Source organism: Methylobacterium sp. yr668 (assembly GCF_900116245.1).
GTDB lineage: Bacteria > Pseudomonadota > Alphaproteobacteria > Rhizobiales > Beijerinckiaceae > Methylobacterium.
Genome location: NZ_FOZY01000018.1, coordinates 1 through 57671 on the forward strand (window position 1 = coordinate 1; position 57671 = coordinate 57671).

A 57671-nucleotide genomic window follows, 5' to 3' on the forward strand; every position below is an offset into this window, starting at 1 on the left:
AGGCCGGCATTGCTGAGGCCGCCGGAGGCGGTGAGGCTGGCGCTCTGGGCGACGGCGACGAGGCCGGCATTGGCGAGGGGGCCGGCGAGGCTGTAGCTGCCGCCCGTGGTGACGGCGAGCGTCGCGCCGGCGGCGTTGGCGAAGGGGCCGGTGCCGGCCAGGGATCCGGCGACGGCGAGCAGGCCGGCATTGTTGGCGATGGGCCCGTCGATGCGACCGGCGCTGGCGAGCACGGTGCCGGCATTGGTCAGGCCGCCGCTGATCGTGCCGCTGGTGGCGAGGAGGCCGGTGTTGGCGACGCCGCCGCCGATGGCGCCGCTGTTGCTCAGGATGCCGCTGCTGATGACGCCGCCGGCGATCGCGCCGGTGTTGAGGGCGGTGCCGGTGTTGGTCAGACCGCCCGCGAGGGTGCCGGCGTTGATCAGGCTGCCGCTGTTGGTCGCGCCGCCGCCGATGGTGCCGGTGTTGAGGGCCGTGCCGGTGTTGGTCAGGCCGCCCGCGACGGTGCCGCTGTTGGACAGCGTGCCGCTGTTGGCCACGCCGCCGGCGATCACGCCGCTGCTGAGCGCCGTGCCGGCATTGGTCGCACCTCCGGAGATGGTGCCGGTGTTGATCAGGAGGCCGGCATTGCTGACGCTGCTCTGGGTCCAGCCGGCATTGAGATAGGTGCCCGCACTCTGGACGGAGACCGGTGAGGTCAGGCTGCCGCTGGCGGACAGGAACAGGGTGCCGCCGGCGACGGTGGTCGGTCCGGCATAGGTGTTGGTGCCGGCGAGTTCGAGGGTGCCGAGCCCGACCTTGGTCAGGCCGCCGACGCCGGAGATGGCGTTGGCGAAGCGGCCGTAATAGGCCTGTCCGTTGTAGGTGGTGTTGACGGTCCAGTCGGAGGTGAGCTGGCCCGGGCCGTCGATGGCCTTGCCGAGGTTGAGCAGGCCCCAGCCGAAGGTGGCGTTCGGGGCGTTGGCGGGCCCGTCGCCGAGATGGGTGGCGGTGGTGAACATGGTCTGGGCGATCTGCGGCGCCGTCAGGAACGGGAACGCCTGGAACAGCACGGCTGCAGCACCGGCCACGTGCGGTGCGGCCATCGATGTGCCGCTCTTGAGCCCGTAATTCGGGTCGTTGGGATTCTCACCCGATCCCATTCGGAGGGTTGAGTAGATGTCGACCCCCGGTGCGGACATGCACCAGTTCTTGGCGACGCCGCACAGATTACTGAAATCCGCGACGTTGTTGTTGCTGTCCAAAGCGACCACCGAAACGACGTACCCGTCGAGGCCGGAGAATCTGATCTGACTTTGGTCTACCGGATTTCCCGCATTGTCGACGAAGCGGTACACTCCCGCATTCGCGTTCTCTGGGCTGACATACGGAAAAAGCCCGCCGTTGATCGGGTTTTTATAGCTGGCTTGATTGTAGATCGTATGCTCGTTTCCGGCGGCTCGGACCATGAGCACGCCCTTCGCGGCCGCGTACTTCATGGCGTCGTACTCGGCCTGCGCTCCGCTCAATGTATAGGTCTGGTAGGACGTTCTCTCGTAGCGAAAATCGTCCCCGAAGCTGCCATTCAGAACCCGGGCACCCCGATCTGCCGCATACCGCGTCGCTTCATTGACGTATCTGAGATCGACCGCGGCGAGGATCGTGCTGTCGAAAGCGACGCCCATCATGCCCCGGCCGTCGAAACTCGCCGCCACGGTGCCGGACACGTGCGTGCCATGCCCCCCGATGGGATCATCGGCGGTGGGAAGGTCGGTGTCGCGGAGCCGCGTCTCGCCGGGGATGAAGTTCCGCGACGCCGGCGAGATGCGGCCGATGAATTCAGGGTGTGTCGGGTCGATCCCGCTGTCGACGACAGCCACCAGAACACCGAGGCCCGTGAAGCCGCGCGCATAGGCCGTGGCGGCATCGATCTTGGCCAGCCCCCAATCGGCTCGATACTCCGGCATCCGGATGAAATCCGCTGCCGTCAATCCCGCGGTCGAGGGTGATCGCGCCGGCAGGCTCTGTCCAACCACAGGTCCCAGAGCGAGTGCGAGCACGCCCAGCGAGGCGCCGATCAGCAATCCCATCCGCACACGGCCGCGCTTCCGCGTTCCGGAGCCGATACCTCTGCTCGGATCACAGGATCCGGTCACGGGCCCCGAACCGATATACTGTCGGACCATCGAACTGACCCCGGTCACGCCTGTCGCAAGCTTTGCGCGGGGCTTAGAAAATGCGGCCTCGACGAACTATCACATCGGGGCCACACTCGGCGTCGCGCGCGACAGCTTGAAACGGGGATCCCCCTTTCTGGAACGGATAGCCCCCCGGCAAGTGCGAGCTTGGGCCGAGCGCCGCGGTTCCGTGCGGCCAGATCGGGTCGGAACACCCGCGGGCGCAGCGTTCGATCCCCGCCACGTCGGACGGCTCAGCGTCGGTCCGGATCCGCGAGGCACGCAATCCAGGCGCGTGCGGCCGCCCTGTCCAGCGGCCCCGCGCATGACCGCCGAGCTCCGGAGGAGGTCTCATGCGATTCCTGGGGGCGGCGGCCGTTCGGATCGGCCCGTGCGGTCAGGCGACCGCCCAGAGCAAACCGAAGCGTAGCGGTTCGAAGGACGCACAGGAGCGGAATGGCGTTGTGACACGGCCGGACCATAGGATCGGGATCGCGGCGACCGGCTCGGCTTTCTCGGCGCCGCGACCGGCCCGCTCCCGCCATGCGGCCACAGACACAGGCGGAAGGTTCGCGAGGCGGTAAAGCGGCGGGCCGACGCCCGCCGATACCCCTCCGGTCCCGGCCGCCCGGAGACGGTCGGCGCCGCGCGCGTCATCGTCCGACGATCCTACCAGCGATAGGTGAGCGTCCCGAACACGCTCCGGCGGAACCCCTCGAAGACGTAGCCGGTGTAGAAGCCCGACGTGAAGTACCGCTGGTCGAAGATGTTGTTGGCGTTCACCGACAGGATTGCGCCCTTCCAGGCCGGGTTCAGCTGGGCGAGGTCGTAGTTCAGCGAGGCGTCGACGAGGGCGTAGGCCGGGATGCGATCGACGTTGGTGGCGTCCGTCCGCTCGCCGACGTAGCGCACGCCCGCCCCCGCCCGGAAGCCGGCGAAGGGCGAGTTCAGCGGCAAGGTGTAGTCGGCGAAGAGCGACAGGGTGTTGTCCGGCGCGTTCGGCAGGCGATTGCCGACGAGCGCCGGGTTGGTCGCGTTCCGCGTGACCTTCGTGTCGAGGTGAGCGTAGCCGAAGATCAGGTTGAACCCGTCGAACAGGCTCGCCTTGCCCTCCAGTTCGAAGCCCCGCGACTCCGCCGCGCCGGTCACGATGAAGAAGCCGGGGTTGCGGGGATCGGCCAGGGGGATGTTGGTCTGCGTGATCTCGAAATACGACGCGGTGACGAGCGCGTTGGTGCCGGGCGGCTGCCACTTGACGCCGCCCTCGATCTGGCTGGCCTCGCGGGGCGGCAGCGCCGACCCGTCCGCCCGCTGGCCGGCGATCTGCGGGTTGAACGACGTCGAGTAGGCGGCGTAGGGCACGATTCCGGCGGCGAACTCGTAGCCCAGGGCGGCCCGGTAGCTCAGGGCCGAGAAGTTCTGGTTGTCGACCGTCGTCCGGTTGAGGGTCGCGACCGGCAGGTTCGGGAAGTTGAAGGTGGTCCGGACCTGCTGGTCGACCCAGTCGTTGCGCAGGCTCCCCGTGAGGATGAAGCCGTTCCACTTCATCTGGTCCTGGACATACGCGCCCGTCTGCTGCTGGAGCGCCCGGGTCGAGACGTTCGTGCGCTGCGGGAAGGCGACGCCGAGGTTGTAGACCGGATTGTACAGGTCAATCAGGCGGTTCGCGGCGATCGTCGGGTAGCCGTTCGGGAAGGTCCGCGCGTCGCGGCGGTAGTAGTTCTGGAAGCCGACGCCGAAGACGACGTCGTGCTGGATGTCCCAGGTGTCGAAGCGCCCCTGGATATAGTTGTCGGTCAGGAGCCCCTGGCTCGACTGGTCGCGCAGGTACGGGAAGACCGAGACGGCGAGGAAACCGGGCGGCGTGAAGGCCGGGCTGGCGCCGACCGCGTCGAACTTCGAGGTGGTCTCGTAGGCCCGGAAGGCCGAGTGCAGCAGCCATCCCGGCGCGAAGCTGTGGTCGAGGATGTAGCCGATCTCCTTGTTCTCCAGGAGGCCGGTGTTGAAGTTCGGCTGCCCGACGAAGGGGCTGCGCGGGAAGAATCCGCGCGCGCTCGGCAGGATCGAGCCGACGATCGGCAGGCTCTGCTCCGAGCCGCCGCCGCGGTACTCGGCGTACTTGCCCAGCACCGTGAGCGACGTGTCGGCGTCCGGCCGCCAGGTCAGAGCCGGGGCGATGAAGGTCCGGTCATCCGGCGTGTACTTGACCTGGCTGTCGGCGTTGCGGACGAGGCCGGTCACCCGGTAGGCGAATTGCGGCGCCCCCTCGACCGGGCCGGACAGGTCGAAGCCGGCCTGGACGCGCCCGTAATTGCCGCCCTGGATGAACACCTCGTTGAACGGCACGAAGGTCGGGCGCTTCGAGACGAGGTTGATGATGCCGCCCGGCTGGCCCTGGCCGTAGAGGACCGAGATCGGCCCCTTCACGACGTCGATGCGCTCGTAGGCGTAGGGCTCGATGTTCTGGTCGAACGAGTTGAAGCCGTAGCGCAGGCCGTCCTCGTAGACGCTGTCGAAATTGTTGGCGTTGAACCCGCGCAGCGTGAAGGTCGGACCGCCCTGGCCGCCGGGATAGTCGACGGCCTGGACGTTGGGCGTGTAGGCGACCGCGAGGTTGACGTCCTGCACGCCCCGGACATTCAGCTCGTCGCGGGTGATGACGCTGACGGTGGCGGGCGTTTCCAGGATGGAATCGTTGCCCTTCGAGCCCGCCGTTGACCGGGTCGCGACGAAGCCCGTCGTCCCGAAGGTCGGCTGCTGGGCCTCGACCGAGAGCTCGTCGAGGGTGACCGACGCGGCGGCCGCCCCGACCGGCGTCGGCGCGTTCGAATCCCCCGGCGGCAGGGACGCCTGGGCGTAGCGCGGGTTCACGAGCGTGATCGTCGCGTGCTTCGCCGCGCGGTAGGTCAGCCCCGTCCCGTCGAGCAGCTGCGTCAGCGCCTCCAGGGGCAGGACGTCCCCCTCGACGCCCCGCGTCGCGAGGTTCTCGGTCAGCGCCGTCCGGTAAGCCAGCGACAGGCCCGTCCGCGCGATGAGGCTCGCCAGGGCCGGCTCGAGGGGGCCGGGCGCGATCGAGAGCCGGACGCGCCGCTCCGAGAGCGCGCGCGGCGGCGCGGCATCGCCAGTCGCGACGGGCACGATGTTGAGCCGCTCGCCCGCCCGCACGAAGGTCGGGGTGATCGAACGGTCCTGCGCGGCCGACGCCTGCCCGAGCGCGATCAGGGACGCGCTCGCCAGGGCCGCACCGCGCCATGGACCGCCCGGCGCGCGGCCGAGCGTGCCGCCAAGATCCCACACCGCCATTCATGCCCCCGTTCCGCGGAGGGCGGCGCGCTCGGCGCGCGCTCCGTGGCCCTCACGGACAAACGACAATCGAGGCGCGAAACTCCTGACCTCCCCGCGTCGGTTTTTTCGCCTCGTCAGGCCGGCCGCCTGACGAGGACGAGGTACGGAGTCAGGCGCGTGACGCGCAGGCCCATCGTCGCGGCCAGAACGTCGAGCGCGTCGTCGGTGTCGCGGATGTCGAGCGTCCCGCTGAAGCGCTGCGCGCCGAGCCCCGAACCGAGCAGGACGATGCGCCCGCGCCGATAGCGGTTCAGGTCGGCCACGACCGCGGCGAGGGGCTGCCCCGTGACGACGAGCTTGCCCTCCCGCCACGCCGTGGCGCGCCCCACATCGCCGCGCTCGACCATCAGATGGCCGTCGGCGCTCCGGAGGGCGACCTCGCCGGCTCCGATGGTCACGGCGCCCGCGGTCGTCGACGCGTCCACGCGCCCCTCCGCCACGCCGACCGGTTCGGTGTCCCCGCCGGCCCGGACGAAGAAGCGCGTCCCCACAGCGCGCACCCGCAACCCGCCGCCGTAGACCACGAAGGGTCGGGCGCTGTCGGGCACGACATCGAACACCGCCTCGCCGCGCAGCAGGTGGACGTCGCGCGCGGCGGCCGTGAAGTGCAGGGCGAGCGCGGTGTCGGTGTTGAGGGCGGCGCGGCTGCCGTCGGGGAGCCGCGCCGTCTCGATGTCCCCGATCCCGGTCCAGACGTCGGCGCGGACACGGTCGAGGATCCCGCTCTCGTAGGTGATGAATCCGGACAGGCCCAGCGCTGCCGCGAGACCGACGAGGCGCGTCGGCGGCGGCCGCCTGCGCCGGCGCGTATCGGGCACGCGCCCGGCGATGCCCCGCCACACCTCCATCTCCGCGTAGGCCTCGGCGTGGGCCGGGTCGGCGGCGCGCCAGGTCTCGAAGTCTGCCCGGTCGGCGTCGGTCGCGTCGGGGGAGGACAGGCGAACCACCCAGAACGCGGCCCGCGCGTAGATCGGGTCGTCGGCGGCCTCGTCGTCGCCCGCGGGCTTGCGCTCCTCCTCCATGTCGACCCGCTGCCCGCTCCGCCCGTCCGACCTATGAAGACCATCGAGGCCGCGAACTTCTGACGTGCCCGATCAGAAAAACTCGTGACACGCGCGACGAATGTGCAGCAGCGCCTTGATGAGGTGCTTCTCGACCATGTTGCGGCTGACGCCGAGACGGACGGCGACCTCCCCGTTCGAGAGGCCCTCGACGGTGCTGAGCAGGAACGCCTCCCGGCAGCGCGGCGGCAGCCCGTCGATCGTGGCCGCGACGAGGCGCAGCTGCTCGCGGGCGATCACCTGCGTCTCGGTCTGGGCGTGCCCGTCCACGACGCTCGACAGTTCGAGATCGGTCATGGATCGGAAGAGGCGCGCTTCGAACCGGCGGCGCTTGCCGAGATTGGCGGCGACGTTGCGCGCGAGGTGGAACAGGAAGAGGCGCGGATGCTCTAAGTCGGTGGTCGTGAGTGCTTTGACGAGGCGAAGATACGTCTCCTGCGCGGCGTCGGCTGCGTCGGCAGGGTTCCCGAGTTTGCGAAGAAGGAACCGCTGGAGGTTCAGGTTCTCACTGCGATGTAGGGCATCCAATGATACCGCCGCCATAACTCCAATCCTCAGGTGCCTCGCCGACGCACACGAGCGCGCGGCGCCGACCGATTAGACTGTCGCGCCGAGGATAGACGCAAGCGTTCTGAACGCTTTTAGCCGATCTAAACTGATGCACCTGCTCTCAGCCAAACGCTTGTTCGGCCGCAGCGAAACAGCGATGCGAATGCAGGGCCTTGAACTGGAATAGTTCTAGTAGGACGGCTGTTTTCCATGTTCTGTTGCAAATCTGCGGCATGGATCGGGGCATGCCGGTGGCGTTCTGGGACCCGGCTTCGCGCCGTTCGTGGTCGAGACGCGCTCAGCGTCCCGGGGCGGCCTTCTGTCAGACGTCGAACGCCCACGTCCTCGACATGGTGCTCGAACCCGGCCGATCGCGGAGCCGCCCGTTCCGGCCACGCACCTTCGCCTCGCAACGCGGCCTGCACTCTGGCGCTGCGAGGGTCTGAAAAGGGTCGGACTTGGTCCGTGCGGCTATTATCCGCTTCGCTACATCTGCCGTCCCACAGCAAAAATGGCGGCATTCCACCCGGAGCCGCCCTTCAACTGTCGGCCCATCTCAGACGGCTACGCCCGTGGTGGGGAAGCCGACAGGCGGACGTTCTGATCTCCTGGCCGTATCATGGAGGTGCGGTGCGTGACGGCGATGATGGTCAACCCGTCAACAAGGTCACGTAAGCCGTCCATGATGTGCCGCTCGGTCTCGTCGTCGAGGGCCGAACTGGCTTCGTCCAGAACGAGAATCGCCGGTTCGCCGTAGAGCGCCCGCGCGATGGCGATGCGTTGCCGTTCACCGCCCGACAGCTTGAGGCCCCGTTCGCCCACGACGGTCTCAAACCCTTCCGGCATGGCCTCGATGCGCGTGAGGATGGAGGCCTGCGCGGAGGCCCGGCGGAGGCGCTCCGCGTCGAACGGACGGCCCAGCACGATGTTGGCCGACAGCGTATCGTTGAGCAGTGTCACCTCTTGCGGCACGACGCCGACATGGTTGAACCAATCATCGCTCGCGATGCGAGTCAGGTCGGTTCCGTCGGCGAAGATGTGGCCGCCGCTCGGTTGCAATCCCTTCAACAGCAGGCGAACGACGGTTGATTTGCCTGCACCGGTCTCACCCGTAAGGAAGGTCGGCGTGCCGCGGCGAGCGACGAAGGAGAGGTCGGCAACGCCACGACCATTGGCGTAGCGAAAGCTGACGTTCTCGAAAGCGACGATGCCGAGGGACGGCCGGTAGGGCAGCGGATCGGCGGGCTCGAGCTCTTCCGGTGCTCTCCACATCATCGCTAAGGGCCGGAAGCGGGCCGCTGCTTCGACCGACTCCTTGATGGCCATGCCGACCATGTGGAACGGCTCATTCAACTGGATCAGCAACGTGTTGAAGAGCACGATGCCGCCGATCGAGATCAGGCCGCCCTCGAACCGGGGGACGAGGATCAGGAACGTGACCGTCAACTGCAAGGCTGCAGCGATGCCCAGAAGCCCACAGAAGGCGCTGCTCACCAGCGCGTAGCGCCGCAAATTCGCGAAGGCGTCACCCGCGCTGGCAGTAAAGCGCTCGGTGATCCATCGTTCGCCGCGTGTCTGGCGCAGGGTGTCGATGACGGCGATGGCGTTGCCGACCAGGCGCGCATTGGCCTGACTTTGATTCATCGCCTCATTGAGAGCGGGTTTGACTTTGCCGATACGCGTGTAGTCGAGCGCGATCACGACCACGCCGTAGATGAATATGATCAGGGCTATGTCCCAGCTGACGAGGTTGCCGAGGACTAGGACGCTGAAGGCGATCTGGACGCATCCAGGGAGCAAGCCTCCGAGCCCAAGCTGGGTGATGAGGTTCAGCGTCTGGGTTCCCTGCTGACGGGCAGTCCCGATCTCCGCGGCGTTGTGCTCCAGGAAGAAGGCTGGCGTCTTGTGTAGGAGGCGCGCAAAGAAGGCCGTATTTGCAATGAACGATAGACGCTCCGCGCAAAGCACGATCAGGAACCGTGATCCAATGCCCAGAGCTTTCGCGCATCCGAACAGAAATGCGTAGGACATGAGGAGCGGGAGCGCGTCGGACCGCACTTGTCCGCGGGCCAGATCGTCGACGGCGCGTGAGAAAAGGTACGGAGCCGAGATCGAGGCCAATGCACCGAGCAAACTGGCCGAGATCACCGCGATGGTCGTCAGGCGGGCGTCACGCCAGTAGGCTCGCAGCAACGCGTTCAGAATCGATATCATTCGAAATTGCCAAGGAAAATCCTGAGGGCGATTTTCGAATCCCTCGCAAGCTTGAGGAATGCAAGATTTTTCGCGGCAACCCGCGACTGGATCTGTCCGCCGCGATGCATCCGCCGTCCGGGAGAGGACGGGCAAACAGCCAACTATCCCGGATAGTCGTCCTGTTCTGCCCTATGACCGGATGACGATCGAATACCCGATATCAACACGCTACATGTCCGGCGCGGGATACATCACATACTGCCATGCCAATCGATTATCCCTCACGCAATCCGGAAATTCGACCTGCTCCGATCCAAGCATCAATACAAGTTCTATTTTTCGGAAAACCGGAATGAACCAATAGGACCTGAGTACGAGAGCACCGCTTGACGCAGATCTGCACGCGATTCAATTGGGTTTCCCATCTTCCGCGATGTCCGCCGTGAGCGGGCCGGCGGCCATTTCCTCGATGTGTTCAATCGCGGCTTTCAGACTTATGAACGCGCCCAGCGGGCCGCGCAGGTGTACGACTATCTTTCGCCGACTGATCGGGGTGCCGTCCGCGCTGGGCTCGGAGAGCATCATCTCGAGGGCGAGGCGACCGACGCCTCCTCCGACGCCATGCGTCGATGTGGCTTCGAAGTAGATGACAGGAGCTTCGAGAGTACCTTCGACCTCACTGGGGACGATCGGAACGGAGCTGATCTTGGGACGGCTGGTCAACGGTGTGTCTCCGGTGTTGGCCGCGTCGATGGTGCAACCGGCCACATTGAGCACGCCATGCGGGCGTGCGCCTTCGCCGATGTCCTTCCATCGCTGCCTGTTCGACCTCCTCTGTCGCGTGCCAACGGTCGCCCGACAGAGCCACGATGCGCCCCTATTCAAAAGTGTCGGGACGATCACCGTCTCCCTGAGAGAGCGAACAGAGGACGAGCGTCACTCGGATCGAGAGGCGGACCGTCGATCCTGAGCAGCAAATGCTCCGGCGATGGCACCGCCCCACCCTCCACTTCGAGAGTTCCGCTCACGGGATGACAAAGGGATCCTCGAAGCCGTCGGGATACGTCGAGCAGGCCGGGGCGTCATTGAGCTTGCGACACGGCCATTGCGATCGGGTAATTCGATCGACGAGCTCGAAACGAGAACCGGTCCAGTGGACGAAGCCGAAGTGGGCCCAAGGGCCCGCGGCCTTCGGATCGTCCTTCTCGAGTGGTGGCGAGTCAGGATCGAATTCCATGATCCAGCGCATGGTGGGCGCATAAGGCAGCTTGTCGTCGAGCAGAAACAGGACGCTGCCGCCGTACTTCGTCTGACGCACGCGGTCGTCGGAGCTCAGGACCGGATCCGTCGGCAGCACGTCCGCACTGACATCCCGCAAGGCGCCGTCGGCAGCGAACCGAAAAGCCTTCCGACCCATGCCGTTGTGGCAATCCAACCCCGCCTCACCCTCGTCGCATCGTACGGGCCAGATCAGGTACACGGTGTCTCGGGGGTCCGCTCCCTCGAAGCTGCGGACCATGAACGCGCCGGCCCCCAGCGTGAAGTCAGGACGGCGCCCGAAGCCGGGAGCCGCCAGATAAAAAGCTTTGCGCAGATCCTCACGGCGCGTGTCACGTTCGAGGTCGAACGCTCGGACAGGGAGGGCCAAGACAGCGTGTGCCACATGCTCAGGAGCCGGGCCGAAGCAGTAATCGTCGAAATGAAGCCCGAGGAACGAGGTCCCTCCGCCCGCGTCGTGGGGCTTGCAGATCGCCCCCATGGTCCGCCCAACCTCGAGGGGCATCCACGGACTTGGCATGATCGCCGGGACCCGAGGAAAGACGGGTTCGGCGTCAAACAGCTTCATGGCCGCGGGACGCACGATGGCCCCACGTGCGTCACCCAGTCCCGGAGCATGCCCTCGCGCGCACCCAATGCTGTAAAATCCGACCAGTGATGCGGCCACAAAGAGATGGGATAAGGACTTCATCCGACGACCTCGTCGCACGTCCGCGAATAAGCGACGTCACCAGCTATGGTTCAGCAGGAACTCGGCCCTGTATGGTAGGCGAATGTTAGGCTTGCTCATTGCCGCGAGCCACCAGCGTTCCCGCTCTGACTTCGGCAACCGTCGCAGACCCGTCGGACAAACCCGAGTCCGCGCAGCGCAAGCGCCTGTGTTTCTGTACGCCGCGTAACAGGCGTCGTCACGCCACGGCGATGAGCTAGTCCGCTGGACAAGCCCACAGAGGTCTATGGTTTTGCGGGCCTGCGCCGTCACCCGCAGTGAACCGCGGCGGCTTTCCCGGAGCCTGTCCGGTTCAGGTCAGGCACCCAAGGCTCGGACCTCGGCTTCGGCAGAAGCGGCGGGTTTCCGTCTCGGCGGGAGGCAGCGTGCCGATCGGTTGGAGCGGCCGCCGGTGGTTGAACCAGTCGACCCATTCGAGGGTGGCGTACTCGACCGCCTCGAACGAGCGCTCAAGATCTCACGCCGCAGCGTCCATCGCGCCCTACAGGACGCAGCATTATCGGAATCGCTCGGGCCGTCCCCGCCCCTCGAATGACTGGTCGGGCCGCTCGCGCCCCTCGTGTGACTGTACCATCGGGCTCCAGAAGCCATCCGGCGACCAACTGTGCGGCTGCACGGGAACATGCCCGCCGTCCCAGTTGCGAGGCCTCATGTCAGCGATCAGCCTCGACCCAGTGTCGTAGCGGTACATCTCACGGCGGTCGCCATCGGCGCGGCGTCGCACCGCGCTCAGGTCCGTGGTGATGTCGATGGGAGCCATCTTCCGGGAAGCGCTGCGCGGCGCGCACTTCGCGGTCACGGGCTTCGCATCGAAATAGTCACGGTAATCCCCGTACGACTCGACCGCCATCGCGCCGACCGTCGATCCGAGAAGTATGGCGGCTGCGAGCAACGTCTTCACTATCCCACACCTTCTGCATGCACGGTGGCGTCTAGCAGATCCGCGTTTACGTCGGCCCGCCGAACTGTGTAGGATTGTAGGCGACCTTCCAGAGATTGCGGTGACGTGCAGCACAGGCCGGATGCCGCTCAGGCCGCACGAAGGCGCGGCTCTCCAGCTCTCACGCGGCTCCTGATTTTGCTCCGCCGCGCATCCCGATCTTCCTGGCGCAGGGCAGCACGGACAACCGCGTGCTGCCGCGGGTGACCGAGGAGTATCACGCGCGGCTGTGCCGAGCCGGCAGCCGGGTCGAGTTCGACCGCGTGCCTGGCGTGGGACATCTGTCGATGGCCAAGGACGCTGCGCCGGCGGCCCTCGACCGGATCGGTGACCGCTCCGCCGACGTGCGGGCACCGAGCGAGTGCGGCGAGCCTTGACCGCCGGACGGCGCCCTTTAGGGTCGGGTCTCTCCGCTGGGCGAATTCGAGACTGAGGTGATACCGCCTCAGGATATGCGACCGAGCGAGCCACGTGGCGCGGGAGGCGGGTCCATGACGGACATTCTCATCGTCGGCGCGGGGCCGGTCGGTCTGACCATGGCGGCGGAGCTGGCCCGCTACGGCGTCGGAGTGCGCCTGATCGACCGCGCCCCGCACGCCACGGAGACCTCGAAGGCCCTCGTGGTCTGGTCGCGCACCCTCGAACTCATGGATCGCATGGGTTGCACGCGAGCCTTCCTGGATGCGGGACTGCGCGCTCCCGGTGCCTCGATCCGCAGCGGCGGCAAGGTGCTCGGCAGCCCGCGCCTGGAAGGCGTGGCGAGCGCGTACAACTTCGCCTTGATGATCCCACAATGCGAGACGGAGCGCCTGCTCGCCGCGCACCTGGGCGCCTTCGGCGTCGAGATCGAGCGTCAGGTCGAGCTGGTCGACTTCGCCGAGACGGCAGACGGCATCGACGCGCGCGTGCGACACGCCGACGGGCGCGAGGAGACGGTGAGGACGCCGTGGCTGATCGGCTGCGACGGTGCTCACAGCACGGTCCGGCACAAACTCGGCATCCCGTTCTCCGGCTCGGCGCAGGGGGACGACTGGCTGCTCGCCGACGTGCGCCTCGAGGGGCCCGCCGCACCGCCGGCGGACGAGATCGCGACCTACCTGCACCGTGACGGCCCCTTCGTCGTCTTCCCGATCCCGGGCGGTCGGGCGCGCGTCATCGCGACGGTGGGCAAGGCGGATGCGGCGCACCCGCGGCCGGAGCCCACCCTCGACGACGTGCAAGCCCTCGTCGATCAGCGCGCCGGCGGCGGCTTCCGCGTGTCTGACCCGGTCTGGTTGACGCACTTCCGCATCAACGAGCGCAAGGTCGCGGATTACCGGCGCGGGCGCGCCTTTCTCGCCGGCGATGCGGCGCACATCCACAGTCCCGCAGGCGGACAGGGGATGAACACCGGTATGCAGGACGCGGTGAACCTCGCCTGGAAGCTGGCGATGGTGGTGCGCGGTCAAGCGAGCGCGTCCCTGCTCGACAGCTACAGCCCAGAGCGCAGCGCGGTCGGGGAGCTGGTCCTGCGCAACGCGACCCGGCTGACCGACATGGCGACGCTGTCGAACCCGGCGGCGCAGACGGCGCGCAACCTCGCGCTGCGCTTCCTGCTCGGCCTCCATGTCGTCCGCGACCGGATGGCGACGCAGCTGAGCGAGATCGAGATCGCCTATGCCGACAGCCCGCTCTCCCTCGGACACGGCGCCGGGGCGCGTTGGGAGCCTGCTGCCTACGCGGGACCGCCCCCGGGCGCCGGCAGCGAGCCGCGCTTCGTCCTCTATGCGGCGGACGCGACGCGTGGGGCTGAACTGATCGAGCGCTTCCCCGGCCTGCTCGAACCGACGCGTCGGTCGCTGCCGAGCGGTTCCGACCTCATCGTTGTCCGACCCGACGGCTATATCGGTCTGGCTGCGAGGGACGGCGCGTGGGAGACCGCCGAGCAGTATCTGCGAGCCCTCGCGTAAGGTCCGAGCACCACCTGCTCCGCGCTCGTCTTCAGACCTCGCCGCATGCCCGACTCCTTCGGTCCTGGCCGATCCTCTCAATCAGCCCGGTCCAGAGCCAGTCGGTCAGGTCACACCGGCCTGTCCGTCACGCCCGCTTCGTCACCTCCGCCCACGCGACGTCCCTGGAATGGTCCACGTCGCGCTCAGAAGCGCAGCTGCATCCGAGCAGTCCCCGCATGCGAGAGGAAGTGATCGCCGACTTGACCCTGATACTCGCCGGTCACCTCGATGCCGCCACCGAGGCTGATCTGAAAGCCCAGCCCCATCTCGCCGAGGCGATCGGGGATCGACGATTCCGTAGCGAACAGGCCGAGAGCGCCGGTCCCCTGGAAGCTCGCCCGACCGGTGAAATGGTCGTCCGAGAGGAGCGTCACGCCGAGGATACCGTAAGGCCGGATCCAGCGCCCCGCATCGAGGTCGATCCGGCCGCCGATCTCCAGCATCGGGCTGAACGCCACCAGCGTCTTGGCGACCGGTCGCATGTCGAGGTTGAAGCCGGGGGCCCCGGTCTCTGAATAGGCGGGACTGTAGCTGTAGAGCAGATCCAGATCCGCGTAGGGCTTGAGATACCAATCGCCGAACAGGACTTGGTAGCTTGCCCGCAGCCGCCCGCCCGCCGAGAGGATCCCGGACTTGCTGCGCGCCGTGGCCGTGGCGCCGCCGAAGTCGATCAGGCGCCTGTTCTCGGCCCAGGAATAGCCGAGATTGGCCGATGCCGCGAGCAGCCAAGGGCCGATCTGGTGCTTGAGCGCCGCCGAGACATCGCCGGCATCGCTGGTCGTTCCGGTGATCCGGTCGGGATCGCTCTGGATGGCGCGGGTGTAGGCGCCGGTCAGACCGAAGAACCAGTCAGGGGCGAACTCGGTCTGGAGGCCGGTCTGGTAGCTGAGGGCGGTCTGGCGATAGCCGCCGTCCTCCGCGGTCGCGGAAAGGGTCGTGTGGGCGCTCGTGATCCGCCCCCAGACACACTCGCCCTCACGCAGGAGCGTGCCGGTGCCGCTGAAGGCCGGACAGCTCATGGCCCGCTGAAGACCTTTGCGGGTGTCGAGCGTCCGGTCGGTCAGGCTGTCCTGGTTGGACTCGGGCTTCAACTCGTCGAGGGCGGCGGCGTAGGCCTTCTGGCTGTCGACCGAGAGGAAGCGCCCGTAGAGCGTTCCGAGCTGCCTGGTATTGCCGTCCCAGGCATCTTGCAGGCCCTGCGCGACGCTGCGCTGGTCCGGCGTGAGCGTGACGCCCGTCGGCTCCGTGAACCGGGCTCTCGGGACCAGGGAGAGGGTGTCGCCCGACGCGACGATCGACCAGGAGATCGGAACCGCGCCGGAATGGAGGCTGCTGCCGACAGCCATGGCGCCGCTCTCCAAGACCTGACCGGCCCGGAGGAAGGCGTACCGGCCGGGCAGCAGCCCATCGATCAGGTGCGGCTCGACGAGGCCCTTCAGCGATGCGGTGCCGGTGACGGTGAGGAGATCGGCGCGCAGGGCCCCCTCCGGGGCCAGGGGCGCCACGTCGACGAGCATCCGCCCGTACGCGCTCTGCTCGAAATTGCCGGTCACCGTCGCTCGGGCGACCTTGCCGACGCCGCCGATGTCGAGGGTGGCGCTGTTGTGCAGGCGGCCGTTCGGCCCCAGGGCGATGACGCCTTCGGGTCCGGTGCGCAGGATCGCCGAGGTGCCACCCGTGTTCTGGAAACCGCCGTTGACGAAGGTGACGCCCCCCGCCTGGCCGGCGGCCAGGTCCACGTCGCCGATCACGGTGCCGTAATTGTTGATCTCGCCGGCGGAGAACGCGCCGACGATGGCCCGGCCCGAAGCCGCGCTGACCACGGCGCGCCCGCCGATCACGATCGTAGTGGAGCGCCCGCCGTCGATGCGGATCGCCGCTCCGGTGCCGCTGCCGCCCGTGACGAGGCCGTTCACCTGGAGGTTGATCCTGCCGCCCCGCTCCGGGTCGGGTTCGAGGCTCCCGTCGGTGCGTTGGACGCCGGACTGGACGAAGATCGCGTTCGCGTCGCGGCCCGACGCGATGATCGATCCGGACGACGCGACGGAGATGTCGCCGCCCTTGCCGGTCGCGTTCAGACGGCTCTGACCCGACGCCCCGGCGGCCGGGCCGGCGAGGTCCAGGAGCAGGCCGCCGCCGCCTCCGAGGCTCTGGGCGAGGAGGCCGTGGGACTGGGCGCCCGACGTGCGGATCGCGCTGCCCTCCTCCAGCGTCACCCGGATCGTCCCACCGTTGCCGCCGGACCCGTCGCGCAGGGCGTAGGGCACCGCGTATCCCATCGCCTGGTGCGCGCCGCCGTAGCCACCGCCGCCGCCGATCGACTGCAGCAGCAGCGCCGGCGCCGCGTCGCCGACGGTGGAGACCTGCGCGCCCGCGGTCAGGCTCACCCCAACCGGGCCGCCGCTCCCCGAGGCGCCGCCCGCGCCGCCGATCCCGAACGTGTAGCGGTGGCCGCCCGGGCCGGCCGCCACCGAGGCGAGACCGCCGCCACCGCCGATGCTCTGCGCCAGGATGCCCACCGCCCCGAAGCCCGTCGTGGCGACCGTGCCGGATTGCACGATCGTCACGCCGCCACCATCGCCCGCCACGCGCCCGGAGCCGCCGAGCGTCAGGCTGCCGGATCTCTCGGAGACGCCGGCCGGATCCTCCGGTGGGGCGATCCGCTCGATGTCGAGCGCGGCGAGCAGGGCGTCCGCCAGCGCCTGGGCGTCGCTCTTCGTCCCGCCCTTCGTCTCGCTCTTGGTCTGGCTCTGAACCTGGCTCGCGGCCGGCTCCTTGGATGATTCCGTCCTCTCCGCCGCAGCGGCGGGGGTGTCGGCGTCGGGGGTGTCGGCGTCGGCCTCGGCGGAGGGCGCCGAGAAGCTTCCGCCACCGCCGCCGATGCTCTGGGCGACGACGGCATGCGCCTCGGCCCCGGCGGTGGTCACCGAGCCGCGGTTATCGACCCGGACAGATCCGCCCCGGGCGCCGGTTCCTCCCGATCCGCCGACGGTCAGGTTGAGCGTCAGGCCCTTGTTCGCTTGGCTGCCGGCGACCGTGGCGCCGACGCCGTTGCCGCCGCCGCCGCCGATGCTCTGCGCGTAGAGGCCGTAGGCGGCATCGTCCGCGGTGGCGACGGAACCGGTGTTCACGATCTTGGCCGTGCCGCCGATGTTGCCGCTGCCGCCCGTGCCGCCGAGCGTCGCCGTCACGGTCGTCCTGTTGGTCGCCTCCGCGTAGGCGAGGCCACCCTGGCCGCCGCCGCCGCCGATGCTCTGCGCCAGGATGCCGTGCGCGCCGATCCCCATCGTCCGGACGGTGCCGCCGTTCTCGACCGAGACGCTACCGCCGTTCCCACCCTGCGCGCCGCTCCCGCCGAGCGACAGGGTGAACGCCACGTCGGGCAGCTTGGTGGCGCCCTTCTTCTGCGCGTCCAGATAGCTCGAGACGCTGCCGCTGTAGGACTTGAGCGCCTTGCCGAAATCCGAGCTCTTGAGCTGATCCGCCAGGCCCTTGTACGTGTCGCTGGACTTGATGTCCTTCAGGAATCGACCGAGATCGTCCTTGTTCTCCTTGTCCTTCGCCCACTCCTGGTAGGCGGCGACACCGATCGTCTTCTTGATCTGCGTCCAGATCGTTCCGACGGTGTCGGGGTCGGAAACGTCACGCGCCGCGACGCTGCCGCCCATGCCGCCGCCGCCGCCGACGCTCTGCGCCACGATCCCGTGCGAGCCGTCGCCGCTAGTCGCGATCACGCCGGCGGCGGCATTGGTGACGGTCACGTCCCCGCCGCTGCCGCCGCTGCCGCCCTGGCCGCCGAGTGTCAGGCCGACGGTGAGCTTGCCGACGGCCGATCCGGACACGGTGCCGCCGTTGCCGCCGCCCCCGCCGATGCTCTGCGCCTCGATGCCGTGGGCGTTCGACCCCCCGGTCGTGATCGCGCCCCGGTTCGTCACCGTGACCGCGCCGCCGACATTGCCCTTGCCCTTCCCGCCGCCGATCGTCTCCGTCACCGAGAGGGTATCGGCGATCGGAAGCTTTCCGACGAGGCCGTTCAGGGTCTTGTCGAAGGAGAAGCCGGGGGCCGCGAGGCTCGCGGCGTTGCCGCCGTTGCCGCCGCCCCCACCGATGCTCTGCGCGAGGATGCCGACCGCGCCGGCTCCCCCGGTGGTGACGCTGCCGGACTGCGTGACCGTGACCGCGCCGCCGATCCCGGCGACGCCCGCGGTGCCGCCGACGCTCCGCGCCACCGTGACGTTCTGCTTGAGGCTCAGGCTGTTGCTCGTCGCGGTCGCGCCCCCGCCATTGCCGCCGCCCCCGCCGATGCTCTGGGCCTGGATGCCGATCGCGCCGTCCCCGGACGTGCGCACCGCGCCGCTATTCGCGGCGGTGACGGTGCCGCCATTGCCGCCGCCGCCGCCCGTCCCGCCCAGCGTGGAGGTGGCGGACACGGCCATCTGGCCCGGCGGGGCGACCGCCAGCGCGTAGGCGGCGGCATCGCCGCCGATCCCGCCGCCGCCGCCGACGCTGAGGACCAGCAGCCCCGCGGCCGCGTCGCCGTAGGTGGTGACCCGGCCGGCATTGATCACGCCCGCCGGGCCGCCGTTGCCGCCGTCGCCCCCCGAGCCGCCGATCGCGGTGGAGAAGGCGAAGCTCGGCAGCGACTGCCCGCTCGGCGTGGCCAGGGGCGTCGTGATCGCCGTCGCGCTGGCCAGGCCGCCGACGCCGCCGCCGCCGCCGATGCTGAGGACGGCCAGGCCGTCCGCCCCGAGACCGGCGGTGGTCACGGTGCTGCTGCTCTCGATGCGGGCCTCGCCGCCGTTGCCCCCCTTGCCGCCGGATCCGCCGATCGCCCACGAGGCGGAGAGCGCCGCGCCCACCGCGATGCTCCTGACGTCGCCGCCGGCGCCGCCGCCGCCGCCGATGCTCTGCACCAGCACGGCCGTCGATCCCGCCCCGCCGGTCTCGATCGCGCCGGCCCGGCCGGTGAAGCGCGCGAGACCGCCATCACCGCCGCCGCCGCCGCTGCCGCCCAGGCCGACCGCGAAGAAGGCCCCGGCCGGGAAGGCGCCGCCACCGCTGCCGCCGCTGCCACCGATGCTCTGCACCAACGCCCCGAAGGCCGAGTCGCCCTCGGTCGTGATCCGGCCACCCGCGTTGACGATCTCCGCGGTCCCGCCCGCGCCCCCGGTCCCGCCGGCCCCGCCGCGGCCGAACCAGAGCGAGATGCCTCCGGCCCCGCCGCCGCTCCCGGGCGCCACGTCGAGGGCCGCGAGCGGCAGGGCCGAGAGGGCGCTGCCGCCGCCGATGCTCTGCGCCACGAGGCCGGTCGCCCCGGCACCGGACGTCGTCACCGTCCCGCTGTTGGTCAGGGTCACCGATCCGCCCGGGGCGGCATCGCCCCCGCCGCCGCCGCCGAACACGCCGCCGCCGCCCTTGCCGCCCGGCCCGCCGACCGATTGCGCCACGAGGCCCAGGGCGTAGTCGCCCGCCGTGACGATCGTGCCGCTCTGGGTCACCGTCACGGTCCCGCCGTCACCGCCCCGGCCACCGGGCCGGCCGCCGGCATCGGGCTGTATCCCGCCGTCGCCACCGATGCTCTGGACGAGGCCGCCGAGGGCAGAGTCGCCGGAGGTCCGGATGGTCCCGGCCATGTCGAGGCGCGCGGTGCCGCCCGCGCCGCCCGGCGTCACGAAGGGGTTGCTGTAGAAGGTCCCGGACCCGCGGATCGAGCCCGCGCCGCCGATGGACTCGACGATCACCGCGGTCGCCCCGACACCGTCGGTCGTCACCTGCCCGGAGCGTGTCACCGTGAGCGCGGCCGCGCCGCCGGCGCCGCCCCGTCTGGAGGCGGTCTGGTCGGCGTCGGTGCCCCCGCGGCCGGCATCGCCGCCGACCGCACTGACCCGGACCCCCAGGAAGGCCTGCCCCTCGGTCGCGACGCGGGACGACAGGGTCAGGGTCGCCGGCCCGGCATCGCCGCCGGCGCCGACATCCTTCTGGGCGTCGCCGCCGTTCCCACCCCGGGAGAAGACCCAGAACCGCGGGATCGGCCGGAACTGGAGCTGGGAGACGCGGGCGCGCGTCGTGTAGCCGACCTGATCCCCCTCTCCGCTCACATCCTCTCCGAGCGTCACCGCGACGGCACCGCCGCGCCCGCCGCTCGCGCCCGGGACGGATGCCAGCCCCGGGATCGCGTCGCCTCGCCCGCCCGCTCCGCCCACCGAACCGGTCCGGATCGTCGCGGCGAGGTCGTTGCCGGCGGCCGCGGCATCGACATTGATCAAGGACAGGTCAGGGCCGTCGGCACCGGCCGTCGCGACGACATTCGACGCGATGACGTTGGCTCTACCATCGCGGCCGCTGGTGGCGGTCACCACCTCGGGCCGAGGTCGCTCCGCGGCGCGCGCCGGCAGGTCGAGGACCAGGACCAGGACCAGGCCGGTGCTGGCCGCGACGACGAGCCGTCCGCCATCGCGGATCTTCCGGTCGCGGCGTGGGACACAGAGCTGACCTGGCCGGTGACCCATCAGGAACGCGTCTCTCTGCGCCGCTGTCTCAAGAAAAAAATCCGGGCCCTCGCGGCTCAGGGCACCCAGCGATCGTCCACACGAAGTTTTGAATGCACTCCTCTCACATGGTTAACAAAACGTTTAGAACGCTCTTTCGGCCGATGATGGTCCTATTTTTCCCAATTCTGGAGCAGATCTGCGGACTGAGATCGATATTTCCGACAGCGACCGAACCCATATTTCTTGGTGAATTCACGATTTTTAGTATCTGAGTCCATGTTTAAATGTCCTCAGCTATTCGAGGCCGCGCCTGGAGCGAATTGCACGCGTCGCGGGTGCAGCAATATAGGTGCGGTGGATTTCAGACGGTCGGCGTTGCCCACCCCGTTGGGGAACGCGTTTCACACCGCCACAGGCCGGAGACGGAACAGGAATGACGGCTGTCCCTCGACGACCGTCCTGCCGGGTCTCGTCGCCGTAGCCGGCCGTCGGAACCGGACACGTTCGCCGGGCTGCTAGGCGAGGCGCGCGCCGGCGTGGCAAATGCTGACGCCCTCGATATATTAGGATCCGCTAAATAAGAGACCCTGAGAGCGCCCGGATCCGGACCGATGGACGTCGTCACGCCGAACGAACTGCTGCGCCTTCAGGACAGGGCCGGCGACGCGGCCCGTCTGCTCCGTCTCCTCGCCAACGAGAAGCGCCTGCTCATTCTGTGCCTGCTGGTCGCCCGCGGCGAGATGGACGTGACGAGCCTCGCCGAGGCGGTCGGACTCAGCCAGTCGGCCCTGTCGCAGCACCTCGCCAAGCTGCGGGAGGACGGGCTGGTCGCGTACCGGCGCGAGAGCCAGACGCTTCACTACCGCCTGGAGGATCCCCGGGTCGCCCGCGTGCTGGCGACCCTCAAGGACATCTTCTGCCCGGAACTCGCCTGACCGCGTCAGCCACGCAGGATCTCCACCGCGAGTCCCGAACGGTCCGGCCGGTTGCGCAGCCGCAGGCTCGGCCCGCTGCGGCGCGTCGCCATCGCGGCGATGGCGAGAGCGAGCCCGCGGCCCGTCACGCGCGCGGCGACCGCGGAGGAAGCCCGCGCGCTCCGGGAAGCCGGCCGGCGCGTCGCTTCGGCGCTCGCAGGCTTGCCGCAGAACATTAGGATACGCTAAATAAGAACCGTCTAATGTTCTCGTGCGGGACAGCGTTCCCCGCCGCCGAGCCGGGCCTCGCCTGGACCGGAGCTGTGGGCAGATCGAGATGGATGACTTCACCCCGGTCGGCGCCCTTCTCGGCGGAGCGATGATCGGCGCATCCGCGTCGCTCCTCCTCCTCCTCAACGGGCGCGTCGCCGGCATCAGCGGCATCCTCGGCAGCCTCCTGGTCCCTCCCGCGCGCGGGACCGCTTGGCGGGCCGCCTTCGTGGCGGGCCTCGTCCTGGCGCCGGTCGCTTACAGGGGTCTCGGGGGCGACCTGCCGCCGGTGACGATCGGGGCGTCGTTCCCGCTCCTCGTCGTCGCGGGCCTGCTGGTCGGCTTCGGCGCGCGCCTCGGATCCGGCTGCACCGGCGGCCACGGCGTCTGCGGCATAGGCCGCGGCTCGCCCCGCTCGCTGGCCGCGACCGGCACGTTCATGACCGTCGCGATCCTCACCGTCCTCGTCGCGCGGCGTCTCGTCGGAGCCTGAGCCATGGCCAAGACCGTCTCCGCCCTCGCCGTCGGTCTCCTGTTCGGCCTCGGCCTCCTCGTCTCGGGCATGGCCGACCCGGCCAAGGTGCGCGCCTTCCTCGACGTGACGGGCCGCTGGGACCCGAGCCTCGCCCTCGTCATGGCGGGTGCCGTCGCGGTCTCGGCCGCCGGTTACCGCCTGGCGCTGCGGCGCGGCCGGCCGGTGCTCGCGCCCAGGTTCGATGTCCCGACCCGGCGCGACCTCGACCTGCGTCTCATCGCCGGGGCCGCGATCTTCGGCCTCGGCTGGGGCCTGGTCGGCCTCTGCCCCGGCCCCGCCCTCACCATCCTGACGGTGGCCCCGGCCGAGGCCCTGACCTTCGTGGCGGCGATGGTCGCCGGCATGCTGCTGTTCCGCCTCGTGCCGCCGGTGCGTCCGAAGCCGAAGGCCGTGCCGGGAGCCGGCGCCTGAAGCGCACCGCTCGGGCAAGCGGGTTCGCTGCGTCGGGATCGGACGCTCCCGCCATGTCGTCCGCGTGCCGGCGTCGCCGTGCGCTCGCGGTCCGACAGCCTCAAGGCGACGCTCTGCGGGCGCGGCGGGCACGGCTCGGGTCCGGAATCCGGCATCGCTCCGGTGGTGGCGTCCGCGACGGCGATGCGGCTCCAGCCTTCAGGTCTCGCGCTCCGCGCATCGGGCACGACGGAGCGTCGGCGACGCTGTCAGTCGGTGGGCTGGAGCCGCAGAGCCATGCCCCAGGGATCGCGAACAACGAGCGCGCCGTCGTCCGCGCCGAGGGGCGCGTCGGCCTCGCGCAGACGGTCTCCCGTCGATGCCAGGGTCGGTCGATCGACCAGCAGCAGCACCTCGGCGAGGCCCGTGCGCCCCTCGGATCTGACGGCCGCACCGCGGCTGTTCCAGACGTTGCCGGCCAGCTGATGGTGGTAGCCGCCGGAGCCGAGGAACAGGGCCCCCGGATAGCGGCACATCACGTCGAAGCCGAGCAGGTTCGCGTAGAAGCGCTCTGCCGCTCCGAGGTCGCCCACTTGGAGATGGACGTGCCCGACGCAGGCGGCGGCCGGCATCGCCGACCAGGGACGTGTCGCGGCACCGACGATCCCCGCCTGATCGAGCCGTTCGTTGCGCATCACGACCGAACCGTCCGACGCACGCGGCCACGCCGATGCCGGGCGATCGACGTAGATCTCGATGCCGTTGCCTTCCGGATCGTCGAGGTAGACGGCCTCGCTCACGAGGTGGTCGGCGGCGCCCGTGAGCGCGATGCCGTGCCTCTCCGCGTGCAGGAGCCAGGCACCGAGGTCACTCCGGTCGGGCAGCAGGAACGCCGTGTGGAACAGGCCGGCCTCGCGCGGGTCCCGTGACCGCGCGTTCGGGTCACGGCGCAGGACGAGGCGCGTCGCGTCGCCCGTCCCGAGCTGCACGGCACTCTCGGTCTCCGAGAGGATGCCGAGCCCGATGATGTCCCGGTAGAACCGCGTGAGCGCGTCGAGGTCGTGCACGGCCAGGGTCACCGCACCGATCCGGTACGGCGCCTCGGCCAGGACGCGGTCCGGCCCGGCCTGGGGCCGGCTCGAAGCGGGTGTCGCCATGGTTCGTCTCCCGATCTCTGTCCGTCCGGCAGGTGGGATCGCCGGCCGGTCCTCAGCGGCTTCTCGTCTCCCGGGCGGCGGGCTCCGGCGCCCCGCGCCAGGATCCGAACAGGCTGAAATGCGGGGTCCCGCCCTCGGACGCGACCGCGACCGTCGCCGTGCGACCCGCGACCAGGCGGGTCTCGTCGGGAACGTCGTCCAGCTTGATCCGCACCGGGATGCGCTGGGCCAGCCGGACCCAGGCGAAGGTCGGGTTGACGCTGGCCAGCAGGTTCGAGCCCGCCGTGCGCTCGCGATCCTCGATGCCGCCCGCGAAGCTCTCCACGCGGCCGTTCAGCGTCGACGTCTCGCCCATCAGGCGGACGCTGGCCTTGTCGCCGACATGGATGCGCGGGAGCTTCGTCTCCTCGAAATAGCCCTCGACGCGCAGCGTGTCGCTGTCGATGAGCGCCATCACGCCCCGCCCGGTGGACACGTAGGTGCCGGGACGCAGCTCCATGTTGGTGATGCGCCCGTTGACCGCGGCCTTCACCGCGGAGCGTTCGAGGTTGAGCTTGGCGAGGTCACGGTCGGCCACCGCCTGCCCGTACGCCGCCCTGGCCTCCAGGTCGGTCGCCCGGGCGGCCTCGACCCTCTGCTGGGACGCGGCGGCGTCGCTGAGCTTCTGATAGCGGACGTAGTCGGCGGCGGCCCGCTCGGCGGTCGCCTGCTTGCCCTCGACCACCGCCTCCGCCTGGCGCAGGGCGAGATCGAAGCGCTCGGGATCGATGCGGAACAGCACGTCGCCCCGCTTCACCACCTGGTTGTCCGCCACCAGCACCTCGGTGACGAGGCCGGAGACGTCGGGGGCCACCTGCACCACGTCGGCGCGCACGCGCCCGTCGCGGGTCCACGGCGCCTCCATGTAGTAGTCCCACAGCGCCAGCCCGACGACGATCGCGGCGGCGACCGTCCCGAGGGTGACGAGGAGGCGGAACGAGAGGGCGAGAAGCCGGGGCATGGAGGGATCCGGAAGGTGTGGGCAGGGCGAGACCGGGCGGCCGGACGAGCCCGCCGGTCAGGAGGTGAGAGGGACCGCGACCGAGACGACGAGGCCGAGGAGCACGACGTAGAGGGCGAGGTCGAACAGGGGCCGGTGCCAGACCATGCGGTAGAACCCGGTCCGGGCCAGCAGCCGCCGCACGAGCAGGCTCAGGGCGAAGGCGATCAGCATCCAGGCCGCGAGGCTCGGCACGAACACGCCGTACAGGTCGAGTTCACCCGTCATGCCGCGAGCTCCGGATGCGTGGTGGTGGGCAGCGTCGACCGGTAGGGCGGCGCGTCCGGGAACAGGCCGCGCCGGACGCCGACGAGACCCATCAGCGCGGCCCGGCCGGCCGCCTGCCGCGCGTCGCGGGAGACGGCGTCCAGGGCCCCGTCGACGGCATCGAGCAGGCCGGGGGCGGGCTTTCCCGGCTCGGCCGCGAAGTGCCGCGACAGCGCGACGAGGAGTGCCTCGACCGCCGCCCGGGCCGGCTCCGAGAGCTGCCGTCGGTCGCGCCGCAGTTCCACGACGTTGATGCCGACCCGGACCTCGGCGAGGAGGTCGGCGGTCCATTCCGCGTCGTCGGACGGCAGGGCGGCCAGCCGCGGCGCGATCAGGCCGACCCGGTCGAGCATCAGCGCGGCGAGTTCGAGACCGTTCTGCGCGCCCTGGCGCCCGGCGGCGCGGGCGAGGCTGCGGCGGTTGACGGCCCGCAGGCGCCGCGCCGACCAGCCGGCGCCGACCGAGCGGACGAGGCGCGTGACGATGGCCGCGACCCACATGCCGACGATGACCGCGACGGAGGCGTTGGTGAAGGCCGCGAAGTCCCCCGTGTAGCTGCCCTGGAGGGCGATCATGGCCGAGCCGTTGACCGCCGCGCCCATCGCCAGGGGCGCGGTCCTCGGCTGGGCCATGAACACCCCGCAGGCCAGGAGGGCCGGGGACAGCGCCAGGGCCAGCATCTCGAAGGTGGTGGCCAGCGGCAGGACCGCGAACAGGTAGGCGCCCGCCCCCAGGGCGCCGACGATGGCCGAGTTGGCGAAGCTGACGATGAACGGGGCGGGATCGTCCTGGGCGGCGAAGAAGCAGCAGCCGACCGCGGCCATCATCGGGGCCGCCGAGCCGTGCGGCCATCCGGTCGCGATCCAGATCGCGCAGGTGACCAGGATGGTCAGGAACACGCCCAGGGCCGACAGCAGCGCCATGCCGTGGTCGCGGTGGCGGATCGTGCGCGCCGCCGCGGTGTACCGGAAGGTCAGGTCCTCGGTGACCGGCGTCCCGTCCGCGATGTGCCGCTGCAGGATCCGGGCGTCCTGGCGCAGGTCGATGAAGTCGCGCAGCCGCGCCAGGAGGCTCGCCAGCACGAGGGCGTCCCAGGACGGCCGCTCCCCGAGCCCGGGTTCGAGGGCGTCCGCCTCGGCCTTCAGGCGGTCGGCCTCGGCCTGTTCGGTGGTTCCGGAGGCGAGCCAGCCGGCCATGGCGTCGAGGAGGATGCGCAGGCGCTGCGGCAGCGCGCTCGCCCGCTCCAGCGTCTCGATGCGGTCCGAGACCGCCGAGGCGATGGGCAGGAACATGAGCATGTGCTGGCGCAGGGTCGCCATGGCATCCGCCGAGCGTTCCGCGCCGGTCATGTCGTAGCGCAGCGGCGTCGCCAGGGCATCGAACGCGACCGCGTCCGAGGCCAGCTTCAGCCGGGTGGCCTGCGTGTCCGTCGTCGCGCGGGTGCGGCCGAGGACGTCGATGACCCAGCCCCGCGCGTCGCGCAGCCAGAGGTCGAGCCGGCCGGAGATCACCGGCGCCACCGATTGCGGCAGCACGATCGTGTTCACGAGGCTGGCGCAGAGGATGCCGAGGGTGATCTCCTCGGCCCGGGCCACCGCGACATCGAACATCGTCCCGGGATCGCCCACGGCCGGGAAGCCGATCAGCGCCGCCGTGTAGCCGCCGAGCATCATCAGGTAGCTGCGCGGGGTCCGGTCGAGGAGGGAGAAGTACAGGCACGTCGCGACCCAGGTCGCGATGGCGAGCGTCAGGAGTTCCGGCGCGTTCACGAGGTTCGGCACGAGGGCGACCGTGACCACGGCCCCGAGCAGGGTGCCGAGCACCCGGTAGAGCGCCTTGGAGCGGGTGGCGCCGGCCAGCACCTGGCTGGTGATGTAGACGGTGCCGAGCGCCCAGTAGGGGTTCGGCAGATCGATCCAGAACGCCAGGAACAGGGCCAGCATGCCGGCACCGAAGGTCTTGAGCGCGAAGGCCCAGTCGCGCCAGCCGGGGAGCGTCATTCCGCGGCCTCGCCGCGACGCGCCCCGGCCTCCGCCCCGTCGAGCCCGGCCTCGCCGCGGAGATGATCCTGCAGGGCCTGGAACACCCGCAGGCCGGCCTCCAGGTCCGCGGCGCTCACGGTCGCGAACACCGTCTCCCTGAGGCGCTCGAGATCCGCCTCGATCCGCGCGACGACCGCCTGCCCCGCGGGCGTCAGGGTCAGCACCTTCGCGCGGCGGTCGGTGGGGTCCTCCCGGCGCGCGACGAGATCCGCCTTCTCCAGTTGATCCAGGAGCCGCACCAGCGACGGCCCCTCGATGCCGATCGCGTCCGCCAGGGTGGTCTGGCGCGGCTCGCCGCCCATGCGGGCGATCAGCACCAGCGGCAGGGCCTTGGCCTCCGAGATGCCGTGGGCCTCGGTCGCCGCGTTGGCCAGGCGCCGCCACTGCCGTCCGGAGAGCAGCAGCGTGTGGGTGTAGGCCAGACGGAGCTGCCGCAGGGTCTTGGCTGCCATCTCAAGCCTCCCGGCGGATCGTGGTGACGCGCATCGGGCGGCCCCGCACCGATATTGATAGTAACCTATCGATTGGCGCGGCGCTGTTCAAGGGCGCGCGCCGGCGGGCCACAACGCGCGGTGGTCCATCCCGCGGATCTTCGAGGCGGGGCGCCCGGTCCGCGAGGAACGCGACGCCGGCCTCGGCGATGCGCCCCTCGCGGCCGATGAGCCGACGCCGGCGCCGTCTCCGCCTGGGACGCCCCGGCAACGCGGCGTGTGCGGCCGGGGGGCTCCCACCGTCCCGCCCATGCGGCGGGCCAGGCGTCCGGGCGTCCGTGACCTTCGTCACGGTCGCGGAGCGGCGCACAGGGCATGTCAGTCTCCGCAGGCCAGGAGGATCAGATGACGGCTCCGTTCTCCCTCATCAGGCGATGGCTCGACTGCCGTCGCGCGCGGAGCGAACTCGCGTCGTTCAGCGAGCGCGACCTCGCGGATCTCGATCTCGTCGGCTGTGACGTGAAGCGCATCGCCTCGGCGCGGTCCGTGCGGAGAGGCGGGGCCTGAGGATCCCGGCGCCGTCAGCGCGGCGACCTGCGCCGGTCGCGTGTCAGGCGGTCGACGGCGAACTCCGCGGCGATGCCGATGACGGCACCCGCCAGCACGTCGGCGGGGAAGTGCGCCCCGCGGAGAACCTGCGCGGTGACGACGCCGGCCGCGGCGGCGTAGGACGGTCCCCTGATCTCCGGATAGGCGCGCGCGGCGGCGCACGCGACGGCGGTGCTCAGGGCGGAATGACCCGAGGGGAAGGATTGCCACGGACCGATGCCCGTTCCCGGCCATCCCCGCACGTAGACCCCCTCGTCCATCAGGACGTTCGGCCGCGTCCGATGCACCGTCCGCTTCAAGCTCGTCTTGACGACACCGGCCAGGAGACCGGCTTGCAGCATGTGCCGCCCCGCTTCTGCCATCCGGCGATCGCGCACCATGAGCCCCAGGACGAGGGTGCCGGCAGACAGCGAGAGCAGGGACTGCCAGCTCCCGATCTCGCTCGCCGTCCCCACCGTTCGAACGACGGGGTGGTCTTTCGCGCGTGCCAGCCCGACGCCGAGGGCGACGTCGGCCGCCTCGAACCGGTTGGCGGTGTCGCGTGCTCTGACGTCGGACGGTCTGTTCGGGGATCGCGCAAGCATGGCCATAAACGCGCCCGACGGGCGTTCGTTCGATGCGGCCTCCGCGAACGGCACCCGCCACCGCACCCGCGCCCGATCAGGGACGCGCGCCGCGTCGGCGAACTCACGGTCCGGACGGGAGAGGCCGTGATCGCCTGAACTCGGGCCCGGCGGATGGAGAGGATCGGCCAGGATCTGAGCCAGGATCTCAGTCAGGACCGGCGGAATCGGACATGCGGCTCGACCCCGAATACCCGTCAGGCCGGCCCGGAGTTGACGGAATCGGACAGATTGGACAGGTTCCAGTGACTAACCTGTGTTACAGTCAGGGCGACGATGTCCACTGATCTCCCCCAGGGTAGAGTCACGTTCCGCGGCCGCGGTCTGGCCTTCGCGCACGGCGCCAAGCTGGTGCTGAAGGTCTGCCCGCTGTGCTCGCAGTGGAACGCGCCCCGGGCTGCCGACCTCGGGCAGTGCGGCTGGTGCGCCTACACCCCGTCCTGTCGCGACGTCGAACCCGCGCCGAGCCGCCACGACACCGACGTCACCTCGTGAGACCGCGGAGGCTCGGACCGGCGCGCGACGCCGCGCATCGCGACGGTGCGGGCGCGGCGTTCCGCACCGATGCCGGCATGCCCCGCGCCGTTCAGCTGTACTGAAGCTCGGCCCGCGCGCGGGAGAGCTTGCGCAGGATACGGCGGATGTGCTCGCGGAGCATGAGGGTCTCGTCCGTCGGGTTCTCTTCCGAAGCCATCGCCGACACATCCAAGACACTTACGGCCCGGTAGCGCATCCGCTCCTCCGCACGACATCACGACGTGTCCTAGCAGCTACTTTCAATTAACGCATCCATCATTTGATCGATTCCGCGCCTCTGCAGCGCGCAAGTTTACGTAGATTTCTCAATCGATGCCCTGATCGGGCCGCGCAATAGAGTTTCCACGTCCCTCGCTTCACCGATCTGGCTTGCGCACGAAATAATCCCGGCCCCGATCAGCTTCGGCCGCTCGGTCTCGTGGCAGACGGTGGCCGGCTCGACACAGACCGCGCGCGGGTTCGAAGGACTTCCCTGCCCCGCCGGCCGGGCGGCGCTCGGGATGCCGCGGACAGGGGGCGCTCTGGTCGAGCCGCGATGCCTTGAACGACGTGCCGAGATCCTGAGCGCGGCCGGATCGGCATCGGCTTTCCTGCGCTTTGACCGCCCCGGAAGGAACTGATCTTCCGCTCTGCTACGACGCGCCGCCGCCGGGGCGCGGCCGGCGCGACGGACACCCCACCCCGGCGCCGGTCGTCCCGGACCTGCGCGTCCGCGCGGCCGCAGCGTTCGGCCGAGCGACCGTGATCGGGAGGTGCGCGCGTCCGGCGTCGCCCGCGCTAGGAATCCGCGGTCCGGCGCCCGATCTCGCTGTCGAGATACACGGACCAGTCCGACAAGGTCGTGAGCTGCGAGCCGAACATCTTGCTGACCTGGTAGTAGCCCAGGGCGCGATAGCTCTCGAACTGGCTCTCCGAGAACCACTGGTTGGCCGTGCTCTCGTGCGGGAAGGCCGGGCTGGTGGCGCCGTAGGCGCGGACTTCGGCGGGGATGTCGTCGAGGAAGCTCGGCTTGATGTAGATCAGCGAGGCCGCGTCGCGGCCCCCCGGATACGCGATCGTACCCCGCGCGTAGCCCAGCGCACCGGCACGCTTGCCCTCGCGCTCGATCGTCGCGCGGGGGAGAATGCGCATCTCGCCCATCTGGACCTTCGCCAGCCCGTCCACCTCGGCCTTCCGGATCACGTTGCCGAGGTCGAAGAACGTGCAGCGTTCGTCCTGGCCCGCGTCGATCACCACGATCCGCGCGCAGCGCCGCCGCAGCATCTCATAGACGCCGAGATTGTCGAAATGGCCGCCATCCGAGAGGTAGATCGCCTGCCGGACATCGGTGCTGCGGCCGCCGAGCTCGCTCAGGAGCGCGAGCACGGAGTTCCTCGGCTTCGCGAGCTTGAGGTCGTCCCGGCGCGCCACCGCGGGGTTGGGCAGCCAGGCGCCGAGCCGGACGTTGAACAGGGTCATCAGGAACGCGATCAGGCGCGACGAGTGATAGCCCCAGTTCGGGCTGACCGCCGCCCCGGAGATCGTCAGCAGACCGCCCAGCAGCGGCCCTCGGCCCGCGCTGACACGGTCGCCCGGGGTCTCCATTCCGGCATATTGCGACGTGCGGATGTAGGCCCCGCGCGGGCCGACGGTGCCGGGCCGGTCGCGCGCCCTGTCGGCGCGGTCGAGGATCGCCGAGCCGCAGGCGAAGGGTGTCGCGGTGAACGAGGCGGCCTTCCGCTCCGCCCACTCGGTGTGGAGGAGATCCGTCAGATTGAGCGTCATGTTGACGACGGGCAGGAGCCGCTTCTCGGTCCCGAGATCGGCGATGCGCGGGCTGTCCTCCTCGTCGAAGTCCGTGAACGGATCGGCGTCGCGCCGCGTCCGCGCCGAGCCGAGGAAGCCCCGGGTCAGGCGGTTGCGGTAGACGCCGTGCATGGAGAAGCGGTTGACGTTGACGCGGCCGAACAGCCAGACGGCCCCGGCCAGGATTGCCGCCACCGCGACGTCCAGGATCACGATCATGCCGTAGGGGTTGATGCCGCAGACGGAGCCGGCATCCGCGCCGGTGTCCGCGCCGCCGAGCGCCCGGCGCGGCAGCAGGCAGTTGCCCCACCAATCGTGCGCCTGGCCGAGGAAGCGGCCGAGGCACCAGCCCATCAGGGCGAACAGGCTGATCCCGAAGACCGCCGCCATCGCGCTGAGGCCGATCATCACGAGGTCGTCCATGCGTCCCTTGGCGGCCAGGGACTGCGCGCGGACGAAGACCTGCTTGCCCAGGAAGGCGGCGGCCGGGCCGGTGGCGAGGGCGCCGAGCGCGCCGAACAGGGCGGGGATCTGCGCGTCCTGGCGGCCGAGGGCGTCGGCGGACAGGACGAGGCAGCACAGGCACATGCCCGTCCAGCCCATCGCGGCCAGCAGGAGCTGGCCGTCGACCCGCGCGACCCACTCGCGGTCGAGGTCGGCGCACTCGGCGCTCTTCCGGAACCCGATGAAGATGACGCTCTGGAGAAGGTGGATGACGATCAGCGCCGGCGGGGCCGCGACCGTCAGGATCTGAGAGACCTCGGCCTTCGCGGCGTCGAAGCCGGCAGCGGAGCCACCGACCAGCCAGCCGATGGACGCGTCGGCGCAGACGCAGATCAGCCCGGCCGAGACGAGGCTGCTGGCGAGCCAGGGACCGAGATTCCGCTCGTACAGCCAGAGGCCCGGATGGCCCTTCGAGGTCTGCCAGATCAGGCCGCTGAGATAGGCCGCGACCTGCACGGCGAAGTAGGCGAGGCCCAGGCGGCACAGGGAGAGGCCCGAGACCGGCAGCGGCTGCTCGAACAGCGCGCGGAGCGTGAACGGCAGCGCGAGGGCCCAGACGCAGGTCGGCGCGATGATGCAGGCCGCGATCCGCGCCGGGGACGCGTACGCCGTGACGCCGCCCGTCCGCGGCCGATGGCTCGGCAGGAGGGTGCAGGCGCTGAACGTCGCGACGAACAGCGCCGCGCTGCCGAGCACCAGGGGCAGCCACAGCGTGCTGCCGCTCGCAGCCTCGAGCGCCGTCCGGTAGGCGAGCAGCGCGAGGGGGACGAACAGCAGCAGCGGGAAGATGATCAACCAGTTGAGGATCGTGTTCCGGATGTAGAGAACGATGCCGGCCCAGGTGTCGCGCGACAGGATCCCGACCTCCGGGGTCAGGTAGTTCGTGTAGCGCCGCAGCTTGGCGAAGATCTCGTTGCCCGAGCCGCCGAGCTGGCGCTCGGCCTCGGCGATGCTGCCGCACTGACGGATGAACGTCTGCAACCAGCCGCCGGCGAAACCGCCCCCCGATACCGTCGACAGGTAGTGGAACTCGCCGAGCATCCGCCGGCTGGCCAGGGCCTGCAGGGCGCCGAGGCAGAAGGTGGCGCTGCGGATCCCGCCGCCGGACAGGCACAGGGCGGCGAGCCGGGCCTGGTCGGCCCGCGCCTGCCAGGGCGCGCGATCGCCGGGCTCCGGCGGCCCGCAGAAATGATCCATCTCCTCCGCGAGCGCCTGCTCGGTGTCGAGGAACCACGCGTCCCGGCCCGTCGTCAGGGCGGGCAGATGGTGGGGAGAGGCATCCGCCTGGATGTCCGCGACACTGGCGCTCATCGCTCCTCCTATCGCCCGCTATCGCCCGCGCTGTGCCGGACCGTGCCGGACTGTGCGGTTCAGCCGCCGGGGCACGACAGCGACCGTGCCCCGGCCGTCCTGATCGGTGACCTCTCGAACATCTCCCCGCCCGATGTCGAAACAAGTGACGATAAAATTTTACGGGATCAGTAACCGCTGTATAAACGATATCGAGAACAACGGTCGGGAGAACAGGTTACCCGAATCAGCATTGCGGCCGAGCAGGGGCGCTGCACCACCGAAGCCCGAAACTACCGGCGCGCCGACCCTCACAGAAAAACTGTATTCGAACATCATCCATTCGAATGACGCGCGCACGGGGATCGGCGTTTATTGAAATCGGCGAGACGCTTCGCGAAGGCAGGGTTCCCGCCATGTCCCAGGTGCGATCGTGACCCGCTCCCAGGCCGCCCGCCAGACTGCCCGCCACGCCGCCCGCGTCGTCGCGCTCACCGCGGCGATCCTGCTCCCGGCGCAGGCCGGATCGCGCGCCGCCGACCGAGGACCGGCAGACGGGCCGGGCGACGGACCGAGCGACAGGCCGAGCGACAGGCTGGACGGCACCCCGCACTTTCTCGAACAATCCTGGACGCCGCAGGAGCGCGCGTGGTTCTACCGGGCGAGCCAGGGCTCGCAGATCATGCCGTATGCCTGGTTCATGTCCCTGGAGCGCCCGGACGACGACACGCTCTTCGTCGCGGACGGGCTCGCGCGCTTCGGCTACCTGCCGAACCCGTACGACGGGACGCGCGGATCGGACCGCAGCGGGCTCCCCATCGGGTTCGTGAAGGACGTCGACGATCGCGGCGAGTGGATCGGCATGACTTGCGCCGCCTGCCACGTGAACCGGGTCGACCTGCGCGGTCGGTCGATCCTGATCGACGGCGGCCCGGCCGATGCCGACATGTTCGCCTTCATCGAGGAACTCGGCCGCGCCCTCGCGCGGACACGCGACGACCCGGCGCGCTTCGAGCGCTTCGCCCGCCGCGTCATCCCGGCGGAACTGTCGGCGCCGGGGACGGGCCCGTCCGAGCCCGACCGCCGCCGCCTGCGGGCCAGCCTGACGCGGCTGGCCGAGGACTTCTCCCGTTACGTCGCGTCGAGCCGGACCGCGGTGCCCTGGGGTCCGGCACGCCTCGACGCGTTCGGCATGATCTTCAACCGGGCGACGGGCATCGATCTGCGCGACCCGCACAACATCGCCCCGCCCGACGCGCCCGTCAGCTACCCGTTCCTGTGGGATACGTCGTGGCACGACCGGGTGCAGTGGAACGGCTCGGCCGCGAACGGGCTGGCCGTCGAGCGCCTGGGCCGGAACGTCGGCGAGGTGCTGGGGGTCTTCGCCCGCACCGACATCCGGGAGCCGACCCTGCCGCCGCTCTGGTTCGAGACCTCGGCGGACCGGGTCAACCTCCTGCGGATCGAGAACCAGCTGGGCGCCCTCACGGCGCCGGCCTGGCCCGACCGGATCGCGCCGCGCACCGAGGCGCAGGCCCGGGACGCCGCGGCCGGCAAGGTCCACTACGACCGGTACTGCGTGTCCTGCCACGCGATCGCCCCGACCGGCGCGAACCGCACGCTGACGGTGACCCTGACGCCGCTGGCGGAGATCGGGACCGACCCGAAGATGGCGACGAACGCCGTGTCCCGGCGCGCGCGGACCGGGATCCTCGAAGGGATCCGGATGCCGTTCCTCGCGACGACGCCGCCGCTGGCCGCCGAGACGAGCAGCCTCGAACTCGTGGCCACGCTCGTCGCCGGCGCGATCCTGGCGCCCCTCGACCGTGGACCGGACCCGGCGGGCGTCGGGGCGGACCAGGCCGTCATCCTCGACCGGCTGCTCAAGCGCGGCGCCGCCGCCCTCGAGGCCCGCAACGCGATGCTCGACGACGTCTCGACCGCCGGCGGCAAGGGCCTCGTCGCAGCGTTCGTCGGGGCGCGGAGAGACCGCGACCTGATGGTCTACAAGGCGCGGCCGCTCAACGGCATCTGGGCGACGGGCCCGTACCTGCACAACGGCTCGGTGCCGAACCTGTACGAACTCCTGCTGCCGTCCGGCCGGCGATCCAGGACGTTCCGGGTCGGCAGCCGGGAGCTGGACGAGGACCGGATCGGGTTCCGATCCGATGTCGGGCCGTTCCTGTTCGACACCGCGCTGCCGGGCAATGCCAATACCGGCCACGAGGGGCCGGCCTACGGGACCGAGCAGCTCGACGAAGCGCAGCGCCGGCAGCTCCTGGAGTATCTGCGAACCCTGTAGGCGCGCTCCGCGGTTTCGATTTCTATCTTATCAGTATTGATTTGTCGTTCGATTGCATCCGTAATGGAACAACCGATTTCGGCACCTGTCGGTCCGACCGGATGGCTGGAGATCTGACAACACTCAAGACTCGCACTCAGCGCGGAGCGTGGCCATGCAGGATCTCGAGGCGTATTCGGTTCTGGTGGGGTCGATCTACGACCGCGTCGGCCAGCCGGAGGAGTGGTCGGCGCTCCTGGAGGATCTGACCGATTTCGTCGGCGGCCGGGTCGGCCAGCTCGCCGTATTCAGCCTCGACGGGAACCGCAAGCCGCTCTGGGCGGTGTCCGGCTTCGAGCGGTCGCGGTACCGTGAGTTCCTCTACCGACACGCCACCGAGGATCCGCGCCTCCCCTACATCCTGTCGAACCAGGGCAAGGTCATCCGCGCCGAGGAGGGGGTCGACGCGGTGCAGTTCCGCGAGTCCGCCCTGTTCAAGGAGGTCGTCCAGCCCTTCGAGATCGAGCACAGCCTCGTCACCTACTTCGCCAAGGAAGCCGACGTCATGGCGACGCTCGCGGCGATGCGGGGCGAGGAGGGCGGCCCCTTCCGGTCCGACGAGGTCCGGCGCCTGGCGATGCTCGTCCCGCACCTGCGCCGGGCCTTCGAGCTGTACGCATTGATGCGGCAGGCCTCCGAGCGCACGTCCGATCTCGCCTCCGCCCTGGACCTGCTCGACGCCGCCGTGATCCTCACGGATTCCGACCTGCGGGTCGCGCACGCCAACCGCGCCGCCGAGGCGCTGGCGCGGTCCCGGACCGGCCTGTCCTTCGTGAAGGGCAGCCTCGTCCTCAAGGACAGCCAGACCGGGCGGCGGATCGCCCGCGCGGCCGGCGAGGCGCTCGCGGCCGCGAGCGGCGACGTCGCGATCACGCAGGCCGACCACATCACCGTGACCTGCGGCGAGAGCGGCATGCCCTACCGGGTGTCGCTGCACCCGCTGTCGAAGCGGCCGGCCGGCACCGGGTCGAAGGTGCGGGCCGAGCTGGCGATCGTGATCCGGACCGGGACCCCGAAGGTCCAGGGGAGCAACGCCGCGCGGCTGCAGAAGCTGTTCGGGCTGACCGTCGCCGAGTCGATCCTCGCCAACGCGGTCGCTTCGGGACGGTCCCTCGACGACCACGCCCAGGACCGCGGCATCGCGATCTCGACCGCCCGCACCCAGCTGCGCGCCCTGTTCGCCAAGACCGAGACGCACCGGCAGGGCGAGCTCGTGGCGCGCCTGCGCGAGGGGCTGGACGTCTCGCTCAACTGACCACCGGGCGTCGGGCCGGACGGCCCGCGCCGCTCCGCGAACGCCACAGGAGGTCGTGCATGCGCGCCGCCGCTCCCGAGACGCCCTGCCTCGCCTTCCTGGAGGCCCTGCCGGTGGCGGAGCGCTGGCAGCGCGCCCGGGACTGGATCGCCCGCGCGCCGCGGCCCTTCTTCGCGCAGCTGCGCGCGCGGCGGACCGCCCTGGATTGCGGCGCGGCCATCCTCGTCGCCGGCCGCGCCGAGGTCGAGGAGATCCTGTCCCTGCCGCAGGTCTTCTCCGTCGCGCTCTACAAGCCCAAGATGGGCGAGTTCATGCTGGCGCTCGACGGCACGGAGGTGAATTACCGCGACAAGGCGGTCATGCGCGCCGTGCTGTCCTGGCGCGACCTCCCGGCGATCCGCGATCTGGCGGGCGCCGAGACCGACGCGGCCCTCGACGCGGGTCTCGACCAGGGCGGCGGATCCATCGACGTCGTGGCGTCGGTCTCGCGCCGTGTCCCGCTGCGGATCGTGCAGCGCTTCTTCGGGTTCGCGGCGCCCGATGCCGACCTGCTGCGCTGGTCGTACGCGAACCAGTTCGACCAGTTCAACAACCTCCCCTTCGACGAGCGCCCGGACGCCGACGCGATCCACGCGGCGGCGGATCTGGCGCGCCAGGAGATGCGGGCGGCCTTCGCCAGGATCATCCCGGCGCGCGTCGCGGCGATCGAGGCCGGCGCCGACCTGCCCGACGACGTCCTCACCCGGCTGCTCCGGCTGCACCTGCCGGCGGCGACCGGCTTCGGCATGGACCGCGTCGTCATCAACGTCGGCGGCCTGCTGATCGGGGCCATCGAGACCACGTCGGAGGCCGTGGTGCACGCCCTCGCGGAGCTCCTCGGCCGGCCGCAGATCCTCGCGGCGGCCCGCGCGGCCGCCCGGACCGGACCCGCCGCCTTCGACGGCTACGTGTGGGAGGCGCTGCGCTTCGCGCCGATCGTCGCCTTCATGTTCCGCCAGGCGGAGACCGACCACGTGCTCGGCCGGGGCAGCCCGGCCGAGAGCCGGATCGCCAAGGGCCGGGTCGTCCTGCCCCTCAGCCTGTCGGCGATGTTCGACGCGACCGGCGTGCCCGACCCGGACCGCTTCGACCCGGCCCGCCCGGAGCAGACCTATCTCCATTTCGGCCGGGGCCATCACGAGTGCCTCGGCCGCTACGTGGCGGGCGCGATGGTCCCGGAGATCGTTCGCCGCATCCTCCTGCGCGATGCCGTGCGAGCCGAGGGCGCGGTCGAGGACGGGGGCACGCCGTTCCCGACCGCGTTCCGGATCTCCTGCGCCGGCCGGCCGGCGGGGGACGCCGGGCCCGGTTAGCCCGGCGCGCGCGGGACGTCGCCGACACCGCGCCCGGTCCCTCCGTCGCGAGCCCGGGCGGCGCGCGACCGCGCGCGCCCGGATCCGGGGCGTCGCCCGGAGCCCCGCCCGATCGGCGCCCGGCCGCGCGCAGGTGCCGGCCGTCCCATCAAGGCTTCGTCACCGCAGAGCCCGGAGCATCGACATGGCATCCTTCCAGGATTTTCAGGACGGCTACGAGCGGACCTGGGCGTCGCTCCAGATCCGGCCGGAGAAGCTCGCGACCGTGCGCAAGCTCGCGCAGCAGCTCGCCGCCGGCAAGCCGCGCTACCAGGAGATCGAGGCGCGCACCGGCGTGCCCTGGTGGTTCATCGGGCTCTGCCACTACCGGGAATCAGCCTTCGATTTCGACACGTATCTCGGCAACGGACAGAAGCTCGGACGGCGCACCACGATCGTCCCGAAGGGGCGCGGGCCGTTCACGGGGCCGCAGGCCTTCGTCGAAGGGGCGGTCGACGCGCTGCGCCTCCAGGGCCTGGTCGGGCTCGGCGACTGGAGCGTCGCGCGGGCCCTCTACCGGCTCGAGGGCTTCAACGGCTACGGCTACCACGGCCGGGGCGTGAACTCGCCGTATCTCTGGGGCGGATCGACGGCCTACGGGCCGCCGGGCGCGCGCGGCGGCAAGTTCGTGCGCGACCACGTGTTCGACCCGAACGTGGTCGACACGCAGATCGGCACCGCGGTGATCCTGCGGAGCCTCATCGACCTCGACGCGACGGTCGCGCTCGCGGCGCCGCGCGCCGTCGAGGCGGCCGTGTCCCGCGAGCCCGACGACGAACTCGCCGACAGCACGCTCTGGGTCCAGCAATCGCTCAATCGCCTCGGCGCGACGCCGCCCCTCGTCGAGGACGGCCGGAACGGGCCGCGGACCATGACGGCCGTCGCGACGTTCCAGGCGCGGTGCGGTCTGGACGATACCGGCCTCGCGGACGCGCGCACGATCGCCGCCATCCAAGAGGCGCTGCGGCCGGCGGCGCCGGACCACGCGGTGCTGACGCGGATCCAGGACCTGGAGCGACAGCTCGCCGCGAGGGCGGTCACCCCGATGCAGCCCGCCCCGATGCAACCTGCCTCGATGCCCCCGGTGGTGATCGCGCCGGCCGCGCCGCCCGCCGACGTCGCGGCGCGGCTCGACGAGTTCCTCCAGGCCCTGCGCCGACAGATCGACGGTGCGCGCCTCCCGACCGCCCCGATCTTGCCCGGCCCGCCCGCGGCGCGTCCCGACGGCGCGGTCCTCGGTCCGGTCAACGGCGCGCTCGGGCAGACGATCGGGCAGCTGCTCTCCGGCAAGAAGTCGGCGATCGGCATCATCGGCGCCGTCGCCACGCAGATCCTGTCCCAGGTGCCGCTCAACACCGGTCTCGGGCAGGTGCTCGCACAGCTCACGCCCGCCTTCGGGCTGAGCCCCTACACGATGCCGATCTTCATCGGGCTGACGGCGTGGGGCGCGCTCGGGAAGTTCGAGAAGTGGAACGCACGCGCGGGGCAGGCGACCCCGTAGCGCGCGGCGGGCTCCCGGGAAGTCCGGCGCTCACGACGCGCCGCGCCCGCTCACTCGGCGAGCACGAAGGCGAGGCCGAGGATCGCCACCAGCAGAGCCCCGCCCGCGAGCTCCTCGCGCGGCTCCTCTGCGAAACGCGCGGACCGGCTCGCGCTGGCGATCCCAGCTGCGGCGAGCCCGATGATCAGGAAGCCGAGGCCGAGCAGATCGGTCGTCTGAACGGACGGTAGCATCGGTGGTCCTCCGTCAGAGGTGCCTCTCACCCCTCTGGCCAAACCCAGTGCGCCTCGACATGCGCGATCAGCCCGAGCGCGTGATCGCGGACGAGGATCGCGGCCCGATCCGCGTCGCGTGCCTGCAAGGCGGCGATGATGGCGGCATGCTCGCGCATCGAGTCCTCGAGCCTCCCGGCCCGATGGAGGAAGGCCGACCGGATCGCCCGCATGTGAATGAACAGGTTGGTCGTCATCTCGACCATCAACCCGCAGCCGCCGAGACGGATGATCGTCCGATGGAAGTCGAGGTTGGCCTCGTCGTAGGCCTTCAGATGGTCGGGCAGAGTCGCGATATCGAACGCCTCGAAGGCCCTGCCGAGCGCGCGGAGATCAGCATCCTCGGCGTTCCGTGCGGCGGCATGGGCCGCCATGCCTTCGAGCGCGGCCCAGACGGTGATCATCTCGACGATCTCGCGCTTGTTCTTGCGCGTCACGAAGAGGCCGCGGCGCGGCACCGTGGACACGAAGCCCTCCCGCTCCAGGAGCGTCAGGGCTTCGCGGACCGGCGTGCGGCTGATGCCGAGATCCTGCGCGATCTGGTGTTCGTGCAGCCGGATCTGCGCCGATCCGGCGTAGAGATCCATCGCCAGGATCGATTGCTTGATGCTGTCGTAGGCCTGTTCACGCAGACTCAGGGTCTGTCCGATCGAGGCTAGACCCAGAGAGGTCTCGGAAGGCTGCAGCACAGTCGAACTCCGGGAACGCGAGAATGGATTCTGGCCTCAGGTCCTGGAATGGCGCCGAGCGCGGCCGGGCTATCGCGTGAGAGCGAGGCGCCAGGACAGCCGCCCCTCGCCCGATCGTCGATGCGCGCCCGAACATGCGCGATCGTCCGCGGCGCCCTGCGTCTCGACGAGACGGTCTCCGTGCGGGCCAGCTGCCCGGTGCTGGCCGACCCGGCTCCGGAATTCCGGAGCCGGGTCGGGGAGGCTTCGCCCCGGCCGCGGAGCGGCCGGGGCCGTCGCTCAGGCGTGGGCCAGCTTCATCGCCGGAGCCGCCGCGTCGTTGTTCGCCGCGTGGTGCTGCTTGAGCATCGGCCGCAGGACCGCGATCGCCAGGACGGCGGCGATCAGGTCCATGGTCGCCACCGTGTAGAGGACGGTCGCCCAGGTGCCGGTCGCCTGCATGATCAGGTTGCCCACCGGCACGAACAGCGCGGCGAAGCCCTTGGCGCAGTAGAGCACGCCGTAGATCTTGCCGATGTGCTTCGAGCCGAAGGTGTCGGCGGCGGTGGCGCTGAACAGCGAGTAGACCTCGCCCCAGGCCAGGAACACCACACCGGACAGGATCACGAAGGCCCACGGGTTGGAGCCGAAGTAGCCCAGCGCCACGATGCCGATACCCTCCATCGCGAACGCGATGAACATCGTCTTCTCACGGCCGATCCGGTCCGAGACGAACCCGAAGAGGGGGCGCGAGATGCCGTTCATGATCCGGTCGAGCATCAGCGCGAAGGGCAGCGCGGCCATGGCGAAGAAGTACAGGTTGACCTGGAAGTTCTTCACCCCGAGATCCTGCGCGATCACGCCGAGCTGGGCCACGGCCATCAGGCCGCCCGTCACCGTGCAGGTGAACATCAGCAGCATCACGTAGAACACGGGGGTGCGCAGCGCCTCGCCCAGGGTGTAGTCGCGCCGCGACTGCAGGACCTTGGTGGAGAACGGCACCTGATCCTTGCGCGGGGCGCGCATGGCGATGGCGGCGGCGATGATGATGGCACCCTGGATCAGGCCGAAGACGAAGAAGGCCTGGGCGTAGTTGCCGCTGTCGATCATCTTGGCGATCGGCAGGATGGTGAGCGCCGAGCCGGCGCCGTAGCCGCCCGCCGTGAGGCCGACCGCGAGGCCGCGCTTGTCCGGGAACCACTTGAGCGCGTTGTTGACGCAGGTGGCGTAGACGCAGCCGACGCCGATACCGCCGGCCACCGAGCCGAGGTAGAAGCCGCTCAGGCTGGTGGCGTAGGAGTTGATGACCCAGGCCAGGCCCGTCATCAGACCGCCGAACATGACGACGCGGCTTGGGCCGTACTTATCGATGAAGTAACCCTCGATCGGGGTCAGCCAGGTCTGGACGACGACGAAGATCGTGAAGGCGACCTGGATCGCGGCGCGGTCCCAGCCGAAGGTCTTCTGAATCTCGGGGACGAACAGCGTCCAGGCATACTGGATGTTCGCCGCTGCAACCATGCAGATCACGCCGAGCACGATCTGCAGCCATCGATTTGTACTGGGTACTGCCGTAGCCGGCGTGGCATTTGGCATGGCCATGAGCTTCCTCCCTCATTCCTGCGCTGACATTCAGCGACGTGCTATAGGATTGGCGTGCACGCCGACGAATTCCTTGCCCGCGCCGGAACCTTATGTCGGGTTCCGAAATTGGCACGGCGGCATGCATTATTCTGTGTGCCAGGAACGTATGGCAAGCAGAATAATTCATCCATTTCGGCCGAGAATTCGGGATTAGAGGGCGATCTCGCGCGTGCTACCGGATCGCGTGGCCGGCCGCCGCTCTCGCGGATGCCCGTCCTCGGTGTGCCGGCGCCATCTGAGACCCGGCCCGCGGCGTCGGCGCGATCCCCAGCTTTGAGGATCGGACGACGTAGTCGCTCGGCCCTGAACAGCACCGATGCAGACGATCGGCCCGGATCGGAGGGATCGACGGGCGACGCGGACGGCGGCGCCGGGTCGCGGGGCGCGTCAGGGAATCAGCTTGCCGGGATTCATGAGGTTCCGGGGGTCGATCGCGCGCTTCAGGGTCCGCATGAGGCCGAGCGCCTCCGGCCCGTGCTCGCTTTCCATGAAGCGCATCTTCTTCTGGCCGATCCCGTGCTCGCCCGTGCAGGTGCCGCCCAGGTCCAGCGCGCGGGCGACGAGCCGGTCGAGGAAGCCGGCCACCGCGGACATCTCCTCGGGGCTGTCGGCATCGACGAGCGGCAGGGTGTGGAAGTTGCCGTCGCCGACATGGCCGGCGATCGGCGCCGTGAGCCCGGTCGCGGCGATGTCGCGCTTCGTCGCCTCCACGCATTCCGCGAGCCGCGAGATCGGCACGCAGACGTCGGTCGACATGTTCTTGATCGTGGGACCCGGCCGCAGCGCGACCGAGGCCCAGTACACGTCGTGGCGCGCCTGCCAGAGGCGCGCGCGCTCGTCGGCCCCGGTCGCCCAGTCGAACGGGCCGCCGCCGAGATCGGCGGCGATCTCGCCGAACCGCTCGGCCTGCTCGCGCACGCCCGCGTCCGTGCCGTGGAACTCGACGAGGAGCAGCGGGGTCTCCGGCAGGGCGAGCTTCGAGTAGCGGTTGCAGGCCGCCACCTGCACCTCGTCGAGCAGCTCGATGCGCGCGACCGGGATGCCGGACTGGATCGTCAGGATCGTGGCGTCGCAGGCCGCCTTGATCGAGGGGAACGGGCAGATGCCCGCCGAGATCGCCTCGGGGATGCCGTGCAGGCGCAGCGTGACCTCGGTGATGATCCCGAGGGTGCCCTCCGAGCCGACGAGGAGCCGGGTGAGATCGTAGCCGGCCGACGACTTGCGCGCCCGCCGGGCGGTCGTGACGATGTCGCCGTTCGGCATCACCGCGGTGAGCGCGAGCACCGCGTCCTTCATCGTCCCGTAGCGCACGGCGTTGGTGCCCGACGCCCGCGTCGCCGCCATCCCGCCGATCGTGGCGTCCGCCCCGGGATCGATGGGGAAGAACAGGCCGGTATCGCGCAGGTACGCGTTCAGCGCCCTGCGGGTGACGCCGGCCTCGACCGTGCAGTCGAGGTCGTCGGCATGGACCGCGCGGACGCGGTTCATCGCCCCCGTGTCGATCGAGACGCCGCCGAACGGCGCGTTGACGTGGCCCTCGAGGGAGGTGCCGACGCCGTAGGGCACGATCGGCACGTCGCGCTCGGCACAGGCGCGCACGACGGCCTGCACCTCCGCGGTGGAGTGCGGGAAGACCACGAGGTCCGGCGGCTCGCACGGCGCCCAGGTGAGCTGGTTGGCGTGCTGCTCGCGCACCGCCGGGCTCGCCGTCACCCGGTCCCCGAGCACGGCCCGCAGGGCCTCGGTGAGACCCGCGATCGTCGCCGCGTCCGGGCGGGTCCGCGGGGCGGGAACGGGGGCGTTCATGGGCTGCTCCGATGGGCTCGAACTGGGGCGTCGCCGGGGACGGCGCCGGGGACGGCGTGTCCCGGGGCGCGCGCGGCCCCGCGACACGGCCGCTGCCGGGACGACATGGCGACGCGACCGTAGGTCGATCGGCGGCCGCCCGCCACCCGGGCGCGGCGGGGCGGCGGCGCTGCCCCCTCCCCCCGGGTCGCGTTCACCCACCGCGTCTGCCCCACCGCGCCTACTCCGCCGCCCGCGCGCCGCGCGCCGCGGCCTGCTCCAAGTGCCGGTCGTGGGTGAGGCAGAGGACCGTCACCATGGCGGCGAGGCCGGCCGCCGCGATGAGGAGGAGGCCGCCCGTGAAGGTGCCGGTGGCGTCCTTGATCGCGCCGACCGCGTAGGGCGCGGCGAAGCCGGAAAGGTTGCCGAGGGCGTTGATGATGGCGATGCCGCCGGCCGCCGCGGCGCCGGACAGGTAGGCGGTGGGCAGCGTCCAGATCACCGGGAGGCCGCCGAAGATGCCGAAGGCCGAGACGCTGAACAGGGCCATCTTGGCGTAGGGATCGGAGACCAGCGCCGCCGCGGCCGTGCCGCCGGCCGCGAGCAGGAGCGCGAAGGCCGCGTGCCCCTTGCGCTCGCCCCTGCGGTCCGAGGAGCGCCCGAGGGCGAGCATGCCGACGATCCCGATCGCGAAGGGGATGAGGCTGACGAGACCCGTCTGGAGGTTCGTGAGGTCGAAGCCCTTGACGATCTGCGGCAGGAAGAAGCTGAGCCCGTAGAGCAGCGCCACGTTGCCGAAATACACGAAGGCGACGGCGAGCACGCGCCGGTCGAGGAGCGCCTCCGCGACGCTGTAGCGGCGGGCGGATTCGCGCGCCCGCCGCTCCTGCGCGAGGCGCTCGGTGAGCCACGCGCGCTCGTCCTCGGGCAGCCAGGCCGCCTGCGCCGGCCGGTCCGTCAGGAAGGCCAGGACGATGCCCGCGAGGAGGACGGCGGGCAGCGCCTCGAGGACGTAGAGCCACTGCCAGCCCTTGAAGCCCCAGACCCCGTCGAGGCCCAGCAGCGCCCCCGAGACCGGCGAGCCGATGACGCTCGAGAGCGGGACCGCGGCCATGAAGGCGCCGATGATCCGCGCGCGGTAGCGCGCGGGGAACCACAGCGTGAGGTAGAAGATGATGCCGGGGAAGAACCCGGCCTCCGCGGCGCCCAGCAGCAGGCGCACGGCGTAGAAGCTCTTCTCGCCGACGATGAAGGCCATCGCGCCCGACAGGAGTCCCCAGGTCAGCATGATGCGGGCGATCCACACCCGCGCCCCGACCCGCTCCAGGATCAGGTTCGACGGCACCTCGAAGACGAAGTAGCTCAGGAAGAAGATGCCGGCCCCGAGCCCGTAGGCCGTGGCGGAGATGCCGAGGTCCCCGTTCATGGTCAGCGCGGCGAAGCCGACATTGACCCGGTCGAGGTAGGAGATGAAGTAGCAGGTGATCAGGAGGGGCAGGAGCCGCCTGCTGACCCGCCGGATGGCGCGCGCTTCCACATCCATCGTCGCCCCCTCGAGGATCCGGAACGGACGCCGGGCGCCCGATCCGACCGGGCCTCCGGTCAATTCGCGGGTGACATAGCCGGGCCGTCGGCGCCCCGATAGGAGCGGACGCGGTGCGGCAGCGGGCGCCTACGCGCCGGGGCGGGATCCGGCCCCGCCGCGACCGAGCGCGTCGAGCAGGAGGTCCGCAACGGCCCGGGGCTGCTCCTGCTGAACCCAGTGCCCCGCCCCCGCCACGAAGTGGCAGCCGACCAGGCCCGCGCCGGCGGCCTCCTTCATGCGCTCCAGCGCGCCCGGCGCCTGGAACGGGCCCCAGTCGCGCGCCCCGGACACGAACAGGAGGGGGACCTCGATCCGCCGGCCGGCGAAACGCGCGAGGTCGCGGTCGATGCTGCCATCCATGCGGCACCGGTAGCCCTGGAGCGCGCCCTGGAAGCCGGAGCGCGCGTACTCGGCCGCGTAGACGGCGAGTTCCGCCTCCGTCAGCCAGGCGCAGTCCGCGCCGCCCCGCTCCGGCATCTCCGGCGCCACGGTCGCGGGCATCGTCCGGCCTTCATCCATCACGTAGTAGGTCGGCATCTCGGCGAGGGCCTCGGCCGTCCAGCCGGCGAGCGCGCGGGGTCGATTGTCCGGCCAGTCCGCGCTCTTGTGGTGGAAATAGGCGCGCAGGAACGCGGCGAGGCCCTGGGGACTGCGCTCCATGTCGGCGGCGGCGCGGCGCGTCGCGTAGTAGCGGTGGTAGTGCGTGCGCGGGCGCGGCAGGGCGGCCAGCGCCGCGTGGATCGGGTCGTCGGCCGGCGTCCGGAGGCCGCGGGCCAGGGCGTCGAGCCCCGGCGCCCCCGCGAAGGGCGCGCTCATGAGGGCGACCATGCCGAAGAGATCGGGCCGCGCCAGGGCGCAGTAGCCGCAGACCCAGGACCCGTAATCGTGTCCGACGAGCGCCGCGACCCTGTCGCGCTTCAGGGCGCTCATCAGGCACACCAGGTCGAGGAGAAGGTTGTGCAGCCGGTAGGGCGCGAGGTCGTCCGCGAAGGCGACCGGCGCGTCCGCGGTGCGGCCGTAGCCCCGGAGGTCGGGGGCGACGACGTGGTAGCCCGCCGCGGCCAGCGCCGGCATGACCTTCCGCCAGGAATAGGCGATCTCGGGGAAGCCGTGCACCAGGAGGATGAGCGGGCGGCCGGGACCGCCGTCGCCCGCCTCCAGCACGTGCATGCGCAGGCCGTTGACGCCCTCGACGAAGCGGGCGCGGATTCCGGCCGGGAGGGCGGCCGGATCGAGCGGGGGCAGGACGTTCGTCACCATGGCCGCGCGCTCCCGTGCCGATTGTTCGACGGCCGCCGAGCGTACACGCTCCGCGATCCGACCGCGAAATCCGACCCGCGCGCATCCGGCCCTGCCCCACCTCCGCGCCCAGTCGGCGCGCCGCCGAACCGTCAGGCGGTCAGGGCGGCGCGGGCCTGCCGGTGCCCGGCCTCGGCCCGCCACGCGTCGCGCTCGGCCTCCAGGCCCTGGATCCGGGCATGGAGCTGCCCGGCATCGATGGCCGTCTCCATCAGCATGTCCTGCGCGCTGGCGAGCTGCTCGCGCAGCTCGGAATTCTCGGTCACGAGGGTCAACAGGATCGCCGCCACGTCGTCGCCCATTCGTCCACCTGCCTCACCGTCCGGGGTCGCGGCTGGTAGGACCGGCATGGTTACCGCTCCGGAAAGGATGGCGGCCGGGCGCCCGCGCCGAGGCCCCTGTCCACAGCCGTATGGCGCCGGCCGCCGGGAGGCCGCCCGCGGGCCGCGCCGTCTCAGCCGCAGGAACAATCGTCCGTGCGGGAAGATGCCGTCATGCGCACCCCGCGCGAACGGAGCTGCTCGCATGTTCATGAAGCTCGACCGCCTTCAGGCCGAACTGCCACAGCCGAAGAAGCCCGATCCCAACGCGGCGGCCGCGCTGCAGGAGCTGCTCGGCGGCAAGTACGGGGAGATGTCGACCCTCGGGAACTACATGTTCCAGAGCTTCAACTTCCGCAACAAGTCGAAGCTGCGCCCCTTCTACAGCCTTGTGTCGAGCATCTTCGCCGAGGAGCTCGGGCACGTGGAGCTGGTCTCGACCGGCATCGCGATGCTCAACAACGGCCCCGGCGACGACACCGAGGAGGTCGACGTCTCGAAGGCCCCGTTCCACGACATGCAGGACATCCGGCTCGCCGGCAGCTTCCTGAGCAACGGCGGCGGCGCGACGCCGGTCAATTCCAACGCGCAGTCCTGGAACGTCGACATGGTGACGACGACGGGCAACATCATCATCGACCTGCTGCACAACTTCCACTTGGAGTGCGGCGCGCGCCTGCACAAGCTGCGCGTCTACGAGACCCTGAAGGACCCGACCGGCCGCGAGGTCTGCGGCTACCTGCTCGTGCGCGGCTCGGTGCACGCGCACGCCTACGCGCTGGCACTCAAGAAGCTGACCGGCGTCGAGATCGAGAAGATGCTGCCTACCCCGAACATCGTTCTCGACAAGATTCCGGAGTGCCAGAAATATCTGCAGGAGGGCTCGCACCGGCGCCTCTACCGCTTCAGCCCGGACGACTACAAGGAAGCGGCCGGCGTCTGGTCGAACGACGAGGTCGCGCTGCCGGGGGATCCGCCCGGCAACCTGGAGGTCGTCGACGGCCTGCCGGAGGGCGGCAAGATCCCGGAACTCGACGGCAATTACGGGGCCTTCGCGCCCAACTACGCCCCCGAGGAGATCTTCGAGATCGCCAGCAAGCTCTACAAGAAGGGGCGCTGAGGCGCGCTGAGAACCGGGCAGGACCCCGCGGTCTCAGAACCGCGGGCCGCGCCGTCCCCGGTCAGTACCAGTCGTCGTCGTCGGCGGGCGATCCCGGCGGGAGGGGGCCGTCACCCATCACGCCGGGATCCCCGTAGTTGAATGGAGGTCCGTCGAAGCCGACCACACCGTCCGGATTGTCCGGCGTCACGTTGGGGTCGACCTTCAACTCGGTATCCTCGCGCCCGAGCCGTTGATCGAGGCGATCCATGCGCTTGAGATCCTGCTGGATCGGGATGTCCTGCTGGGCCTGCGCGACGATCGCGGGACTTGCGAGGGCGAACACCAGCGCGGCGACGGTCAAGCGTGTCATAGCAATCGGCCCTTCGCGTCCCGGCGCGCTCCTGAAGTCGATGCATACCGTGGACGGACCACCGAGCATAGCATTGACGGCCGTCAACACTAATCGCGCGTGCATGTCGACCGGGCGCGCGCTCGGCGAATGCGCGTCGCCGCCCGGCCCGACCGGATCGAGATCTGCCTTCGCGCCGTGAGACGTGCCCTCCCCGCCGGGCATCATGCGGGCACCGTGCAGGCCTCGTGCAGGTCAGATCGCGGAAGGCCGGCAATCCTGCGGGCGCCGGGCCTGACCGGTCAGTGGGGCTGGCGGCCGGCCGGGCCGGCGACGTGCGGGCCGGCGGAGCGGTCGGCCGGCACGGGCCGGTGGTAGGTGACGGAGATCTCGGGCAGCATCACCGCGGTGACGTCGGACAGGCCGTGGCGTGCGGCGGATCCCTGCGCGGAGGCGGGCGTCGCGAGGGCGGCGCCGAGGGCCGCGGCGAGCGCGGCGGCAGCGAACAGGCGGACGGTCATGGCAAACCTCTTCTGACTTCGGCACGAAGTCATCCGGTCAACTGTCGCGAGTGAAGAAGATCGTCGTTCCGGCGGTCTTGATCGCCTCGGCTCTGTCGGGCCGAATGTCATCCTTCAACATGGATGTTAGGCCGGCAGTTGCCGCGAATGCGTGCGACGCCGCACAATCGTCAGTATCGGATCGAGCGCGAGGTCTCTTCGTCGCGCCGGACCGGCCCCTTTTGGGCGCGCCCGGCACCGCGGCTCGATCCGGCGCGGCGATGGCCGGCATCCGCGACTCGCGGGCGCGCCGGGGCGCTCCCGCCGGGATTTCGTGAACGGACGTTCGCTTTCCGTACTCATGTGGCATCGGAGTGGCAGCCGGCGCGCGACGGCTCCGCTACGGTGCGGACGTCTCCCTGAGGCGCCCTCGATGCCCATCCCCGCCCCGACCATCCGCCGTCTCCTCATGCTGGGGCTCGTGCTCGTCGCCCTCGTCGCGCTCGCGGACGGCGTGGCCCGCCACGAGTTGCGCACGGCCGCGCGCGCGATGACCCTCGCCGACGCGGCCCCGCAGACGGAGCGCGCGTCGGATGAGTAGGCGCTCGCCCCTCGCGGCCGGCCTGACGCTCCTCGCGGCCCTGGCGGGGGCCGAGCCCGCCGCGGCGCTGGCAGCGGAGCCGGCCGACCTGCCGGGCCTGGAGCGGGCGTGGCACGGCTGCGTCCGCGAGGCCTTCGACCGGCAGCCGGCGCACCGGAGCAGGCCCGGCCGGGAGCGGGGCGCCCTGGACGCGTGCAAGCCCCAGGAGGACGCCTACGTGGCGGCCCTGATGGCCGCCCGGCCGATCGACGCGAACCGCCCTGCCCTGGCCTGGGCGCGGACCTGGATGGCCTACGTGGTGGATCCGCTGAGGGACCGGATCGCCGCGCTGCATCGCTGAGCCGTCCCAGCCGCGGCCGGGCGGAGGTCGGGCGCGGACGGCCATCCGCGCGGGGCGGGACGCCTGCAGATCTCGCGCAGCTCTACCGAAGATGCGCTCCGAGCATTCGCGCCAGTATTGTGCATCCCTTTCCGATGTTCGCGCGTTCCAATCTCGAACCGGCCGATATTTCGGTGCGATTGTCGACATAGAGGAGGCGCGAATGCTGCGCGGTGGATTGCTGTGGCTGCTGGGAATCCCGCTGCCGATCATCCTGTTGCTGTATTTCCTCGGCGTGTTCCACTAGGTCGAGGCGGACGGTCGTCGTGCCCTACACGGTCGAGATCACCACGCCGCCGGTGCGGATCGACGGCGCCGAACAGGCCTCGCGGATGTATCAGCTGCCGGACCCGTTCAGCACGCTGGCCGAGGCCAAGGAAGCGGCGATCGCGCATATCGCGGGTCTCGGCCTCGATCCGGCCGGCATCCTCTACACCGTCTTCGATCGCGAGGGTTTCACGGTCGCCTCCAACGCGGATCAGGGCGCGGGGGCTGGATAGAGCGGGCCGGCGGATCAGGGTCCCGTCCCGCTCTGCGGGGCCCTCCGAGCCCGGAGGCGGCCTCCCTGCCCGCCTCCGGCCGGTGCGCGGCCCGGGATCCGTGCGCGAGCGGCGGCCCTGCAGGTGTTCCGGGACACGCCGGACCTGAAAGCTTGGGCGTACATCGGGATCACACCGCGAACACAGTCGCGAACCCGATGGAGACGACGATGACCTGGACCAACCGCATCGCCTTGGTGGCGACCCTGATCGCCGGCGCGGTCGCCCTCGTGACCTACGCGCAGGCCCTCAGCCTGCCGGCCCATTTCGCGTGAGCGAGACGGCCCCGGCGGCACGCCCGCCCACCGTCGCCGCCTGAACGCGCGCCGAACGGTTCCGCGGTGCAGCGTGACTCTTCGCACCGCACGCAGCCGGCCGATCCGGCATCATCGTTGCGGTTGAAGATACCGGGTCTGGCCGGGGACCCGCCGCTTGATGAAAGGAGTGCACGACATGGTCCTGAAGGGCTTCTCCTACGCGATGATCGGCGCCTTCCTGGGCGGCCTCGCGATGACGGTGACCGGCTCGGCCGGGGTGCTGATGGGCTTCTGAGCCGCGGCGGTCCTCGGGGCCGCCCGGGCGACGGACTGCCCGAACGGACGGCGGGAACGGCGGGGCGAGAGCCCCGCCGTTCCCGTATGCGGACCCGGACGATGCCGCGGTTCGGGTCGAGGCCGCGCTCACGCGACCGGGTCATCCCATCCGATGGCGCGGCGCAGGAAGGTGAGCCCCAGCGCCCGGAACGCCGCCGTCTGCTCGCTGTCCTTGCCGGCGCCGTGCCCGCCGGTCGCGGGCTCGTAGAAGGCGACGTCGCAGCCGAGGACGCGGAGCTTCTGCGCCATCTTCCGCGCGTGGCCGGGATGGACCCGGTCGTCGCCGCGGCTCGTGGCCAGCAGGATCGGCGGGTAGGCCCGCCCGGCCTCGGCGGCGTGGTAGGCGGAGATGCCGGACAGGAACGCCCAGTCCTGCGGGTCGTCCGGATCGCCGTACTCCCCGATCCAGCTCGCGCCGGCCAGGAGCTTCGTGTAGCGGCGCATGTCGATCAGCGGGATCGTGCAGGCCAGCGCCCCGAACCGCTCCGGGTAACGGGTGAGCATGTTGGCGATCAGCAGGCCTCCGTTCGAGCCGCCCTCGGCCGCGATCCGCCCCGGCCGCGTCACGCCGCGGGCCACGAGATCGGCGGCCACCGCGGCGAAGTCGTCGTGCGCCCGGGCCTTGCCCTCGCGCCGGCCCGCGTGGTGCCAGCGGGTGCCGAACTCGCCGCCGCCGCGGATGTTGGCGGTCACGCAGGTGCCGCCGCGCTCCAGCCAGAGCTTGCCCAGCACGGGCTGGTAATCCGGCAGGCGCGAGAGCCCGAACCCGCCATAGGCCGTCAGGTAGACGGGGGCCGCACCGGTCTCGGCCTCCGGTCCGACCTGAACGTAGGGAACGCGCGTCCCGTCCGCCGACACGGCCTCGTGGCGCGTCACCCGGACGCCGCGCGCGTCGAAGGCCGGGGGCGCCCGACGCAGGACGGCCGGGGCATCGAGCGCGGGCGGGAAGGCGAGCAGCGCCGGCGGCGTCACCGGATCGTGGGCCAGCGCCAGCAGGGCTCCGTCCGCCCGCTCCGGATCGCCGTCGAGGGGCCAGAGATGGACGGAACCCAGGGCGGGCAACCCCGCGAGGGGCCGCTCGGTCCAGCCGCCCGGCCCCGGCTCGAAGACCCGGTAGGTGGGACGCAGGTCCTCAAGCACGTCCACGATCAGCCGCCCGGCCGACCAGAACACCCTCTGCAGGGCGAGCCGCGCGTCCGGCTGCCAGAGGACCGTGAAGGCGCGACCTCCCGCCAGCAGGTCGGGGAGCGCGATCGCCAGCACCGTGTCGGTGTCGTGCGCGACGCCGTCCACCGTCCAGGGCCGCCGCAGCCGCACGGACAGGTGGTCGCGCTGCAGCTGGACCCCGGCATGCGTGGGCAGGTCGAGGCGCGCGCGCAGGCCGCCGCGATCGCCGATATGGACAGCCGCGTCGAAGAAGCCGAGCTGCTCGACGACCGTGATCCGCTCGGTCCCGGCCTGCCGGTCGGACGCGCCCCAGACCGCCATGCTGGTCTCGGCGGTCTCGAACAGGACGGACGCGTCGCGCGGGTCCGTGCCGCGCGGCCAGAGCCGGACGGTGCGCGCGTAACCGGACCGCGTGGCCATGCCCGGGCCGAGGGCGCTCGACAGGAGCACCGTCTCGCGATCGAGCCACGTCGCGCCGCCCTTGCCCTCGGGCAGGACGAAGCCGTCGGCCACGAAGGTGCGGGTGTCCAGATCGAACTCGCGGATCACGGCCGCGTCCTTGCCGCCGCGGCTGAGGCGGACGAGGGCGCGATCGAGCGCGTCCCTGAGGATCGTCGCCCCGGCCCAGACCCAGTCCTCGCCCTCCGTCGCCGCGAGATGGTCGAGATCGAGCAGGAGCTCCCAGTCCGGGACCGCGGCGCGGTAGCCGGCCGCGTCGACGCGCCGCCACAGGCCGCGCGGATGCGCGCCGTCCGTCCAGAAATTGTAGAGCCAGGTGCCGAAGCGCTGGACGAACGGGATGCGGTCCGGCCGGTCGAGAAGCGCGCGGGCGATGTCGCGGTCGCGGAGGAAGCCGGCATCGCCGTAGCGGGCGAGCGTCTCCGCGTTGCGCGCCTCGACCCAGGCGAGCGCGTCGGGCCCGTCGGCCTCCTCCAGCCAGAGGTACGGATCGTCGTCGGGCCGCGCGAGGGTCGGCCTGGGGTCGGGGTGGGGGTCGGTTGCCGCGGACATCAGTGGGAGCGTAGCCCCTGCGCGCCACCCTCGATAGGCGCGCGGCGTTACCCGATGAGCCGTCAATCGTCTCGGACGCGCAGATGTTCGCACGCCTCGCGCAGATGGAAAGGACGATCCGGACACGCGGATCAGGACGTTTCCGCATGCGGGCGGCCGATCCCCCTCCCGAACGTCGCCCCCGCGCGCGCCGTCGACTCGGCCGGCAGGCCGCGCAGGTCTCTCGAGCGCATCTATACTTATCTTTCCAACGCCATTCGGACCATATCAGATCTTTGACTGTTTTCGTTTTTATCAAATCAGCACATATGTCTTGCATTCGCACCGATCATGGTATTCAGTGATGGTTCGGTCGCGTACGGTCTGGTTCGTGCTCTGAGTCCCCATGGCCTTACCGGGGGTCGCTGCGATGCGCGTCGTCGAACAGGGGTTGCGCAGGTCTCGGCTCGCCGAGGCGGCGATGGTCGGCGTCGCGGGCGCCGCCGTCCTGGTCTCGGGTTGTCTCGGCATCTCGCCCGGATGGGCGGTGGACGCGGACGCGGTCGTCGGGACCTGGCGCCTCGCCGCGGCCACGCGCCGGATCGTGGACACGGGCGAGACCATCGACGCCTACGGCGGCCCGAAGCCGACCGGGTGGATCCATTACGGCCGCGACGGGCGCATGATGGTGGTCTGCGCCCACGAAGGCCGGGAGCGGCCGATCGCCAACGACAAGATGTCCGACGCGGACCGGATCAAGCTCCACAAGACCTTCTTCGCCTATGCCGGGACCTACCGGCTCGAGGGCGACCGGATCGTCCACGACATCGACACGTCCTGGAACGAGGCCTGGACCGGGACCTCCCAGGTCCGGCACGTCGCGCAGGAGAACGGGCGGCTCGTCCTCACGACGGTGCCGTTCAAGTTCAACGTCGACGGCAGGATGAGCGTCATCACGCTCACTTGGGAGAAATACCCTTAGTCGAAGTCCGAAGACCCTGCGACGTCACGCACTCATCAACCAGAACATTTCACGATGGAGGAAGACATGCTGCGTCCCCACGTCCTGCACGCGACCGTATTCGCTGTCGCCCTGTTGACACCGAGCCTGTGCCGGGCGGACACCGTCCAGGCCGACGCGCAGAGCGCCGCGAGCCAGTGGGACGCGGCGTATAACGGCGGCGACATGGACGCGCTGGCCAAGCTCTACACGCCCGACGCGATCGTCGTCACGAAGGGCGCGCCGCAGACCAGCGACGGCATCCAGAAGTTCTTCGCCGGACTGAAGGCGAAGGGGTGGGACGAGCACAAGACGACGGTGAAATCGGCGCTGCCGAAGGACAACCTGCTCATCGTGTCCGGCCGCTGGGAGATGACCGGCCCCGGGGACGGGGGCGCGAAGAAGAAGTTCGAGGGCAACTGGGTGAACGTGCTGGAGAAGCGCGACGGCGCCTGGCGCACGGTCCTGCACACCTGGAACTGATCGCCTCGCCCGGCCGGGGGACGGCCGGGCGGAGCGCCTCCCGGTCTCAGTGGATCGGGCGCGGAACCGTGCCCCGCGCCCGGGCGGCCGGGCCGCCCTCGGCCGGCGCCACGCCGGCCTCCAGGCTCTCCAGGCTCTGGCTGCGCGGCTCGACGCCGAACGCCGCGACCGCCACGATCTGCAGGGCGAGCAGCCCGATCATCAGGCCGGTCACGCCCGCGATGCCGTAGGTCTCGAACAGGGTAACGACCAGGAAGGGCGTCACGATGGTCGCCCCGCGCCCGACCGTGTTGCACAGGCCCGACGCCCGCAGGCGCACCTCGGTCGGGAACAGCTCGGGGATGTAGATCCCGAACAGCAGGGCCACCAGCACGTAGATCGGCACCGTCAGCCCGAACCCGACCAGCGGCAGCAGGACCGGATCCAGGGTCATCGGGTAGAGGATCCCGAACAGGATGGCCGCCGCCGAGGCGCCGATGATCGTCGGCTTGCGGCCCCAGCGGTCGGCGGTCAGGGCGCCGATGGCGCTGCCCACCGGCGCGCCGAGCCCCATCAGCAGCGCGTAGCCGAAGGAGGTCGCCACCGAGAGACCCTGCCGGATGAAGAAGGTCGGCAGCCAGGTCACGAAGCCGTACAGCAGGGTGTTGATCACCACGAGGCACAGGCAGCCCAGCAGCAGGCGCGACAAGAGCGGCGGCCGGAACAGGGCGGCGAGCCCGAGCTGCGTGACGGGCGCCATGGCGGCGGCGGGCGGCAGGGGCGCGCCGCGGCCCGCCTCGGCCTCGATCGCGCGCATCAGCGCCTCGGCCTCGGCGTGGCGCCCCACGGCCTCGAGCCAGCGCGGCGATTCCGGCAGGCTCTTGCGGGCGTACCAGACGGCGAGCGCCCCGAGGCCGCCCAGCGCGAACATCGCGCGCCAGCCGAAGGCCGGGATGATCAGGTAGCCGATCAGGGAGGCGGCCGGCAGGCCCGTGACGACGAACACCGCCATGAGGCCGAGGAAGCGCCCGCGCGAGCGCGCCGGCACGAACTCGGTCATGGTCGAGTAGCCCACGACGTTCTCGGCCCCGAGCCCGACGCCCATGATGAAGCGGAGCACGATCAGCACCGTCATGTTGGGCGCGAAGGCCGCCCCGAGCGCGGCCAGCCCGAAGACCAGGAGGTTCGCCTGGTAGGTGAAGCGCCGCCCGTAGCGGTCGCCGAAGAAGCCCGTCAGGAACGAGCCCGCCATCATCCCCACGAAGGTGGCCGAGACGAACCACGCGTTCTGCGGCAGGGTCGAGAAGCCGCTCTTCAGGGTCGCGCCGAGCACGGTGGCGGCGATGTAGATGTCGAACCCGTCGAAGAACATGCCGATCCCGATCAGCCACATGATGCGGCGATGGAACGGGCCGATCGGCAGGCGGTCGAGGCGGCCTCCGGCGTTGACCGCCGGGCTCACGGCTTCGGACATGGGGCGTTTCCTTCCTCGGGTTCGGGGCCGGCGCGGAAGGGGTCCGTCTGGCGCGGACCTCGCATCCCCCGCGCCGCCGGACGTCAGTTCAGGCGGCGCTGGCCGGCCGTGTCGCGGTACCAGTCGAAGGGCCCGTCGCCGGTGGCGACCATCACGCTCTTCACGTCGAAATGGTCGTTGAAGCTCTCGATCCCGCACTCGCGGCCGAGCCCGCTGTCGCCGACCCCGCCCCAGGGCGAGGCCGGGTCGAGGCGGTGGTGGTCGTTGATCCAGACGATGCCGGCCTTGACCGCGTGCGCCACCCGGTGGGCCCGGGCGACGTCGCGGGTGCGCACGGCCGCGGCGAGGCCGAAGGGCGAGTCGTTGGCCAGCCGGAGCGCGTCGGCCTCGTCCTCGAAGCGGGTGACGCTGGTGAAGGGCCCGAACACCTCCTCCTGGAAGATGCGCATGTCGGCGGTGACGTCCGCGAACACGGTGGGCTCCACGAAGTAGCCGCCCTCGAAGCCCGGCACCCGGGCCGCCCGCCCGCCCGCCACCGCGCGGGCGCCCTGGTCGCGGCCGTAGCCGGCATAGGCCAGCACCCGCTCGCGCTGGCGCTCGGAGATGACCGGGCCGAGCTGCGTCGCCGGGTCGAAGGGGTCGCCGAGGCGGATCGCGGCGGTCTTGGCGGCGAGCCGCTCCACGAACTCGTCGTAGATCGAGGCCTGGACGAGGTGGCGGCTGCCGCATACGCAGGTCTGGCCGGCGCCGATGAAGGCGCCGAAGGCCGCGTAGTTCACCGCCCGCTCGACGTCGAAGTCGTCGAACACCATCACGGGGGTCTTGCCGCCGAGCTCCATGGTCTGGTGGGCGAAGACCTTCGCGGCCGCGGAGCCCGCGATCCGGCCGGCCTCGGTGCCGCCGGTGAGCACGAGCTTGTTGATGTCGCCGTGCTCGGCCAGCGCCTTGCCGGTCGAGGCGCCGAGTCCCAGCACGATGTTGAACACGCCCGGCGGCAGGCCGGCCTCGGTGAAGATCTGCGCGAGCTTCAGGGTCGTGAGCGGCGTGTACTCGGAGGGCTTGACCACTGTGGTGCAGCCGGTGGCGAGCACGACCGCCAGCGACTTGCACAGGATCATCAGCGGGTGGTTGAACGGCGTGCAGTTCGCCACCACGCCGATCGGGGTGCGGCGGGTGTAGTTGAGGTAGTTGCCCTCGACCGGGATGACGTCGTCGCGCCGCGCCAGCGCCACGCCCGCGAAGTAGCGGAAGAAGTCCGGCAGCCGCGAGAGCTGCGCCCGGGTCTCGTTGACCGGCCGGCCGTTGTTGGTGGTCTCCAGCCGGT

The 57671-nt window shown here is 70.6% G+C and carries 45 protein-coding genes and 1 pseudogene (1 of these 46 running past the window's edge); 18 read left to right on the forward strand and 28 right to left on the reverse strand.

What is annotated here, in order from left to right:
- From BM419_RS20610 to BM419_RS31700, 8 genes and pseudogenes are all read right to left on the reverse strand, one after another.
- The coding region (locus BM419_RS20610) for a S8 family peptidase (protein WP_244540815.1) at positions 1-2069 on the reverse strand (2069 nt) is incomplete at its 3' end.
- A 756-nt stretch (positions 2070-2825) separates the two neighbouring features.
- Positions 2826-5459: a TonB-dependent siderophore receptor gene (locus BM419_RS20615; protein ID WP_056524288.1), complete on the reverse strand. Its 2634-nt coding sequence runs from the start codon at positions 5457-5459 to the stop codon at positions 2826-2828.
- 116 nt (positions 5460-5575) lie between these two features.
- Positions 5576-6523: a FecR family protein gene (locus BM419_RS20620; protein WP_091927561.1), complete on the reverse strand. Its 948-nt coding sequence runs from the start codon at positions 6521-6523 to the stop codon at positions 5576-5578.
- 72 nt (positions 6524-6595) lie between these two features.
- Positions 6596-7105, reverse strand: coding sequence for an RNA polymerase sigma factor (locus tag BM419_RS20625; RefSeq protein ID WP_056524283.1), 510 nt, complete (start codon positions 7103-7105; stop codon positions 6596-6598).
- A gap of 570 nt (positions 7106-7675) precedes the next feature.
- Complete coding sequence (locus tag BM419_RS20630) at positions 7676-9325, reverse strand: ABC transporter ATP-binding protein (RefSeq protein WP_056524280.1); 1650 nt, start codon at positions 9323-9325, stop codon at positions 7676-7678.
- A 390-nt stretch (positions 9326-9715) separates the two neighbouring features.
- Positions 9716-10030 (reverse strand): hypothetical protein, encoded by a 315-nt coding sequence (locus BM419_RS20635; RefSeq protein ID WP_020095892.1) that lies wholly within the window; start codon positions 10028-10030, stop codon positions 9716-9718.
- Positions 10031-10331: 301 nt separating this feature from the next.
- Positions 10332-11153 (reverse strand): hypothetical protein, encoded by an 822-nt coding sequence (locus tag BM419_RS20640; RefSeq protein ID WP_091927562.1) that lies wholly within the window; start codon positions 11151-11153, stop codon positions 10332-10334.
- Between the two features lie 454 nt (positions 11154-11607).
- Positions 11608-11763 (reverse strand): annotated as a pseudogene (locus BM419_RS31700) (IS3 family transposase); the annotation flags it as partial.
- A gap of 650 nt (positions 11764-12413) precedes the next feature.
- Here BM419_RS31700 and BM419_RS33265 point away from each other — a divergent pair.
- Together BM419_RS33265 and BM419_RS20655 are read left to right on the forward strand one after the other, a co-directional pair.
- Positions 12414-12632: an alpha/beta hydrolase family protein gene (locus tag BM419_RS33265; RefSeq protein ID WP_280141970.1), complete on the forward strand. Its 219-nt coding sequence runs from the start codon at positions 12414-12416 to the stop codon at positions 12630-12632.
- A 114-nt stretch (positions 12633-12746) separates the two neighbouring features.
- Positions 12747-14204, forward strand: coding sequence for an FAD-dependent monooxygenase (locus BM419_RS20655; RefSeq protein ID WP_091927564.1), 1458 nt, complete (start codon positions 12747-12749; stop codon positions 14202-14204).
- A gap of 185 nt (positions 14205-14389) precedes the next feature.
- On the opposite strand, the gene BM419_RS20660 is transcribed toward BM419_RS20655, so the two are convergent.
- Positions 14390-20755, reverse strand: coding sequence for an autotransporter outer membrane beta-barrel domain-containing protein (locus tag BM419_RS20660; protein WP_091927565.1), 6366 nt, complete (start codon positions 20753-20755; stop codon positions 14390-14392).
- A gap of 593 nt (positions 20756-21348) precedes the next feature.
- Here BM419_RS20660 and BM419_RS20665 point away from each other — a divergent pair.
- The 3 genes from BM419_RS20665 (at position 21349) to BM419_RS20680 (ending at position 22867) form a co-directional block, all read left to right on the forward strand.
- Entirely contained in the window at positions 21349-21672 is a 324-nt protein-coding gene (locus tag BM419_RS20665) for an ArsR/SmtB family transcription factor (protein WP_020095886.1), read from the forward strand.
- Positions 21673-21988: 316 nt separating this feature from the next.
- The gene (locus tag BM419_RS20675; RefSeq protein WP_091927567.1) at positions 21989-22414 is read left to right on the forward strand and encodes a YeeE/YedE family protein; all 426 of its coding nucleotides are present in this window, start codon (positions 21989-21991) and stop codon (positions 22412-22414) included.
- Between the two features lie 3 nt (positions 22415-22417).
- Positions 22418-22867, forward strand: coding sequence for a DUF6691 family protein (locus BM419_RS20680; RefSeq protein WP_042673736.1), 450 nt, complete (start codon positions 22418-22420; stop codon positions 22865-22867).
- 248 nt (positions 22868-23115) lie between these two features.
- On the opposite strand, the gene BM419_RS20685 is transcribed toward BM419_RS20680, so the two are convergent.
- From BM419_RS20685 to BM419_RS20705, 5 genes are read right to left on the reverse strand one after another with little or no spacing between them, the layout of a single operon-like run.
- The gene (locus BM419_RS20685; protein WP_091927568.1) at positions 23116-24003 is read right to left on the reverse strand and encodes a VOC family protein; all 888 of its coding nucleotides are present in this window, start codon (positions 24001-24003) and stop codon (positions 23116-23118) included.
- Positions 24004-24055: 52 nt separating this feature from the next.
- The gene (locus BM419_RS20690; RefSeq protein WP_020095882.1) at positions 24056-25003 is read right to left on the reverse strand and encodes an efflux RND transporter periplasmic adaptor subunit; all 948 of its coding nucleotides are present in this window, start codon (positions 25001-25003) and stop codon (positions 24056-24058) included.
- 57 nt (positions 25004-25060) lie between these two features.
- Positions 25061-25270: a DUF1656 domain-containing protein gene (locus tag BM419_RS20695; protein ID WP_091682073.1), complete on the reverse strand. Its 210-nt coding sequence runs from the start codon at positions 25268-25270 to the stop codon at positions 25061-25063.
- Positions 25267-27309: an FUSC family protein gene (locus tag BM419_RS20700; RefSeq protein ID WP_091927569.1), complete on the reverse strand. Its 2043-nt coding sequence runs from the start codon at positions 27307-27309 to the stop codon at positions 25267-25269. Before BM419_RS20700 ends, BM419_RS20695 begins: the two co-directional genes overlap by 4 nt.
- Positions 27306-27803 carry a MarR family winged helix-turn-helix transcriptional regulator gene (locus BM419_RS20705; RefSeq protein WP_020095879.1) on the reverse strand — a complete coding sequence of 166 codons (498 nt, stop codon included), beginning with the start codon at positions 27801-27803 and terminating at the stop codon, positions 27306-27308. The genes BM419_RS20700 and BM419_RS20705 overlap by 4 nt, the downstream gene beginning before the upstream one ends.
- Positions 27804-28187: 384 nt before the next feature.
- On the opposite strand from BM419_RS20705, the gene BM419_RS20710 reads away from it, so the two are divergent.
- Positions 28188-28349, forward strand: a complete 162-nt coding sequence (locus tag BM419_RS20710) for a YjiS-like domain-containing protein (protein ID WP_244540816.1) — start codon at positions 28188-28190, stop codon at positions 28347-28349.
- A 14-nt stretch (positions 28350-28363) separates the two neighbouring features.
- On the opposite strand, the gene BM419_RS20715 is transcribed toward BM419_RS20710, so the two are convergent.
- Positions 28364-29029: a phosphatase PAP2 family protein gene (locus BM419_RS20715; RefSeq protein ID WP_244540817.1), complete on the reverse strand. Its 666-nt coding sequence runs from the start codon at positions 29027-29029 to the stop codon at positions 28364-28366.
- A 261-nt stretch (positions 29030-29290) separates the two neighbouring features.
- Here BM419_RS20715 and BM419_RS20720 point away from each other — a divergent pair, with 261 nt between their 5' ends.
- Positions 29291-29509: a hypothetical protein gene (locus BM419_RS20720; RefSeq protein ID WP_020095876.1), complete on the forward strand. Its 219-nt coding sequence runs from the start codon at positions 29291-29293 to the stop codon at positions 29507-29509.
- A gap of 819 nt (positions 29510-30328) precedes the next feature.
- On the opposite strand, the gene BM419_RS20725 is transcribed toward BM419_RS20720, so the two are convergent.
- The gene (locus BM419_RS20725) at positions 30329-33151 is read right to left on the reverse strand and encodes a patatin-like phospholipase domain-containing protein (protein ID WP_091927570.1); all 2823 of its coding nucleotides are present in this window, start codon (positions 33149-33151) and stop codon (positions 30329-30331) included.
- Between the two features lie 412 nt (positions 33152-33563).
- On the opposite strand from BM419_RS20725, the gene BM419_RS20730 reads away from it, so the two are divergent.
- The 4 genes from BM419_RS20730 to BM419_RS20745 all read left to right on the forward strand — a co-directional run bounded on the left by BM419_RS20730 (position 33564) and on the right by BM419_RS20745 (position 39618).
- A complete protein-coding gene (locus tag BM419_RS20730) occupies positions 33564-35432 on the forward strand; it encodes a di-heme-cytochrome C peroxidase (protein WP_091927571.1) in 1869 nt (622 codons plus the stop codon).
- A gap of 154 nt (positions 35433-35586) precedes the next feature.
- Positions 35587-36726 (forward strand): helix-turn-helix transcriptional regulator, encoded by a 1140-nt coding sequence (locus BM419_RS20735; RefSeq protein WP_020095872.1) that lies wholly within the window; start codon positions 35587-35589, stop codon positions 36724-36726.
- Positions 36727-36785: 59 nt separating this feature from the next.
- Positions 36786-38078, forward strand: coding sequence for a cytochrome P450 (locus BM419_RS20740; RefSeq protein ID WP_091927572.1), 1293 nt, complete (start codon positions 36786-36788; stop codon positions 38076-38078).
- Positions 38079-38262: 184 nt separating this feature from the next.
- A complete protein-coding gene (locus tag BM419_RS20745; RefSeq protein WP_020095870.1) occupies positions 38263-39618 on the forward strand; it encodes a peptidoglycan-binding protein in 1356 nt (451 codons plus the stop codon).
- Between the two features lie 50 nt (positions 39619-39668).
- Here the strand turns inward: BM419_RS20745 and BM419_RS20750 are convergent, their stop codons facing one another.
- The 7 genes from BM419_RS20750 to BM419_RS20780 all read right to left on the reverse strand — a co-directional run bounded on the left by BM419_RS20750 (position 39669) and on the right by BM419_RS20780 (position 47173).
- On the reverse strand, positions 39669-39851 hold the full coding sequence (locus BM419_RS20750) for a hypothetical protein (RefSeq protein WP_020095869.1): 183 nt from the start codon (positions 39849-39851) through the stop codon (positions 39669-39671).
- A 26-nt stretch (positions 39852-39877) separates the two neighbouring features.
- Positions 39878-40579, reverse strand: coding sequence for a GntR family transcriptional regulator (locus tag BM419_RS20755; protein ID WP_020095868.1), 702 nt, complete (start codon positions 40577-40579; stop codon positions 39878-39880).
- 279 nt (positions 40580-40858) lie between these two features.
- Positions 40859-42160, reverse strand: coding sequence for an oxalate/formate MFS antiporter (gene oxlT, locus BM419_RS20760; RefSeq protein WP_026605350.1), 1302 nt, complete (start codon positions 42158-42160; stop codon positions 40859-40861).
- Positions 42161-42589: 429 nt separating this feature from the next.
- Positions 42590-44008, reverse strand: coding sequence for an FAD-binding oxidoreductase (locus BM419_RS20765; RefSeq protein ID WP_091927573.1), 1419 nt, complete (start codon positions 44006-44008; stop codon positions 42590-42592).
- Positions 44009-44228: 220 nt separating this feature from the next.
- A complete protein-coding gene (locus tag BM419_RS20770; protein ID WP_091927574.1) occupies positions 44229-45530 on the reverse strand; it encodes an MFS transporter in 1302 nt (433 codons plus the stop codon).
- Between the two features lie 129 nt (positions 45531-45659).
- Positions 45660-46832, reverse strand: coding sequence for an alpha/beta fold hydrolase (locus BM419_RS20775; protein WP_091927575.1), 1173 nt, complete (start codon positions 46830-46832; stop codon positions 45660-45662).
- A 131-nt stretch (positions 46833-46963) separates the two neighbouring features.
- On the reverse strand, positions 46964-47173 hold the full coding sequence (locus tag BM419_RS20780; RefSeq protein ID WP_020095863.1) for a hypothetical protein: 210 nt from the start codon (positions 47171-47173) through the stop codon (positions 46964-46966).
- A 223-nt stretch (positions 47174-47396) separates the two neighbouring features.
- Between BM419_RS20780 and BM419_RS20785 the strand changes: the two genes are divergently transcribed.
- Entirely contained in the window at positions 47397-48311 is a 915-nt protein-coding gene (locus tag BM419_RS20785) for a manganese catalase family protein (RefSeq protein ID WP_010685278.1), read from the forward strand.
- 61 nt (positions 48312-48372) lie between these two features.
- Here the strand turns inward: BM419_RS20785 and BM419_RS32930 are convergent, their stop codons facing one another.
- Positions 48373-48870: a hypothetical protein gene (locus BM419_RS32930; RefSeq protein ID WP_244540818.1), complete on the reverse strand. Its 498-nt coding sequence runs from the start codon at positions 48868-48870 to the stop codon at positions 48373-48375.
- Positions 48871-48944: 74 nt separating this feature from the next.
- Positions 48945-49163: a hypothetical protein gene (locus BM419_RS20795; protein WP_091927576.1), complete on the reverse strand. Its 219-nt coding sequence runs from the start codon at positions 49161-49163 to the stop codon at positions 48945-48947.
- A 412-nt stretch (positions 49164-49575) separates the two neighbouring features.
- On the opposite strand from BM419_RS20795, the gene BM419_RS32495 reads away from it, so the two are divergent.
- The 4 genes from BM419_RS32495 to BM419_RS20805 all read left to right on the forward strand — a co-directional run bounded on the left by BM419_RS32495 (position 49576) and on the right by BM419_RS20805 (position 50622).
- Positions 49576-49743 carry a hypothetical protein gene (locus tag BM419_RS32495; protein ID WP_175556342.1) on the forward strand — a complete coding sequence of 56 codons (168 nt, stop codon included), beginning with the start codon at positions 49576-49578 and terminating at the stop codon, positions 49741-49743.
- The gene (locus tag BM419_RS20800; protein WP_091927577.1) at positions 49736-50083 is read left to right on the forward strand and encodes a hypothetical protein; all 348 of its coding nucleotides are present in this window, start codon (positions 49736-49738) and stop codon (positions 50081-50083) included. Before BM419_RS32495 ends, BM419_RS20800 begins: the two co-directional genes overlap by 8 nt.
- Before the next feature lie 91 nt (positions 50084-50174).
- Entirely contained in the window at positions 50175-50369 is a 195-nt protein-coding gene (locus BM419_RS32010) for a hypothetical protein (RefSeq protein ID WP_139237890.1), read from the forward strand.
- A gap of 19 nt (positions 50370-50388) precedes the next feature.
- Positions 50389-50622 (forward strand): hypothetical protein, encoded by a 234-nt coding sequence (locus BM419_RS20805; RefSeq protein WP_091927578.1) that lies wholly within the window; start codon positions 50389-50391, stop codon positions 50620-50622.
- Between the two features lie 719 nt (positions 50623-51341).
- Here BM419_RS20805 and BM419_RS20810 read toward each other — a convergent pair.
- Positions 51342-53432: a prolyl oligopeptidase family serine peptidase gene (locus BM419_RS20810; RefSeq protein ID WP_091927579.1), complete on the reverse strand. Its 2091-nt coding sequence runs from the start codon at positions 53430-53432 to the stop codon at positions 51342-51344.
- Positions 53433-53841: 409 nt separating this feature from the next.
- Here BM419_RS20810 and BM419_RS20815 point away from each other — a divergent pair, with 409 nt between their 5' ends.
- Positions 53842-54393 carry a lipocalin-like domain-containing protein gene (locus tag BM419_RS20815; protein WP_244527019.1) on the forward strand — a complete coding sequence of 184 codons (552 nt, stop codon included), beginning with the start codon at positions 53842-53844 and terminating at the stop codon, positions 54391-54393.
- A 66-nt stretch (positions 54394-54459) separates the two neighbouring features.
- The gene (locus BM419_RS20820) at positions 54460-54894 is read left to right on the forward strand and encodes a YybH family protein (RefSeq protein WP_091927580.1); all 435 of its coding nucleotides are present in this window, start codon (positions 54460-54462) and stop codon (positions 54892-54894) included.
- A 46-nt stretch (positions 54895-54940) separates the two neighbouring features.
- Here BM419_RS20820 and BM419_RS20825 read toward each other — a convergent pair whose 3' ends face one another.
- A complete protein-coding gene (locus tag BM419_RS20825) occupies positions 54941-56347 on the reverse strand; it encodes an MFS transporter (protein WP_091927581.1) in 1407 nt (468 codons plus the stop codon).
- An 83-nt stretch (positions 56348-56430) separates the two neighbouring features.
- Positions 56431-57671 carry the 3' portion of an aldehyde dehydrogenase gene (locus BM419_RS20830; RefSeq protein WP_056524199.1) on the reverse strand. Its footprint extends 283 nt past the window's final position, so only the last 1241 of its 1524 coding nucleotides appear in the window; the start codon falls outside the window, past its right edge — the gene reads right to left on this strand; the stop codon is at positions 56431-56433.

Bases quoted from the DNA above. Each gene is read 5' to 3' on its own strand.
- BM419_RS20660 (WP_091927565.1), bottom strand. From the start codon at position 20,755: ATGGGTCACCGGCCAGGTCAGCTCTGTGTCCCACGCCGCGACCGGAAG.
- BM419_RS20710 (WP_244540816.1), top strand. From the start codon at position 28,188: ATGACGGCTCCGTTCTCCCTCATCAGGCGATGGCTCGACTGCCGTCGC.
- BM419_RS20615 (WP_056524288.1), bottom strand. From the start codon at position 5,459: ATGGCGGTGTGGGATCTTGGCGGCACGCTCGGCCGCGCGCCGGGCGGT.
- BM419_RS20800 (WP_091927577.1), top strand. From the start codon at position 49,736: ATGAGTAGGCGCTCGCCCCTCGCGGCCGGCCTGACGCTCCTCGCGGCC.
- BM419_RS20620 (WP_091927561.1), bottom strand. From the start codon at position 6,523: ATGGAGGAGGAGCGCAAGCCCGCGGGCGACGACGAGGCCGCCGACGAC.
- BM419_RS20655 (WP_091927564.1), top strand. From the start codon at position 12,747: ATGACGGACATTCTCATCGTCGGCGCGGGGCCGGTCGGTCTGACCATG.
- BM419_RS20740 (WP_091927572.1), top strand. From the start codon at position 36,786: ATGCGCGCCGCCGCTCCCGAGACGCCCTGCCTCGCCTTCCTGGAGGCC.
- BM419_RS20675 (WP_091927567.1), top strand. From the start codon at position 21,989: ATGGATGACTTCACCCCGGTCGGCGCCCTTCTCGGCGGAGCGATGATC.
- BM419_RS20700 (WP_091927569.1), bottom strand. From the start codon at position 27,309: ATGACGCTCCCCGGCTGGCGCGACTGGGCCTTCGCGCTCAAGACCTTC.
- BM419_RS20640 (WP_091927562.1), bottom strand. From the start codon at position 11,153: ATGAAGCTGTTTGACGCCGAACCCGTCTTTCCTCGGGTCCCGGCGATC.
- BM419_RS20775 (WP_091927575.1), bottom strand. From the start codon at position 46,832: ATGGTGACGAACGTCCTGCCCCCGCTCGATCCGGCCGCCCTCCCGGCC.
- BM419_RS20785 (WP_010685278.1), top strand. From the start codon at position 47,397: ATGTTCATGAAGCTCGACCGCCTTCAGGCCGAACTGCCACAGCCGAAG.
- BM419_RS20780 (WP_020095863.1), bottom strand. From the start codon at position 47,173: ATGGGCGACGACGTGGCGGCGATCCTGTTGACCCTCGTGACCGAGAAT.
- BM419_RS20630 (WP_056524280.1), bottom strand. From the start codon at position 9,325: ATGATATCGATTCTGAACGCGTTGCTGCGAGCCTACTGGCGTGACGCC.
- BM419_RS32010 (WP_139237890.1), top strand. From the start codon at position 50,175: ATGCGCTCCGAGCATTCGCGCCAGTATTGTGCATCCCTTTCCGATGTT.
- BM419_RS20745 (WP_020095870.1), top strand. From the start codon at position 38,263: ATGGCATCCTTCCAGGATTTTCAGGACGGCTACGAGCGGACCTGGGCG.
- BM419_RS20725 (WP_091927570.1), bottom strand. From the start codon at position 33,151: ATGAGCGCCAGTGTCGCGGACATCCAGGCGGATGCCTCTCCCCACCAT.
- BM419_RS32495 (WP_175556342.1), top strand. From the start codon at position 49,576: ATGCCCATCCCCGCCCCGACCATCCGCCGTCTCCTCATGCTGGGGCTC.
- BM419_RS20765 (WP_091927573.1), bottom strand. From the start codon at position 44,008: ATGAACGCCCCCGTTCCCGCCCCGCGGACCCGCCCGGACGCGGCGACG.
- BM419_RS20770 (WP_091927574.1), bottom strand. From the start codon at position 45,530: ATGGATGTGGAAGCGCGCGCCATCCGGCGGGTCAGCAGGCGGCTCCTG.
- BM419_RS20795 (WP_091927576.1), bottom strand. From the start codon at position 49,163: ATGACCGTCCGCCTGTTCGCTGCCGCCGCGCTCGCCGCGGCCCTCGGC.
- BM419_RS20820 (WP_091927580.1), top strand. From the start codon at position 54,460: ATGCTGCGTCCCCACGTCCTGCACGCGACCGTATTCGCTGTCGCCCTG.
- BM419_RS20750 (WP_020095869.1), bottom strand. From the start codon at position 39,851: ATGCTACCGTCCGTTCAGACGACCGATCTGCTCGGCCTCGGCTTCCTG.
- BM419_RS20705 (WP_020095879.1), bottom strand. From the start codon at position 27,803: ATGGCAGCCAAGACCCTGCGGCAGCTCCGTCTGGCCTACACCCACACG.
- BM419_RS20690 (WP_020095882.1), bottom strand. From the start codon at position 25,003: ATGCCCCGGCTTCTCGCCCTCTCGTTCCGCCTCCTCGTCACCCTCGGG.
- BM419_RS32930 (WP_244540818.1), bottom strand. From the start codon at position 48,870: ATGATGCCCGGCGGGGAGGGCACGTCTCACGGCGCGAAGGCAGATCTC.
- BM419_RS20735 (WP_020095872.1), top strand. From the start codon at position 35,587: ATGCAGGATCTCGAGGCGTATTCGGTTCTGGTGGGGTCGATCTACGAC.
- BM419_RS20810 (WP_091927579.1), bottom strand. From the start codon at position 53,432: ATGTCCGCGGCAACCGACCCCCACCCCGACCCCAGGCCGACCCTCGCG.
- BM419_RS20720 (WP_020095876.1), top strand. From the start codon at position 29,291: ATGTCCACTGATCTCCCCCAGGGTAGAGTCACGTTCCGCGGCCGCGGT.
- oxlT (WP_026605350.1), bottom strand. From the start codon at position 42,160: ATGGCCATGCCAAATGCCACGCCGGCTACGGCAGTACCCAGTACAAAT.
- BM419_RS20695 (WP_091682073.1), bottom strand. From the start codon at position 25,270: ATGACGGGTGAACTCGACCTGTACGGCGTGTTCGTGCCGAGCCTCGCG.
- BM419_RS20680 (WP_042673736.1), top strand. From the start codon at position 22,418: ATGGCCAAGACCGTCTCCGCCCTCGCCGTCGGTCTCCTGTTCGGCCTC.
- BM419_RS20665 (WP_020095886.1), top strand. From the start codon at position 21,349: ATGGACGTCGTCACGCCGAACGAACTGCTGCGCCTTCAGGACAGGGCC.
- BM419_RS20685 (WP_091927568.1), bottom strand. From the start codon at position 24,003: ATGGCGACACCCGCTTCGAGCCGGCCCCAGGCCGGGCCGGACCGCGTC.
- BM419_RS20825 (WP_091927581.1), bottom strand. From the start codon at position 56,347: ATGTCCGAAGCCGTGAGCCCGGCGGTCAACGCCGGAGGCCGCCTCGAC.
- BM419_RS20625 (WP_056524283.1), bottom strand. From the start codon at position 7,105: ATGGCGGCGGTATCATTGGATGCCCTACATCGCAGTGAGAACCTGAAC.
- BM419_RS20815 (WP_244527019.1), top strand. From the start codon at position 53,842: ATGCGCGTCGTCGAACAGGGGTTGCGCAGGTCTCGGCTCGCCGAGGCG.